Source organism: Salmonella sp. SJTUF15581, assembly GCF_043356775.1.
Lineage (GTDB): Bacteria > Pseudomonadota > Gammaproteobacteria > Enterobacterales > Enterobacteriaceae > Salmonella > Salmonella enterica.
Map to the genome: position 1 here is coordinate 226772 of NZ_JBEUJY010000003.1, position 56146 is coordinate 282917.

Annotated in this window: 60 protein-coding genes and 1 pseudogene (2 of these 61 cut by a window edge); 24 read left to right on the forward strand and 37 right to left on the reverse strand. The window is 51.8% G+C overall.

What is annotated here, in order from left to right:
- Together pntA and pntB are read left to right on the forward strand one after the other, a co-directional pair.
- A protein-coding gene (gene pntA, locus ABVN36_RS07990; protein WP_020898748.1) for a Re/Si-specific NAD(P)(+) transhydrogenase subunit alpha crosses the window boundary here: on the forward strand, positions 1-808 show its 3' portion. 722 nt of this gene lie to the left of the window's left edge; only the last 808 of its 1530 coding nucleotides appear in the window; the start codon falls outside the window, past its left edge; its stop codon occupies positions 806-808.
- A 10-nt stretch (positions 809-818) separates the two neighbouring features.
- Complete coding sequence (gene pntB / locus ABVN36_RS07995) at positions 819-2207, forward strand: Re/Si-specific NAD(P)(+) transhydrogenase subunit beta (protein ID WP_000014056.1); 1389 nt, start codon at positions 819-821, stop codon at positions 2205-2207.
- 174 nt (positions 2208-2381) lie between these two features.
- Here pntB and ABVN36_RS08000 read toward each other — a convergent pair whose 3' ends face one another.
- On the reverse strand, positions 2382-3416 hold the full coding sequence (locus ABVN36_RS08000) for an AI-2E family transporter (RefSeq protein ID WP_023138130.1): 1035 nt from the start codon (positions 3414-3416) through the stop codon (positions 2382-2384).
- A gap of 417 nt (positions 3417-3833) precedes the next feature.
- Here ABVN36_RS08000 and mdtJ point away from each other — a divergent pair, with 417 nt between their 5' ends.
- Both mdtJ and mdtI read left to right on the forward strand, forming a co-directional pair.
- The gene (mdtJ, locus tag ABVN36_RS08005) at positions 3834-4196 is read left to right on the forward strand and encodes a multidrug/spermidine efflux SMR transporter subunit MdtJ (protein WP_000500279.1); all 363 of its coding nucleotides are present in this window, start codon (positions 3834-3836) and stop codon (positions 4194-4196) included.
- Positions 4183-4512, forward strand: coding sequence for a multidrug/spermidine efflux SMR transporter subunit MdtI (gene mdtI / locus ABVN36_RS08010; protein ID WP_001183821.1), 330 nt, complete (start codon positions 4183-4185; stop codon positions 4510-4512). The genes mdtJ and mdtI overlap by 14 nt, the downstream gene beginning before the upstream one ends.
- Before the next feature lie 34 nt (positions 4513-4546).
- On the opposite strand, the gene ABVN36_RS08015 is transcribed toward mdtI, so the two are convergent.
- Both ABVN36_RS08015 and asr read right to left on the reverse strand, forming a co-directional pair.
- Positions 4547-5368, reverse strand: coding sequence for a serine protease (locus tag ABVN36_RS08015; protein WP_000549649.1), 822 nt, complete (start codon positions 5366-5368; stop codon positions 4547-4549).
- Positions 5369-5636: 268 nt separating this feature from the next.
- Positions 5637-5885 carry an acid resistance repetitive basic protein Asr gene (gene asr, locus ABVN36_RS08020; RefSeq protein ID WP_000756314.1) on the reverse strand — a complete coding sequence of 83 codons (249 nt, stop codon included), beginning with the start codon at positions 5883-5885 and terminating at the stop codon, positions 5637-5639.
- A 235-nt stretch (positions 5886-6120) separates the two neighbouring features.
- Here asr and ABVN36_RS08025 point away from each other — a divergent pair, with 235 nt between their 5' ends.
- Positions 6121-6213 (forward strand): KPN_01571 family protein, encoded by a 93-nt coding sequence (locus tag ABVN36_RS08025; protein ID WP_001068154.1) that lies wholly within the window; start codon positions 6121-6123, stop codon positions 6211-6213.
- 66 nt (positions 6214-6279) lie between these two features.
- Here the strand turns inward: ABVN36_RS08025 and ABVN36_RS08030 are convergent.
- Positions 6280-7532, reverse strand: a pseudogene (locus ABVN36_RS08030) (MFS transporter).
- A gap of 119 nt (positions 7533-7651) precedes the next feature.
- On the opposite strand from ABVN36_RS08030, the gene ABVN36_RS08035 reads away from it, so the two are divergent.
- From ABVN36_RS08035 to bioD, 3 genes are all read left to right on the forward strand, one after another.
- Positions 7652-8551, forward strand: a complete 900-nt coding sequence (locus tag ABVN36_RS08035) for a LysR family transcriptional regulator (protein ID WP_001019577.1) — start codon at positions 7652-7654, stop codon at positions 8549-8551.
- Positions 8552-8678: 127 nt separating this feature from the next.
- Positions 8679-9899, forward strand: coding sequence for a sugar metabolism global transcriptional regulator Mlc (gene mlc, locus ABVN36_RS08040; protein WP_000225087.1), 1221 nt, complete (start codon positions 8679-8681; stop codon positions 9897-9899).
- Between the two features lie 125 nt (positions 9900-10024).
- Positions 10025-10720, forward strand: coding sequence for a dethiobiotin synthase (gene bioD / locus ABVN36_RS08045; protein ID WP_000919232.1), 696 nt, complete (start codon positions 10025-10027; stop codon positions 10718-10720).
- Here the strand turns inward: bioD and clcB are convergent.
- The 11 genes from clcB to ABVN36_RS08100 all read right to left on the reverse strand — a co-directional run bounded on the left by clcB (position 10676) and on the right by ABVN36_RS08100 (position 23433).
- Positions 10676-11965 carry a voltage-gated ClC-type chloride channel ClcB gene (gene clcB / locus ABVN36_RS08050; protein WP_023138131.1) on the reverse strand — a complete coding sequence of 430 codons (1290 nt, stop codon included), beginning with the start codon at positions 11963-11965 and terminating at the stop codon, positions 10676-10678. The genes bioD and clcB overlap by 45 nt on opposite strands.
- Before the next feature lie 135 nt (positions 11966-12100).
- Positions 12101-13249: an osmoprotectant ABC transporter ATP-binding protein OsmV gene (gene osmV / locus ABVN36_RS08055; protein ID WP_000593092.1), complete on the reverse strand. Its 1149-nt coding sequence runs from the start codon at positions 13247-13249 to the stop codon at positions 12101-12103.
- On the reverse strand, positions 13249-13896 hold the full coding sequence (osmW, locus tag ABVN36_RS08060) for an osmoprotectant ABC transporter permease OsmW (protein WP_000379677.1): 648 nt from the start codon (positions 13894-13896) through the stop codon (positions 13249-13251). The genes osmV and osmW overlap by 1 nt, the downstream gene beginning before the upstream one ends.
- Before the next feature lie 9 nt (positions 13897-13905).
- Positions 13906-14808: an osmoprotectant ABC transporter substrate-binding protein OsmX gene (gene osmX, locus ABVN36_RS08065; protein WP_001211193.1), complete on the reverse strand. Its 903-nt coding sequence runs from the start codon at positions 14806-14808 to the stop codon at positions 13906-13908.
- A gap of 28 nt (positions 14809-14836) precedes the next feature.
- Positions 14837-15547 carry an osmoprotectant ABC transporter permease OsmY gene (gene osmY, locus ABVN36_RS08070; RefSeq protein ID WP_000557304.1) on the reverse strand — a complete coding sequence of 237 codons (711 nt, stop codon included), beginning with the start codon at positions 15545-15547 and terminating at the stop codon, positions 14837-14839.
- A gap of 304 nt (positions 15548-15851) precedes the next feature.
- Entirely contained in the window at positions 15852-16466 is a 615-nt protein-coding gene (gene dmsD, locus ABVN36_RS08075) for a Tat proofreading chaperone DmsD (protein WP_000206565.1), read from the reverse strand.
- Positions 16467-16508: 42 nt separating this feature from the next.
- A complete protein-coding gene (locus tag ABVN36_RS08080; RefSeq protein ID WP_023138132.1) occupies positions 16509-17366 on the reverse strand; it encodes a dimethyl sulfoxide reductase anchor subunit family protein in 858 nt (285 codons plus the stop codon).
- A 1-nt stretch (position 17367) separates the two neighbouring features.
- Positions 17368-17985, reverse strand: coding sequence for a dimethylsulfoxide reductase iron-sulfur subunit DmsB (dmsB, locus tag ABVN36_RS08085; protein ID WP_000213069.1), 618 nt, complete (start codon positions 17983-17985; stop codon positions 17368-17370).
- 10 nt (positions 17986-17995) lie between these two features.
- On the reverse strand, positions 17996-20431 hold the full coding sequence (gene ynfF, locus ABVN36_RS08090; protein WP_000705282.1) for a selenate/tellurate reductase subunit YnfF: 2436 nt from the start codon (positions 20429-20431) through the stop codon (positions 17996-17998).
- Positions 20432-20529: 98 nt separating this feature from the next.
- Positions 20530-22968, reverse strand: coding sequence for a selenate/tellurate reductase subunit YnfE (gene ynfE / locus ABVN36_RS08095; RefSeq protein WP_023138133.1), 2439 nt, complete (start codon positions 22966-22968; stop codon positions 20530-20532).
- A 156-nt stretch (positions 22969-23124) separates the two neighbouring features.
- Entirely contained in the window at positions 23125-23433 is a 309-nt protein-coding gene (locus ABVN36_RS08100) for a DUF1161 domain-containing protein (protein ID WP_077908600.1), read from the reverse strand.
- Positions 23434-23536: 103 nt separating this feature from the next.
- On the opposite strand from ABVN36_RS08100, the gene ABVN36_RS08105 reads away from it, so the two are divergent.
- Positions 23537-24247 carry a YnfC family lipoprotein gene (locus ABVN36_RS08105; RefSeq protein WP_000743122.1) on the forward strand — a complete coding sequence of 237 codons (711 nt, stop codon included), beginning with the start codon at positions 23537-23539 and terminating at the stop codon, positions 24245-24247.
- A gap of 40 nt (positions 24248-24287) precedes the next feature.
- On the opposite strand, the gene speG is transcribed toward ABVN36_RS08105, so the two are convergent.
- Positions 24288-24848: a spermidine N1-acetyltransferase gene (gene speG / locus ABVN36_RS08110; RefSeq protein WP_000199997.1), complete on the reverse strand. Its 561-nt coding sequence runs from the start codon at positions 24846-24848 to the stop codon at positions 24288-24290.
- 35 nt (positions 24849-24883) lie between these two features.
- Positions 24884-25225 carry a DUF1283 family protein gene (locus tag ABVN36_RS08115; protein WP_001066440.1) on the reverse strand — a complete coding sequence of 114 codons (342 nt, stop codon included), beginning with the start codon at positions 25223-25225 and terminating at the stop codon, positions 24884-24886.
- Between the two features lie 152 nt (positions 25226-25377).
- Here ABVN36_RS08115 and ABVN36_RS08120 point away from each other — a divergent pair, with 152 nt between their 5' ends.
- From ABVN36_RS08120 to ABVN36_RS08140, 5 genes are all read left to right on the forward strand, one after another.
- Positions 25378-25704 (forward strand): YnfA family protein, encoded by a 327-nt coding sequence (locus ABVN36_RS08120; protein ID WP_023138135.1) that lies wholly within the window; start codon positions 25378-25380, stop codon positions 25702-25704.
- Between the two features lie 121 nt (positions 25705-25825).
- A complete protein-coding gene (rspA, locus tag ABVN36_RS08125) occupies positions 25826-27040 on the forward strand; it encodes a starvation-sensing protein RspA (RefSeq protein ID WP_000706269.1) in 1215 nt (404 codons plus the stop codon).
- A 10-nt stretch (positions 27041-27050) separates the two neighbouring features.
- Positions 27051-28070, forward strand: coding sequence for a Zn-dependent oxidoreductase (locus tag ABVN36_RS08130; protein ID WP_000836494.1), 1020 nt, complete (start codon positions 27051-27053; stop codon positions 28068-28070).
- 53 nt (positions 28071-28123) lie between these two features.
- Positions 28124-29503, forward strand: coding sequence for an MFS transporter (locus ABVN36_RS08135; protein ID WP_000192118.1), 1380 nt, complete (start codon positions 28124-28126; stop codon positions 29501-29503).
- A 143-nt stretch (positions 29504-29646) separates the two neighbouring features.
- On the forward strand, positions 29647-31113 hold the full coding sequence (locus tag ABVN36_RS08140) for a mannitol dehydrogenase family protein (RefSeq protein WP_023138136.1): 1467 nt from the start codon (positions 29647-29649) through the stop codon (positions 31111-31113).
- Positions 31114-31179: 66 nt separating this feature from the next.
- Here ABVN36_RS08140 and ydfZ read toward each other — a convergent pair whose 3' ends face one another.
- The 3 genes from ydfZ to ydfG all read right to left on the reverse strand — a co-directional run bounded on the left by ydfZ (position 31180) and on the right by ydfG (position 33126).
- Entirely contained in the window at positions 31180-31383 is a 204-nt protein-coding gene (ydfZ, locus tag ABVN36_RS08145; RefSeq protein WP_000989267.1) for a putative selenium delivery protein YdfZ, read from the reverse strand.
- A gap of 180 nt (positions 31384-31563) precedes the next feature.
- A complete protein-coding gene (locus ABVN36_RS08150; protein WP_000215562.1) occupies positions 31564-32250 on the reverse strand; it encodes a GntR family transcriptional regulator in 687 nt (228 codons plus the stop codon).
- Between the two features lie 129 nt (positions 32251-32379).
- On the reverse strand, positions 32380-33126 hold the full coding sequence (gene ydfG / locus ABVN36_RS08155; RefSeq protein ID WP_000636564.1) for a bifunctional NADP-dependent 3-hydroxy acid dehydrogenase/3-hydroxypropionate dehydrogenase YdfG: 747 nt from the start codon (positions 33124-33126) through the stop codon (positions 32380-32382).
- 138 nt (positions 33127-33264) lie between these two features.
- Here ydfG and dcp point away from each other — a divergent pair, with 138 nt between their 5' ends.
- Complete coding sequence (gene dcp / locus ABVN36_RS08160; protein WP_000106266.1) at positions 33265-35307, forward strand: peptidyl-dipeptidase Dcp; 2043 nt, start codon at positions 33265-33267, stop codon at positions 35305-35307.
- A 344-nt stretch (positions 35308-35651) separates the two neighbouring features.
- The gene (locus tag ABVN36_RS08165) at positions 35652-35834 is read left to right on the forward strand and encodes a general stress protein (RefSeq protein ID WP_000807642.1); all 183 of its coding nucleotides are present in this window, start codon (positions 35652-35654) and stop codon (positions 35832-35834) included.
- A 119-nt stretch (positions 35835-35953) separates the two neighbouring features.
- Here ABVN36_RS08165 and ABVN36_RS08170 read toward each other — a convergent pair whose 3' ends face one another.
- Positions 35954-36481 (reverse strand): 2-oxo-tetronate isomerase, encoded by a 528-nt coding sequence (locus tag ABVN36_RS08170; protein ID WP_001235357.1) that lies wholly within the window; start codon positions 36479-36481, stop codon positions 35954-35956.
- A 426-nt stretch (positions 36482-36907) separates the two neighbouring features.
- On the opposite strand from ABVN36_RS08170, the gene ABVN36_RS08175 reads away from it, so the two are divergent.
- The gene (locus ABVN36_RS08175; RefSeq protein WP_000776348.1) at positions 36908-37300 is read left to right on the forward strand and encodes a YdeI family stress tolerance OB fold protein; all 393 of its coding nucleotides are present in this window, start codon (positions 36908-36910) and stop codon (positions 37298-37300) included.
- A gap of 347 nt (positions 37301-37647) precedes the next feature.
- Here the strand turns inward: ABVN36_RS08175 and mgtS are convergent, their stop codons facing one another.
- Together mgtS and ydeE are read right to left on the reverse strand one after the other, a co-directional pair.
- The gene (gene mgtS, locus ABVN36_RS08180; protein WP_000901531.1) at positions 37648-37743 is read right to left on the reverse strand and encodes a protein MgtS; all 96 of its coding nucleotides are present in this window, start codon (positions 37741-37743) and stop codon (positions 37648-37650) included.
- Positions 37744-37990: 247 nt separating this feature from the next.
- A complete protein-coding gene (ydeE, locus tag ABVN36_RS08185; RefSeq protein ID WP_001070320.1) occupies positions 37991-39178 on the reverse strand; it encodes an efflux MFS transporter YdeE in 1188 nt (395 codons plus the stop codon).
- A gap of 227 nt (positions 39179-39405) precedes the next feature.
- On the opposite strand from ydeE, the gene eamA reads away from it, so the two are divergent.
- Entirely contained in the window at positions 39406-40308 is a 903-nt protein-coding gene (gene eamA / locus ABVN36_RS08190) for an O-acetylserine/cysteine exporter (RefSeq protein ID WP_075321911.1), read from the forward strand.
- A gap of 118 nt (positions 40309-40426) precedes the next feature.
- On the opposite strand, the gene marB is transcribed toward eamA, so the two are convergent.
- Genes marB through marR form a run of 3 tightly spaced genes read right to left on the reverse strand, consistent with a single transcriptional unit; the run spans position 40427 to position 41508 of the window.
- The gene (gene marB / locus ABVN36_RS08195; protein WP_000783049.1) at positions 40427-40642 is read right to left on the reverse strand and encodes a multiple antibiotic resistance protein MarB; all 216 of its coding nucleotides are present in this window, start codon (positions 40640-40642) and stop codon (positions 40427-40429) included.
- 28 nt (positions 40643-40670) lie between these two features.
- The gene (gene marA, locus ABVN36_RS08200) at positions 40671-41054 is read right to left on the reverse strand and encodes an MDR efflux pump AcrAB transcriptional activator MarA (RefSeq protein WP_000091194.1); all 384 of its coding nucleotides are present in this window, start codon (positions 41052-41054) and stop codon (positions 40671-40673) included.
- A 19-nt stretch (positions 41055-41073) separates the two neighbouring features.
- Positions 41074-41508, reverse strand: a complete 435-nt coding sequence (gene marR / locus ABVN36_RS08205; protein WP_000843434.1) for a multiple antibiotic resistance transcriptional regulator MarR — start codon at positions 41506-41508, stop codon at positions 41074-41076.
- A 258-nt stretch (positions 41509-41766) separates the two neighbouring features.
- On the opposite strand from marR, the gene ABVN36_RS08210 reads away from it, so the two are divergent.
- Positions 41767-42432, forward strand: coding sequence for a MarC family NAAT transporter (locus ABVN36_RS08210; protein ID WP_000968968.1), 666 nt, complete (start codon positions 41767-41769; stop codon positions 42430-42432).
- 46 nt (positions 42433-42478) lie between these two features.
- Here ABVN36_RS08210 and ABVN36_RS08215 read toward each other — a convergent pair whose 3' ends face one another.
- Together ABVN36_RS08215 and ABVN36_RS08220 are read right to left on the reverse strand one after the other, a co-directional pair.
- Positions 42479-43669 carry a sugar transporter gene (locus tag ABVN36_RS08215; RefSeq protein WP_000154621.1) on the reverse strand — a complete coding sequence of 397 codons (1191 nt, stop codon included), beginning with the start codon at positions 43667-43669 and terminating at the stop codon, positions 42479-42481.
- A gap of 115 nt (positions 43670-43784) precedes the next feature.
- Positions 43785-44657 (reverse strand): LysR family transcriptional regulator, encoded by an 873-nt coding sequence (locus ABVN36_RS08220; protein WP_000366539.1) that lies wholly within the window; start codon positions 44655-44657, stop codon positions 43785-43787.
- 102 nt (positions 44658-44759) lie between these two features.
- Between ABVN36_RS08220 and sad the strand changes: the two genes are divergently transcribed.
- The 4 genes from sad to ABVN36_RS08240 all read left to right on the forward strand — a co-directional run bounded on the left by sad (position 44760) and on the right by ABVN36_RS08240 (position 48676).
- Positions 44760-46148, forward strand: coding sequence for a succinate-semialdehyde dehydrogenase (gene sad / locus ABVN36_RS08225; RefSeq protein ID WP_023138138.1), 1389 nt, complete (start codon positions 44760-44762; stop codon positions 46146-46148).
- A 72-nt stretch (positions 46149-46220) separates the two neighbouring features.
- Positions 46221-47147, forward strand: coding sequence for a glutaminase B (glsB, locus tag ABVN36_RS08230; RefSeq protein ID WP_033903577.1), 927 nt, complete (start codon positions 46221-46223; stop codon positions 47145-47147).
- Entirely contained in the window at positions 47147-47506 is a 360-nt protein-coding gene (locus ABVN36_RS08235; RefSeq protein ID WP_000992449.1) for a DUF4186 domain-containing protein, read from the forward strand. Before glsB ends, ABVN36_RS08235 begins: the two co-directional genes overlap by 1 nt.
- A gap of 255 nt (positions 47507-47761) precedes the next feature.
- On the forward strand, positions 47762-48676 hold the full coding sequence (locus ABVN36_RS08240) for a bestrophin family protein (protein ID WP_001748393.1): 915 nt from the start codon (positions 47762-47764) through the stop codon (positions 48674-48676).
- Positions 48677-48731: 55 nt separating this feature from the next.
- Here ABVN36_RS08240 and ABVN36_RS08245 read toward each other — a convergent pair whose 3' ends face one another.
- Complete coding sequence (locus tag ABVN36_RS08245) at positions 48732-49274, reverse strand: DUF4440 domain-containing protein (protein ID WP_000513126.1); 543 nt, start codon at positions 49272-49274, stop codon at positions 48732-48734.
- 716 nt (positions 49275-49990) lie between these two features.
- Here ABVN36_RS08245 and ompC point away from each other — a divergent pair.
- Complete coding sequence (gene ompC, locus ABVN36_RS08250; protein ID WP_000758336.1) at positions 49991-51109, forward strand: porin OmpC; 1119 nt, start codon at positions 49991-49993, stop codon at positions 51107-51109.
- Between the two features lie 140 nt (positions 51110-51249).
- Here ompC and hypA read toward each other — a convergent pair whose 3' ends face one another.
- The 8 genes in view from hypA to ABVN36_RS08290 are tightly spaced (at most 17 nt apart) and all read right to left on the reverse strand, a layout consistent with a single transcriptional unit that may run on beyond the window.
- On the reverse strand, positions 51250-51591 hold the full coding sequence (hypA, locus tag ABVN36_RS08255; protein ID WP_000544772.1) for a hydrogenase maturation nickel metallochaperone HypA: 342 nt from the start codon (positions 51589-51591) through the stop codon (positions 51250-51252).
- Between the two features lie 12 nt (positions 51592-51603).
- Complete coding sequence (locus ABVN36_RS08260; protein WP_023138141.1) at positions 51604-52491, reverse strand: dehydrogenase; 888 nt, start codon at positions 52489-52491, stop codon at positions 51604-51606.
- Positions 52479-53540, reverse strand: coding sequence for a hydrogenase expression/formation C-terminal domain-containing protein (locus ABVN36_RS08265; protein WP_001016738.1), 1062 nt, complete (start codon positions 53538-53540; stop codon positions 52479-52481). Before ABVN36_RS08265 ends, ABVN36_RS08260 begins: the two co-directional genes overlap by 13 nt.
- 17 nt (positions 53541-53557) lie before the next feature.
- A complete protein-coding gene (locus ABVN36_RS08270; RefSeq protein WP_023138142.1) occupies positions 53558-53968 on the reverse strand; it encodes a hydrogenase-1 operon protein HyaE2 in 411 nt (136 codons plus the stop codon).
- Positions 53965-54264 (reverse strand): HypC/HybG/HupF family hydrogenase formation chaperone, encoded by a 300-nt coding sequence (gene hypC / locus ABVN36_RS08275; RefSeq protein ID WP_000334910.1) that lies wholly within the window; start codon positions 54262-54264, stop codon positions 53965-53967. The genes ABVN36_RS08270 and hypC overlap by 4 nt, the downstream gene beginning before the upstream one ends.
- On the reverse strand, positions 54264-54872 hold the full coding sequence (hybD, locus tag ABVN36_RS08280; RefSeq protein WP_000852664.1) for a HyaD/HybD family hydrogenase maturation endopeptidase: 609 nt from the start codon (positions 54870-54872) through the stop codon (positions 54264-54266). The genes hypC and hybD overlap by 1 nt, the downstream gene beginning before the upstream one ends.
- A 5-nt stretch (positions 54873-54877) precedes the next feature.
- Complete coding sequence (gene cybH / locus ABVN36_RS08285; RefSeq protein WP_000924456.1) at positions 54878-55621, reverse strand: Ni/Fe-hydrogenase, b-type cytochrome subunit; 744 nt, start codon at positions 55619-55621, stop codon at positions 54878-54880.
- Positions 55572-56146 carry the 3' end of a nickel-dependent hydrogenase large subunit gene (locus tag ABVN36_RS08290; RefSeq protein ID WP_000331200.1) on the reverse strand. It continues 1228 nt past the right edge of the window, so the window shows 575 of its 1803 coding nt (coding positions 1229-1803); its start codon lies beyond the right edge, outside the window; its stop codon occupies positions 55572-55574. Before ABVN36_RS08290 ends, cybH begins: the two co-directional genes overlap by 50 nt.

Below are 56146 nucleotides of genomic sequence, written 5' to 3' on the forward strand. Positions count from 1 at the left end.
CTTTGCCGCCCAGGCCAAAGAGGTCGATATCATCGTTACCACCGCGTTGATTCCGGGCAAACCAGCGCCGAAGCTGATTACCCGCGATATGGTCGATTCTATGAAGGCCGGCAGCGTGATTGTCGACCTGGCCGCGCAGAATGGCGGTAACTGCGAATATACCGTCGCTAATCAGGTTGTGACGACGGACAATGGCGTAAAAGTGATTGGCTACACCGATCTACCGGGGCGTTTGCCGACGCAGTCATCCCAGCTTTATGGCACCAACCTGGTTAACCTGCTGAAGCTGCTGTGCAAAGAGAAAGACGGCAATATTGACGTGGATTTTGACGATGTCGTGATCCGTGGCGTGACGGTGATTCGCGACGGCGACATTACCTGGCCTGCGCCGCCAATCCAGGTTTCCGCGCAGCCACAGGCCGCACCTAAAGTAGCACCTGCGCCAAAAGAGCCGGAAAAGCCCGCTTCACCCTGGCGGAAGTATGCGTTAATGGCGCTGGCGATCATTCTTTTTGGCTGGCTGGCCGATGTCGCGCCAAAAGAGTTCCTCGGCCATTTTACCGTGTTTGCGCTCGCCTGCGTGGTTGGTTATTACGTGGTGTGGAACGTGTCTCATGCGCTTCATACGCCATTAATGTCGGTGACCAACGCAATTTCAGGGATTATTGTTGTCGGGGCATTATTGCAAATTGGTCAGGGCGGCTGGGTCAGCTTCCTGAGCTTTATCGCGGTGCTTATCGCCAGCATTAATATTTTCGGTGGCTTCACCGTGACTCAGCGTATGCTGAAAATGTTCCGGAAAAACTAAGGGGTAACACATGTCTGGAGGATTAGTTACAGCTGCATACATTGTTGCCGCGATCCTGTTTATTTTCAGTCTTGCCGGGCTTTCAAAGCATGAAACGTCCCGCCAGGGGAATAACTTCGGTATTGCCGGGATGGCGATCGCGTTGCTGGCGACCATTTTCGGGCCGGATACCGGCAACGTGGCATGGATTCTGGTCGCCATGATTATTGGCGGCGCGATTGGCATCCGCATGGCGAAAAAAGTTGAGATGACCGAGATGCCGGAGCTGGTCGCGATTCTGCACAGTTTCGTGGGCCTGGCGGCGGTACTGGTTGGCTTTAACAGCTATCTGTACCATGACGCCAGTCTGGCGCCGGTGCTGGTGAATATTCATCTGACCGAAGTCTTCCTCGGTATCTTTATTGGCGCAGTCACTTTCACTGGATCGATCGTAGCGTTTGGTAAACTGCGCGGCAAAATCTCTTCTAAGCCGTTGATGTTGCCTAACCGTCACAAAATGAACCTGGCGGCGCTGGTTGTTTCTTTCCTGTTGCTGCTGGTTTTTGTCCGCACCGAAAGCGTGGGTCTACAGGTTCTGGCGCTGCTGCTGATGACCATTATCGCGCTGGCGTTTGGTTGGCATCTGGTCGCCTCTATCGGCGGGGCGGACATGCCGGTGGTTGTTTCAATGCTGAACTCCTATTCCGGTTGGGCTGCCGCGGCGGCTGGCTTCATGTTGAGCAACGATTTGCTGATTGTGACCGGCGCGCTGGTCGGTTCGTCAGGCGCGATCCTGTCTTACATTATGTGTAAAGCGATGAACCGCTCTTTCATCAGCGTTATTGCTGGTGGGTTCGGTACTGACGGCTCCTCAACGGGCGACGATCAGGAAGCTGGCGAACATCGCGAAATCACGGCGGAAGAGACCGCTGAGATGCTGAAAAACTCCCACTCCGTCATTATTACGCCGGGGTACGGGATGGCGGTGGCGCAGGCGCAGTATCCGGTGGCGGAAATCACCGAAAAACTGCGTGCGCGCGGTATCAACGTGCGTTTCGGCATTCATCCGGTGGCGGGTCGCCTGCCGGGGCATATGAACGTGCTGTTGGCAGAGGCGAAAGTGCCTTATGACATCGTGCTGGAAATGGACGAAATCAATGATGATTTCGCCGATACCGATACCGTGCTGGTGATTGGCGCGAACGATACGGTGAACCCGGCGGCGCAAGACGATCCCCGCAGCCCGATCGCCGGTATGCCGGTTCTCGAAGTGTGGAAAGCACAGAATGTCGTGGTCTTTAAGCGTTCAATGAATACCGGTTATGCTGGCGTGCAGAACCCGCTGTTCTTTAAAGAGAATACGCAAATGCTGTTTGGCGATGCCAAAGCCAGCGTGGATGCGATTCTGAAAGCGCTTTAATCTTTTAAACGTGCGGCGGCCTCTTCGGAGGCCGTTTTTATACACTTCATCCTTTAAGCTGCCTCTTTGTTGGCTGCGCTCAGAAAACCCGGTCACATCGTTATCTATGCTCCCGGGGATTTCTTCCCTTGCCGCCGCGAGGCATCTTGAATGATTTTGTGTATGTATTGCATTTTATCTTTTGTTTAAATCGCTAAGCAGAACGGCGATACTCTGCCCGCCGGTGGTCTGTTCGAGGGCGATTTTGACAATGATGGTTAACGGAACGGAGAGCAACATGCCCACCGGACCTAATAGCCAGCCCCAGAAAATTAACGACAAAAATACCACTAAGGTTGAAAGGCCTAAACCACGACCCATGATTCGTGGCTCAAGGATATTGCCGAAGACCAGATTAATCAGCAGATAGCCTGCCAGCACCAGCAGCGCATCATAAAACCCGTTAAATACCAGCACCTGAATAATGGGTGGCAGGGCAGCGAGCACCGATCCAATATTAGGAATATAGTTCAGCGCGAAGGCCAGTAGACCCCAGACAAAGGCGAAGCGGACATCCAGCGCGGCCAGCATTCCCCATGCGACCAGCCCCGTCACGATACTGATCGCTGTTTTTAACACCAGATAATGGGAAACGCTATCAAGCGCGCGTTGAATTGCCGCCATGCCTTCCGCCGGACGGCTCATCATCTGCTGCAGTTTTTCAGGCAATTGTGGAACCTCCAGCAGCATAAATACCACGGTCAATAACAATAAAAAGATGGACGACATGGCATTGGACAGCTGGGTGAGCAGGTTCGTTACCAGAGTCATGGCGGCGTTTGGATCGATATATTTCGCCAGCTCATCAACCGACACGCCAATGCCTGCTCGCTGTAACCACGGTTCAATACGTTGCAACGGTATCACCAATGAGGAGCGATATTGCGGTAGGGTACGAGCCAGTTCATTTAATGATGTCCCCAAATAGGCCAGTAGCAGTACCATTAACATAACAATAATCACAATGAGCAATGATACGGCGACAACGCGCGGAATTCGGCATCGGGTCATCCGTTGCACAACGGGATTGAGAACGACTGCAATAAATAACGCCAAAATAAAGGGAACAATGATATCTGCGGCGAAGCGGATACCGCTCAGAATAACCACCAGCATTCCCAGCATAATGACGATTTTTAGACCATTGAGCGTGATGATCGGTTTTGCCATATCAGTCCCTGTTTTCTGATGCCGACTCGAATAATAATGTGATGTCGGTCGACCTGTTCTGGTTAAAATCAAACACTTCAGGTAAAGAAGTGAAAATATTTTGAGTTAATTCCTGGCTTATGATACAAATCAGGCGTGTTCAACTACCGAGGACAATTATCATCCGCGATGACGAGAAGCAACACTGCGGATAATTGTAATATTATGGACAATATGTTCAGCGCTTTTTTCTCCACGCAAACGCATCTTCACTCTACCTCCTTTTTCCTGCTTATTGGCGAGCAGCACTGGCGTAACGCACTTTAGTCTCTCACTTCTGCCTGAGCTGGCGCAACGCGCTGTGCTAACTGATTTTATTTTTTAGTTTGCTGCGTGCAGCAGACTCGAAAGAGTATATTCTCATGCAGGAGAAGTGTCATGTTTTACTGGATTTTATTAGCTCTGGCTATCGCGACTGAAATTACCGGCACGCTCTCAATGAAATGGGCTAGCGTGGGTAATGGCAATGCGGGTTTTATTTTAATGCTGGTGATGATCACGCTGTCATATATATTCCTTTCTTTTGCGGTAAAAAAGATTGCCCTGGGTGTAGCGTATGCCTTATGGGAAGGGATCGGCATTTTATTTATTACCATTTTTAGCGTGCTGCTATTTGATGAAGCATTATCAACCATGAAGATTGCCGGCTTGCTGACGCTGGTCGCCGGCATCGTATTGATCAAATCAGGGACGCGTAAACCCGGCAAACCGGTGAAGGGGGCGGCTCGTGCAACAATTTGAATGGATACACGGCGCCTGGCTTGGGCTGGCAATAATGCTGGAAATCGCGGCTAACGTACTGTTGAAATTTTCGGACGGCTTTCGCCGTAAATGCTATGGCATCTTATCGCTTGCCGCTGTTCTGGCCGCCTTCAGCGCGCTTTCCCAGGCGGTTAAAGGGATAGACCTGTCAGTGGCGTATGCGCTATGGGGCGGTTTTGGTATTGCCGCCACGCTGGCGGCGGGCTGGGTGCTCTTCGGTCAGCGCTTAAACCCCAAAGGCTGGGTTGGCGTGATATTGCTGCTCGCCGGAATGGTCATGATCAAATTTGCCTGAGACGATCGCTGCCGGTCAGGCAGCGATTCCCGCATTAATCCTGCGCCAGAGCTTTCAGCTTATCGCGAAAGCCGGTGACGGATATGGCGCGGTTATCGGCACGCCAGCGATCTTTAGCCGCAGGGGCGGAGCTTTGTACGCCAATGAGCTGCCATCCGCTATCCGTGTGCAATAAGAGCGGCGAGCCGCTGTCGCCAGGTAACGTGTCGCACTGGTGTGAGAGTACGGCATTCTGCGCCCAGCCGGTCACGACGCAATCCTGATGGGAATAAAGCGCATTCAGATGATCTTCCGGATAACCGGACTGCGTGACTTTTCGGTCTGCGGCTTTCAACGCCGCAGTGAGCGCCGCTTTATCGCCGGTAAATAAAGGCACTGGCGTGATACCGGAAGGTGGGTAGCGCAATATTACCAGACCAAAATCCCAGCTTGCCGCGGCAGGCGGCACAATCCAGCCATCGCCATCCGCTTTCAGACGTCGGCCCAGCGACGGTTCAACGCGGCCTTCAATGCCGTGGATTTCATAGCGCCATACTCCTTTTCGCGCCACAAAACGCAGCGCAACCGCCTTGTCTGGTTTTCCTTTCGGTGGCGTTAGCAGGCAGTGACCTGCTGTTAGGGCGATATGCGGGGAGATAAGCGTTGCCGTACACAAATTACCGCTGGCGGTCTCTAGTTGCCCGATGGCATCCCACGGCGATTGGGTAGGATCGGCGACGGGCACCCGATCGTCATGGTTAAAAAAAAGCGTTTTGACGTCGCTGGCATCCGTGGCGTCTGTTTCAGCCCCCCTGGCTTTCGCCATAACCGGTAAAAAACACACTATGCCCAGTAATACAGCAATGGTTTTATGCATATCACACTCTGGTGGGTAATTATGATTATTAACAACAAACCCTCAGTACTACTATAGACATGACGGTAAGAAAGTGGGAGTAAAATCAGATAACTACACTCAGGAAAGATAGAAATGCGTGGCAATAACGGCGCATAAAATAAGCACGATAAGAATGAGCTCAAAGCGGTAGCGAGACACTTTTTTGCCCTCCCGGAAGGCGGCGCTAAACCAGAACAATTTAGCGCCGTAAAAACGGGCGCGGGGGCGCGCCGCAGCATGTTACGACTTACGCAGCCGGTTGAGTAGTTGGTTTTGACGTGGTTTTGGCTGGCGCTTTACCACCTTTTTTCTGGTGCTTTTTAGCCGCCTGCGCTTTTTGCTCAACGGTTTTTTTATGCTGTTTTTTGTGGTGCTGGGTGGTCTGGGTTGTTTTGGCAGGCGCTGCGGTTTTCGCAGGCGTTGCAGTCTCAGCCGCGAATGCTGCGGAAGAGAGACCCATTGCAGCGGCAACAACCAGAGCTAATACTTTTTTCATTTTGATACCCTCGATTTGGTTTTCATTCAACCCCACTGCGGGGCCGGTGAAATGACTATATCGCTGTTATCAAAAGGCTTCCGTGAGTGATTGGTTTCGGCATGTAACGCTATGTACAATCCCCCGGTAACGCGATGTAAGCCCCCACCATAATAGGTAGCTTTACGTTACCGGCCGTTATTTTTGGTCGCAGAGTCGGTAATATCCGCCCTCCAGAATAACAGGCACACCGTATATGAATCCGATAATCTGGGTGGTATTTACGCTTCTGGCGCTGGATGCAATCAGAGAAGTTATGGGCGTATCAAGCCTGACAGGTCTATGGTGAACAGTGAGTCGTGGCGTGAAACCAGCCCGGCGATAGCGCACGTCGCTATCGCCGGATTATTTCTTTTCAGGCGTGAAGACGGTGATGTAACCGCGTCCCGACCAGGATGGCCAGCACCAGCATTAGCGCGATAAAACCGCCTACGCCGTTCCAGCCGTAACTATGCCAGAATACGCCGCCTAGCGTCCCGGCGATACTGGACCCCAGATAATAGCTGAAAAGATAAAGTGACGAGGCCTGTCCCTTCGCCCGGCGCGCACGCGGGCCAATCCAACTACTGGCCACGGAGTGCGCGGCGAAAAAGCCGGCGGAAAAAAGCAGCATCCCGGCAAAAATCAGCCAAAGCGAGGTAAAAAGCGTCAGTAAAAGCCCACCCAGCATTACTGCGGTAGAGAACAGCATCACCGGCCCCCGGCCATAGCGTGAGGTCATTGCGCCAGCTTTCGGCGAGCTCCATGTGCCGGTGAGATAGGCTACGGATAACAGTCCGACCACGGCCTGGCTTAATTCCCAGGGGGAGAGCATCAGGCGATAGCCAATGTAGTTAAACAGGGTGACGAACGCGCCCATCAGTAAAAAGCCTTCCGCAAACAGCAGAGGTAACCCTCGATCGCGCCAGTGGAGACGAAAATTAATAAATAGCGTTTTAGGCCGTAGCGACGTGGGACGGAAATGTTGCGAGGCGGGTAAAATCTTCCAGAACATCAGCGCGGACGCCAGCGCAAAGCATCCGATGGCCGCCAGCGCGATGCGCCAGTTAAAAAAGTCGGTCATGACGCCGCTTAATAAACGCCCGCTCATCCCGCCGATGGAATTACCGCTAATATAAAGCCCCATAGAGAAAGCGACAAAGCTGGGATGGATTTCTTCGCTCAGGTAGGTCATTCCCACCGCGGCGACACCGCTTAACGACAGACCGATCAGCGCGCGCATAATCAGAATACCATGCCAGCTGGTCATCATGGTTGATAACAATGTGCAGCAGGAGGCTAATAACAAGGCGGTGACCATCACTGGTTTACGGCCTATCGCATCAGAAAGCGGGCCGGTAAAAAGTAAGCCGATAGCCAGCATGGCGGTAGAAATAGAAAGTGAAACGCTGCTGCTGGCGGGGGAGACGCCAAACTCCTGGGAAAGTACAGGTAATATAGGCTGAACGCAATAAAGGAGGCGAAAGTCGCCAGGCCCGCGGAAAAAAGGGCCAGCGTGACGCGCATGAAAGGCGCTGTACCGCGTTTAATAAATTGAACCGGCTGAGAATGGCGTTGTTCATCGATATCGCTCGCCGTGGCGTCATCGAGAATAGTTGTACGACTCACGTTAAATCCTTGCTTTACATCTCCGTCAACAGGAGACGGGTATAACCGACATGTAAAGCATAGAAAAAGCAAAATATTCTGTCTAATATATTAATTGTCTCAAATAAGACGTTAAAAATATGAATATCGAATTACGTCATTTACGTTACTTTGTGGCGGTAGCAGAAGAGCTGCATTTTGGTCGCGCCGCCGCGCGCCTCAATATCTCGCAGCCGCCGCTCAGTCAGCAGATACAAATTCTGGAGCAGCAGGTCGGCGCGCGATTACTGGCGCGGACCAACCGCAGCGTAGCGTTAACCGCCGCCGGGCGACAGTTTCTGGTGGACAGCCGACACATCCTGAGTCTGGTAAACGACGCCGCCGCTCGCGCCGAGCGGTTGCATCAGGGCGAAGCGGGTGAAATCCGTATTGGCTTTACGTCTTCAGCGCCTTTTATTCGGGCGGTATCGCATACCTTTTCGCTGTTCCGCCAGTCCTATCCGGGAGTGCATATGCAAACGCGTGAAATGAATACGCGTGAGCAAATCGCGCCGCTCAACGAAGGCGTACTGGATATTGGCTTGCTGCGGAATACGCCGCTGCCCGACACACTTAATCGCGAGGTGATTTTGCATGAGCCGCTTATGGCCATGATCCCGCGCGAACATCGGCTGGCGCAAAAGCCGGTCGTCAGTCTGACAGAACTGGCGGAAGAACCTTTCGTCTTTTTCGATCCGCATGTCGGGACGGGCCTCTACGACGATATTCTCGGCCTGATGCGGCGCTATAACCTGTCGCCGACCATCACGCAGGAGGTTGGCGAGGCAATGACCATTATCGGTCTGGTGGCGGCGGGGCTGGGCGTCTCGATTCTGCCGGCATCCTTTAAGCGTGTACAGATGAGCGAGATGCGCTGGGTTCCCCTGGCGGAAGAGGACGCCGTATCTGAAATGTGGCTGGTATGGCCAAAGCATCATGAACAGAGTCATGCCGTACAGCGGTTTTGCCAACTGCTATTACTGGCTGCCCGACGGGATTAATTACGCTTAAAAAGGGTGAAAATGTGCAGTTAATCACACGGCTAAGCAAAAAGTTGACGGCGAGTATTGAAGTGTTTCACCATAGCACACAGATTATTTCGGAGCGCGAAAATAAAGGGAGTGAGCGGTGGTTGCTGATAGTCAGCCTGGGCATATCGATCAAATTAAGCAGACCAATGCTGGCGCAGTGTATCGCCTGATTGATCAGCTCGGACCGGTATCGCGAATTGACCTGTCTCGTCTGGCGCAGTTGGCGCCTGCCAGTATTACGAAAATTGTTCGCGAAATGCTGGAAGCGCATTTGGTTCAGGAACTTGAAATTAAAGAGGCGGGCAGTCGTGGACGTCCCGCCGTCGGGCTGATGGTGGAAACGGAAGCCTGGCACTATTTATCTATTCGTATTAGCCGTGGCGAAATTTTCCTTGCACTGCGCGATCTTAGCAGCAAACTGGTGGTAGAAGAGTGTCTGGCGCTGCCGTTAAACGAAGCTACGCCGTTGCTTGAGCGAATTATTACGCACGTTGATCGGTTTTTTACCCGCCATCAGCAGAAACTGGAGCGTCTGACCTCCATTGCCATTACGTTACCGGGCATTATCGATACCGAAAACGGCGTTGTGCACCGGATGCCGTATTACGAAGATGTCAAAGAGATGCCTTTGGGAGATGCGCTGGAGCGGCACACCGGCGTACCGGTTTACATTCAGCATGATATTAGCGCCTGGACGATGGCAGAGGCGCTTTTTGGCGCCTCACGCGGCGCGCGCGACGTTATCCAGGTGGTGATTGATCATAATGTGGGGGCGGGCGTTATCACCGACGGTCATTTGCTTCATGCGGGTAGTAGCAGTCTGGTAGAGATTGGGCATACCCAGGTCGATCCTTATGGTAAGCGCTGTTATTGCGGTAATCATGGCTGTCTGGAGACCATCGCCAGCGTCGATAGCGTGCTGGAACTTACGCAGCTTCGGCTTAATCAATCGATGAGTTCAATGTTGCACGGCCAGCCGTTAACGGTAGATTCACTGTGTCAGGCGGCGATGCAGGGAGATCTATTAGCAAAAGATATTATTAGCGGCGTTGGCGCGCATGTCGGACGCATTCTGGCTATCATGGTGAATTTATTTAATCCGCAAAAAATTCTTATTGGTTCGCCGCTAAGTAAAGCGGCTGATATCCTTTTTCCGGCCATTGCTGACAGTATCCGTCAGCAGGCGCTGCCCGCCTACAGTAGGAATACGGTAGTGGAAAGCACGCAGTTTACCAACCAGGGCACGATGGCCGGGGCGGCGTTGGTAAAAGACGCGATGTATAACGGCTCTTTGTTGATTCGTCTATTACAGGGTTAACATTTTTTAACTGTTGTACAAAAATTTGCGCTAACTCAAGCTGATTGCCCTTGCCATATCTTAGACTTTCTCCACTGTATTATTTTCCTGGCTTATATTTTCGAAGCATAACGGTGGAGTTAGTGATGCTGAAGCGTTTCTTTATTACAGGTACAGACACTTCTGTTGGGAAGACGGTGGTTTCCCGCGCATTACTACAAGCGTTAGCGTCGAGTGGTAAGAGCGTTGCAGGGTATAAACCTGTCGCTAAAGGGAGCAAAGAGACTGCAGAAGGGATGCGCAACAAAGATGCGCTGGTATTGCAAAGCGTCTCTTCGCTGGAGTTGCCGTATGAGGCGATTAATCCAATCGCGTTAAGCGAAGAAGAAAGCAGCGTCGCGCATAGCTGTCCTATAAATTACACCTTGCTGTCCAACGGTCTGGCGAACCTGAGCGATAAAGTGGACCACGTGGTTGTGGAGGGCACTGGCGGCTGGCGTAGTTTGATGAATGATTTACGTCCATTGTCCGAATGGGTGGTACAGGAACAGTTACCGGTATTGATGGTGGTAGGGATTCAGGAGGGGTGCATTAATCATGCGCTACTGACTGCGCAAGCTGTCGCTAACGATGGACTGCCATTAATTGGCTGGGTGGCGAATCGTATCAATCCTGGCCTGGCGCATTATGCTGAAATTATTGATGTGCTTGGGAAAAAACTGCCAGCGCCGCTGATTGGCGAGTTACCGTACCTGCCGCGCGCCGAGCAGCGTGAGCTGGGGCAGTATATTCGTTTGTCAATGCTCGGCAGCGTGCTGGCGGTAGATAGAATCATGGCGTAACGTTCGCGAGAGCACTGACGCGACTACACAGGCAATCAGCAGACCGGGGAGTAACTGATACTCGCCGGTCATTTCACAAATCATCAGGGTGGACATTATCGGCGCATGGGTTGTCGCCGCCAGTAGCGTCGCCATACCCGCCAGCCCCAATAAAATCGCTATTTCATCCGAGCCTGGCAGCCAGAATCCCCATATCCGACCCAGAAACATTCCAATGGATAATCCGACAAATAATGTTGGCGTAAAGACGCCGCCCGGCGCGCCAGACCCGCTGCTGGCGAGCACCGCCAGGATTTTGCACGCAAAAATTCCGCCAATCAGCGAGAATAGCGGCGGGGAGAGCAAAAATGATTGTACGACGCTATAGCCGTTTCCCCATACCGTGGGCGTGAGTAACGACAGTAATCCGACAATAAGCCCGCCCAACGCCAGTTGCCAGGGCGGGGACAGTTTTAAGCGTAAGAAACTATTATGGCTGGCCGTCATCAGCCACATCAGCAATGGGCCGCACAGACCGGCGACCAGGCCGGTACTGACTATCATGACGTATTCCCGCGCGTGGAGATCAACGGTCAGATGTACGGTATAGAGTAGTGAATCGCTACCGTTTAATACATGGGTGGTTAGCAGGGCGACGACGGCGGAAACGACAACCGGGCCGAGGGAAGCCAGCATTAAGGTACCGAACAGGATCTCCGCGATAAACAGGCTGCCCGCCAGCGGCGCATGGTAAGCGCCCGCCATGCCCGCAGCGGCGCCGCTGGCGATCCATAATTTCCATTCCTCACGCGGCGTGAAGCGTCGGGCAAAGCTGGATGCCGCCAGCGCGGCGAGGAGGATCATTGCGCCTTCGCGACCAATTGCGCTGCCGCTGACCACGACCAGCAGCGAGGCCAGCGATTTCACCAGACTGGCGCCAACGTCAAATTGCCCGTCGGTTTGCAATGCTTCCATATAGTCAGTGGGCGCATGGGGGCGCTGTTGGTTCATTTTTTGCCACCCCCACAGCAACAGACCAGCGGCCAGGCCGCCAAGCGCCGGCGTAATCAGCCGTCGCCAGGGCGAAAGCCCCTCAGCCGCATTCACCAGACTGCCGGTGTTATTACTCAGGAAAATCCACTCCAGCAATTGCATCGCATGACGGAAGGCGGCGACAGCCAGCGCCGCGAGAATACCGATGAGCGTAGCGATCAGCAGGCGACGAAACATCGCGCGCAGATCCGGGTAAGCGTGTAAACGATGCATGAGCGGGTAAACAGGGAGTTTCAGGATAGCCTATTCTGCGGGGAAATGGCGTCAGACGCAAAAGCACTATGTGCGATATAATATTGCGTACAATAATGATATTGCCGGATAGCGAGAGGCCATCCGGCGGCAGCGTTAGCTGTTTTCGTGAATATTTAGTGCCCGACGCGTGCGGCCTGAGCTGAGATAGTCGGCGATGTAATCCTGAGAGATTTCACCATTATAGCGTCCGTCTTCATCAACGATCGGCATCCAGCTGGTATTACTTTCGTACAATCTGGACAGCACAATACGCAGATTATCTTCCGCTTTGCCCGTAATACGGAAAGGATGGGTGATATCGGCGCAGATTCCGCTGGCGTTCCGCGCTTCCCGGCGCTTCACAAATCCCAGTGGCTTACCGTCGTTGTCAATGACGGTAATGGCGCGAATATCGTGATCATCCATAATGCCGAACGCCTCGCTTAACGGCGTGGAAGGCCGCGCGGTAATGGTTGGCTGTTGGTCGGTCACATCGCCTGCGGAGACCAGTAGCAAACGCTTTAACGTTCTGTCCTGACCGACAAACGACCCGACAAACTCGTTAGCCGGTTTGGCCAGCAGTTCATCAGGACTGGCGCACTGTACAATTCGCCCCTGACGGAACACGGCGATACGGTCGCCGAGTTTTAGCGCTTCGTCGATATCATGGCTGACCAGCATCACGGTCTTTTTTAGCTTACGCTGCATATCCAGAAACTGGTTCTGGATCACTTCGCGGTTAATGGGGTCCACCGCGCCGAAGGGCTCATCCATCAGCAGTACCGGCGGATCGGCGGCCAGAGCGCGGATCACGCCAATACGCTGTTGCTGTCCCCCGGACATCTCCTTTGGATAGCGATGCAGAAATTTTCTGGCATCCAGCGCCACCATGTCCATCAACTCTTCGGCGCGTTGCTTGCAGCGCGCTTTGTCCCAACCCAACATGCGCGGCACAACGGTAATATTTTCTTCAATCGTCATATTAGGAAACAGGCCGATCTGCTGGATAACATACCCAATATTGCGGCGTAGCGTTACCGTATCCATATCGTTGGTATTCTCGCCGTTGATAAGAATATTACCGCTGCTGGGCGCGATCAGCCGGTTGATCATCTTTAACGTGGTGGTTTTGCCGCAGCCGGAGGGACCGAGTAAGACGCACATTTCGCCTTCCGGCACGTTCAGGTTGACGTTGTCGACGGCTTTTAGCGGCTGACCCTTTTTCTGTACAAATTGTTTGGTGAGATTTTCCAGTTTTATCATTATCGTATCCCCTTAGGTGTCAGTACGACTTGCAGACGATGCAACAGCCAGTCAAGCACAATCGCCAGTAGACAGATCATCAGCGCGCCGGCAATTAACATGCGAATATCGCTGCCGCTAATGCCGTTTAACAGTAGCAGTCCCAGACCGCCGGCGCCGATCACCGCGGCAATCGCCATCACGCCGATATTCATCACTACCGCGGTGCGGATACCCCCGAAAATAACCGGTAGGGCCATTGGGATTTCGACCCAGCGCAGCCGTTGCCAGAAAGTCATACCGATGCCGCGTCCCGCTTCACGCAGACCGGGCGGCAAACTATCAAGCGCAGTATGGGTATTACGGACAATCGGCAGTAAAGAGTAGAGAAAAACGGCCGTCACGGCGGGCAGAACGCCAATACCATGTCCGATCAGCGAAAAGAGCGGGATCATTAATCCAAACAGCGCGATAGACGGAATGGTAAGAAGTAGCGTGGCGGCGCCCAATACCGGCGTTGCCAGCCATTTGTGGCGTACAATCAAAACGCCTAACGGTACGCCGATGATAATCGCCAGACCGACGGCCAGCGCGACCAGCCAGAGATGCTGAAAGGTAAGGCTGGCGAGATAGCCTGCGTTATCCAGCATATAATGTATCGTATCCATAGGCGCTCCTTACAGCAGACCTTTGTCCTGCAAAAATTGATGGGCTACCTGTTGCGGCGTGCGATGCTCGATATCGACCTGGGCGTTTAGGGTCGATATCACATCGTTATTGAGCAGGCCGGAAAGGGTGTTTAAGGCGTCATCAAGGCCAGGATTGGCTTCCAGCACCTCTTTACGCACCACGGGCGTGACAGCGTAACTTGGGAAGAAGCCTTTATCATCTTCCAGCACTTTCAGATCAAACCCTTTCACCCGTCCGTCGGTGGTATAGACCAGCCCGGCGTCAACCAGCCCATCCCGAACGGCGTTATAGACCAGCCCTGGGTCCATCTGTCGTATTTGCGGGCGATCAAGCTGCATCTGGTAGGCTTGCTGAAGGGGCTTCATTCCGTCGCTGCGCCCGGCAAATTCCAGATCGAGGCCGAGCATCCAGTTGTGGTCAGGATCGTTCTGCCGGACCTGTTCAATTTTTGCCACCATTTGCGAGATGGTGGTGATATTTTCCGACTCGGCGCGTTTGCGCTGCATCGCGAACGCGTAAGTATTGTTCATGTCAGCCGGTTTGAGCCATACCAGGCCCAGCTTCGCATCCAGGCGTTTTACCGTGTCGTAGGTTTCCTGTGGACTCATGCGCTTATCGATACGGTTGAAAATAATCAGCGATGTACCGGTGTATTCCCAGGTAATATCAATTTGTTTATTCACCATCGCATTACGTGAAATCACCGCGGCGATATTGGTTTGCGGCTGAACCTGAAAGCCTTTCTTCTGCAAATACTGAACGGTCATAGCGGAAAGAATATGCTGTTCGGTAAAGCTTTTGGTGGCGAGAACCAGCGGCGCGGCCTGCGTCTGGCTACTGAACAACAGCGTTGCGGCAAGCCATCCCAACAGGTGTTTTTTGAATCTCATTTAACGCTCCTTATTGTTATTTATGCGTTCAGACGGTATGAGGGCTAAGGCGTCGCCCAAACCAGGCAAGCAGAGTGTCAAGAATCAGCGCGAATAACGCCGTGGCCGTTGCGCCGAGGATCAACGTCGGAAAATCGTTGAGATAAATTCCCGGGAAAATCAGCTCGCCGTAGCTGCTGGCGCCAATCAGAAAGGCCAGCGGCGCGGTGCCGACATTGATGGCGGTCGCGATGCGAATACCGGACAGCATCACTGGCCACGCATTAGGTAGCTCTACCTGACGAAGCCGCTGCCATTTTGTCATCCCAATCCCGTTCGCCGCTTCAATCAGTGAGGCGGGAACGGAACAGAGGCCCGCATAGGTATTGCGGACGATAGGCAGAAGAGAAGCCAGAAATAGCGCGACAATGGCGGGCGTATCGCCGATCCCGATAATCACCATCGCTAAGGCCAGAACGGCCAGCGGCGGCAAGGTATTACCAACATTAAAGATTTGCATGACATATTCAGCAAATCCCTTTGCCGCAGGTCGGCTGAGTAAAATCCCGCTCGGGATACCGACCAGTAAAGCAAAAAACATGGACGTAAAGACCAGCATCAAATGCCGTTGTCCGAGATACAGCAGATCGACCTGACGCGCTTTCAGCGTCTCCAGACCGATTCCCCAGATAAACAGCGCCAGTAACAGCAAAATGACGATAGTGAACCCAAGTACGCGTTTTAGGGTGAGGGTGTGCATTGCGGTGTGTCTCCCTGTTTGCATGTGTTATGGCGACGTTAAGAGTCGCGTGTTGTTATGCCATGTTCCGGCAGGGTACTTTGAGCTATAGCAACAGGTTGGGAAGGATTCCAGCGGAGCGTGATGTTTAACACTGTTAAACATCTATTAACAATTATGTTTTGCCCTTATGCGGCTTAGCGTGAACATTCACGATAAAGAATTATCTTAAAAACAAAAGCGTGGTGTGACGTTGTCACTTTTTGTAGATAAAAATAGGCCGCAATGGGAGAAAAGGCAGGTAAAATCCTGCCTTTTGTGGGGATTAACGGAATAACGGTTTTACAGCGACGGGAATAATAAGTTGAGCTTGCCATTGCGCCAGCGTAAGACGCGCCAGTTGCCCCAACGCCTGATAAAACGGATGCCCGGCATGATCGATAAATACGTCCAGAAAGCGGGACGACCACGGAAACAGATGCCAGGCCAGGAGTTGTTCGCATTCATGATGACGATCATTCTCGGCAAGCCAGGCCGCCAGCAGCAACAGCGACCCAAAATGATCTTCTGGCTCGTTTTGTTGCATTTCAAACTGAATTCCGTTTTCGCGCATCCACTGACGTAGCGCCAGCGTAGAATCGCCAAATAATACGCTCTCACGATCCAGCCAGACGGAACCCCACGGCGGAGACGGCAGAGCGTAAGGGCCGATAAACAGACGCTGCCAGGCCTGTGGCAACGACTCTTCGCTGTGGGTCTTAAACATAGCCGCCACAGGCGCAAGCGCCTCGGCATCAAGCGGCCACTGCGCCTGCCAGTCGTCGGTTAATAGCGCCTGAACCAGAGGAGCGGTTTCGTGGCTTTCCGGCGAATAATAAAACAACGCGCCGAGAACACGCGCTGTTACTGCAAAATCATCACGTTGTAAAAAAGTGGTCATTCAAACAATCCCGAAAGGTGCGGGTCGCCCCGCACGCATAAATTAACCTGCGACGGCCATACCTACGGTCATATGCAGGCCATAAAAAAGTCCGCGGCCAATAATTTCGCCCGCCAGCACCAGCACGACACCGAGCAGCAAACCAACGGTATGCGGTTCGCGGCGACGGATTAGCGGACATAGCCAGCAGCCTAATCCGGCAGCAAGCAAGACAATGCGCCAGACCTGTAGCATACCGTAATCCGGCGCGAGATGGCTGGCCTGTTGCACGGAACTGTGAATGGTTGAGAGAGACAGCCCTTGTAGTACGATGACCGCCACGCACACCACCAACGCCAGGCCGCTAATACTGGCAAACGTCACGCTGCAAAATGGGACGCGCGCGATGCGTAGCAGTAGCGCCGCAAACACCGGGCCGCACAGGAATGCCGTGAGGAAAAAGGCCAGCGTGGTGTAGCCATTATACCAGGTTGGCACGGTATCTATCTGATAAACGAGCGTCATTGCCCAGATGAATGCAACGCCGAGCGCCATACTGATCAGCAGCCACACTTTACCCAGCACCGGGGGCATTTTACCGAGTACCGCCACCAGCCACCAGATGCCGCCTACGGCAAAGAACACCGATCCTGCGGCGATTTCATTACTCAGTGCGGAAGCGCCTACGCGGTTAAGCGAGTTAAACGCGCGCATCGGCGAGCCGAGATGCATAATCGACGCGAGGAATCCTAGTCCCATCACCAGCCACAGAAAAAACATGCTACGCACGATGCGCTGACGGGCGATGGTATCGTCTTTTGCCGTCAGCCAGCCCAGTCCGCTAACGATTAACGCGCCGACCACGCACTGACCAAAGACCGTGAAGATCATCAACGGCCATTCATGCCATCCACTTCCCATCTTATACCTCCTTCGGATTGGCCAGATAACCGGTAGTGTCCCCGGTCGGGCGGCTGTTGGCGTTGGGTTTAATCACAATATTCGGCTTCGTGAAATGCGCGCGCGGCAACGGCGCGACGGCAGCCAGCTCACCGTGTTTTTTACGCAGTTCGTCTATCGGGCCAAAATCCAGCGCCCGCAGCGGGCAGGATTCCACGCAAATCGGTTTCTTGCCTTCCGCCACCCGGTCATAACAGCCGTCGCACTTGGTCATATGACCTTTGGCCGCGTTGTACTGCGGCGCGCCGTACGGGCAGGCCATGTGGCAGTAGCGGCAGCCGATACAGACCTCTTCGTTCACCACCACAAAACCGTCATCGCGCTTGTGCATCGCGCCGCTCGGACAGACTTTGGTACAGGCCGGGTCTTCGCAGTGGTTACAGGAGATGGAGAGATAGTAGGCAAAGACGTTCTGGTGCCAGACGCCGTTATCTTCCTGCCAGTCACCGCCCGCATACTCATAAATGCGGCGGAAGCTGACATCCGGGGTCAAATCTTTGTAGTCCTTGCAGGCCAGTTCGCAGGTTTTGCAACCGGTGCAACGGCTGGAATCAATAAAAAATCCATACTGGGTTGTCATCGGTTACTCCTTACGCCTTTTCAACCTGAACAAGATTACTGTGTGACGGATTACCTTTCGCCAGTGGGGAAGGCCGGTGCGACGTCAGAATGTTAATGGAGCCGCCGCGATCGACTTTGTCGCCAAACATGTCGGCATTTAACCAGGCGCCCTGGCCGATAGCGGTGACGCCAGGCAATATGCGCGGCGTGACTTTTGCCGGAATGAGCATCTCTCCGTTCTGGTTAAAGACCCGCACGGTGTCGCCGTGCTGAATGCCGCGCGCTTGCGCATCAATCGGGTTGATCCAGATCTCCTGCGGACACGCCTGTTGCAGGACGTCGATATTGCCGTAGCTGGAGTGGGTACGCGCTTTATAGTGGAAGCCGGTTAGCTGTAGCGGGTAGCGCTGACGAAGCGGATCGTCCCAACCGTCAAAGCCTGGCGTATAGGCGGGTAAAGGATGGATAATCTCATCTTTCTTCAGCTCCCACGTGTTGGCGAGGGTTGCCAGACGCTCGGAATAGATTTCGATTTTACCGGACGGCGTTTTCAGTGGGTTGGCGGCAGGGTCTTCGCGGAAGGCGCGGAAAGCGACGTAGTGCTCCTCCGGGCATTTTTTCTTGAAAATCCCTGTTTGTTTCATCTCTTCGTAATCCGGCATTTCCGGGTTACGCGCTTTGGTTTTTGCGTGCAGGTATTTGACCCACTCATGCTGCGTGCGGCCTTCTGTGAAGGTCTGGTATACGTCCGGACCAAGCCGTTTAGCCACTTCACTGAGCGTCCAGTAAATGGGCTTTCTTTCAAATTTCGGCGAGGTGGCGGGCTGACCAAGAATGACATAGCCCATATTGCCTGCGGATTCGTGGGAAATCAGATCTTCCTGCTCGGTCGGCATTAAATCAGGCAGCAGAATGTCGCAATATTTTGCCGACGCGGTCATAAAGTGCTCGATGCCGACGATCATTTCACATTTACTGTCGTCCTGAAGCACCTCGTGGGTGTGGGCGATGTCGCCATGCTGATTGATCAGCGTATTACTGGCGTAGCACCACAAAAATTTGATCGGCACGTCGAGCTTGTCTTTTCCCCGCACGCCGTCGCGTGTGGCGGTCATTTCCGCGCCATGATCGATAGCGTCGGTCCAGGTAAAGACCGAAATCTGGGTTTTTACCGGGTTCTCCAGCATAGAAAACCATTCGACGCCCAGATCCCAGGTGCCTTCGCGCACGCCGGAATTACCGCCATTTATGCCGACGTTACCGGTGAGTACAGACAACATGGCGATTGCGCGTGCGGTCTGCTCCCCGTTAGAGTGGCGTTGCGGTCCCCAGCCCTGGCAAATGTAAGCCGGTTTCGCCGAGCCGATTTCCCGCGCCAGTTGAATGATTTTTTCCGCCGGAATACTGGTAATCTGCGCGGCCCATTGCGGCGTTTTGGCGATACCGTCTTCGCCCTGACCCAAAATATAGGCTTTATAGTGCGCGTTACGCGGGGCCGAGGCGGGCAGAGTGGTTTCGTCGTAGCCGATGCAGTATTTATCCAGAAACGGTTTATCAATAAGATCTTCGGTAATCAGCACCCAGGCGATTGCCGCCGCCAGCGCGCCATCGGTACCCGGGCGAATCGGCAGCCACTCGTCTTCGCGGCCGGCGGCAGTGTCGTTATAACGCGGGTCAATGACGATCATCCGGGCGTTGGAGCGCTCGCGCGCCTGTTCGACATAGTATGTCACGCCGCCGCCGCTCATACGTGTTTCCGCGGGGTTATTGCCAAACATCACCACCAGTTTTGTATTGGCGATATCATCCGGACTATTGCCGTCGTTGCCGCCGAACATATAGCTCATGGCCGCGCTGATTTGGGCTGTGCTGTAGCTACCGTAACGGCTGAGATAGCCGCCGCAGGCGTTCATCAGGCGATACGGTACGTTAGAATTGGTAATATTGCCGCCGTCCACGCCGGTACCGTAAAGGACATGTACCGCTTCGTTGCCGTAATCCTTGAGGATACGTTTCAGGTTATCGCCGATGGTATCCAACGCTTCATCCCAACTGATACGTTCGAATTTGCCTTCTCCTCGTTTACCAACGCGTTTCATCGGATATTTCAGGCGATCGGGATGATTCATCCGGCGACGAATAGAACGACCGCGCAGGCAGGCGCGTACCTGATGGTTGCCATATTCATCGTTGCCCGTGGTATCTGATTCAACCCAATATACGGTGTCATCTTTTACGTGCAGGCGCAGCAGGCAGCGGCTGCCGCAGTTAACGGTACATGAACTCCAGACCGCTTTTTCTGCCACATTGCCAGATGCGAGGTCTGCTGCGGCGTGGGCGATGCGGGAGAACGGAAGGGTGAAAGCGCTACTGGCAAGCGCAAGGCTACCGATAGCGGAGGTTTTCACCAGGCTTCGTCGGCTGATACTGGCCGCCATTAATGCCTCAGGGTTGGTGATTTTCATAACAGCTCACTATGCTCATCCAAAAAAGAGTTTTAAATGTTGTTGTGTTCGCAAAACGGGGAGCTCCGGGCGCGTAAAAACGTCCCGGAGCAGGCGGCTTAGATTTTTTCGATTTCCACCAGATTTGTATGTTGAGGATTCCCTTTTGCCAGGGGGGAAGGACGCAGCGTCGTGAGCGTATTGATGCAGGCGCCGTGGTCAATTTTATCGCCAGCCATATCCGCATTATGCCATGCGCCCTGACCCATCGCGCTGACGCCCGGCAGAATACGCGGCGTGACCTTGGCGGGTAGACGCACCTCTCCACGATCGTTAAAGACGCGAACCCTATCGCCATTCGCGATACCGCGTTTTTGCGCATCAAGCGGATTTATCCACACCTCCTGGCGACAGGCGGCCTGTAGAACATCAATATTGCCGTAGCTTGAATGGGTACGGGATTTATAGTGAAAGCCAAACAGCTGTAGCGGGAAGGTGCTCCGCTTCGGATCGTCCCATCCTTCAAAAGTAGGGGTATAAATCGGCAGTGGGCTTATCACGTCGCCTTCCGCCAGCTCCCAGGTACTGGCGATGTGAGCGAGTTGGCTCGAGTAGATTTCGATTTTACCGGACGGCGTTTTTAACGGATTGGCCTGCGGATCTTCACGAAATTTTTTATAGGCGACAAAATGGCCGTTGGGATCTTTACGTTTATAGATGCCCATTTTTTTTAGATCGTCATGCGCGGGCAATGCCGGATCTCTTGCCTGCATTTTGGCGTACAGATATTGCAGCCATTGCGCCTGTGTACGGCCTTCGGTAAACCGCTGATACACATCGTCGCCGAGGCGTCTGGCGATTTCGCTGAGTACCCAGTAGATGGGCTTGCGCTCGAACTTAGGCGTCGTCGCCGGTTGGATAAAAATCAGATATCCCATATTGCCGGCGTAATCATTGGGGATGATATCTTCCTGTTCGACGGTCATGAGATCCGGCAGTAAAATATCGGCGTACTTCGCGGAAGAGGTCATAAAATTGTCGATGACCACAATCATTTCGCATTTTGCTTCATCCTGAAGAATTTCATGGGTTTTATTAATATCCGAATGCTGATTAATCAGGGTGTTGCCAGCGTAGTTCCATAGAAATTTGATCGGAACATCCAGCTTATCTTTGCCGCGTACGCCGTCGCGCAGGGCGGTCATTTCCGGGCCGCGCGCAATGGCGTCCGTCCAGCTAAAGCAGGAGATGGCGGTTTTAACAGGATTCTCCAGGACCGGCAGACGTTCAATGGTAATGGTGTAAGTAGATTCGCGTGCGCCGCTATTACCGCCATGAATGCCGACGTTGCCGGTCAGAATCGGTAACATGGCGATGGCGCGAGCGGTTTGTTCGCCGTTCGCCTGACGCTGCGGTCCCCAACCCTGACAGATGTAGGCCGGCTTGACGCTACCTATCTCGCGCGCCAGTTTGATAATCCGATCGGCGGGGATGCCGGTAATGTGTGACGCCCACTGCGGCGTTTTGGCGATACCGTCCTCGCCCTGGCCCAAAATATAAGCCTTATAATGGCCATTGGGGGGCGCGTCAGCCGGAAGGGTCTTTTCATCGTAGCCGATGCAATAGTTGTCGAGAAAAGGCTGGTCAACGAGATTTTCGTTAATCAATACCCAGGCAATTCCCGCCACCAGCGCGGCGTCGGTGCCGGGGCGAATAGGTATCCACTCGTCTTCACGTCCGGCAGCGGTATCGGTATAGCGCGGATCTATCACGATCATGCGCGCATTTGAGCGTTCACGCGCTTGCTCCAGAAACCAGGTAATGCCGCCGCCGCTCATGCGTGTTTCAGCCGGATTATTGCCGAACATGACCACCAGTTTACTGTTTTCGATATCAGATGTGCTGTTGCCGTCGTTGGAACCATAGGTGTAGGGCATGGCGCAAGAAATTTGCGCGGTACTGTATGAGCCGTATTGATTCAACGAACCGCCGTAGCAGTTCATCAAACGCTTCACCGGCGAGGCGGCAGGCGACGAGCGGGTTATGTTGCCGCCTACGATGCCGGATGAATAGTGGATATAAACGGCTTCATTGCCGTAGGTCTCTACGGTCTTTTTCAGGCTGGCGCTAATGGTGTCCAGTGCTTCCTGCCAGCTAATGCGTTCAAATTTGCCTTCGCCGCGGCGGCCAACGCGTTTCATGGGATAGTTAAGGCGATCCGGATGGTTAATGCGCCGACGGATTGAACGGCCCCGCAGACAGGCGCGAACCTGATGATTGCCGTAGACATCGTCGCCAGTGTTATCAGTTTCAACCCACCAGACTTCATTATCTTTTACATGCAGACGCAGAGCACAGCGACTGCCGCAGTTGACCGAACAGGCGCCCCAGATGATTTTATCTTCTTCGTTGCGCATGGCCTGCTGCACCGCTGCGGCCGCGGTACGCATCCCAAACGGTAAAGATACGCCTCCGGCAGCCAGCGCCAGTGAGCCAAGCGCCGCTGATTTCACTAACGTTCTGCGGCTAACGCCTGTTTGTTGCTTTTCTCCGGGCATCACTCACTCCATTGTCGTTATTATTTCGCTATATATTGATAACTATAACGAAATTATTAACATGCTAATGATGTAATGAGTTTACCCCTTTGGGAGTAAGGATTATTAATCCATGTCAAAGAGCGTTACCCTCCGGACCCGGAGGGCAGGAGGAGGTTATTGCGGTTCGGCGGATGAACCGTCCTGAGCGGGAGAGGTATTGGCTGGCGCATTGCCGCTGCTGGTGCGGGTATAAAGAATTTTATGCGTATCGTTCGCGCAATGGCCCACCACCTGTGAGTCCGGCTGATCGGCCTGGTCGTTAGGAACGATAGTGAGCGTAAAATTATCCGCCGGCACGCCGTTATTGATGATACGTTGTTCAATATCGCTTTTTACTCTCTCGCACGATCCCGGTGCCGCCATCACCAGCGAGGGGGTGCTAACTAACGCCAGAGCGGCTATTGCAGTTGCGATTTTCATCATGAACTCCTGTGATTAATGACGATGTTCTAAGCTTAGCATTTTTCGTGTAAATAACTGTATTTGCTAATATGATGATAAATATCTTTTCATCCTGGTGACACGCGTGAAGAAACCCCTTTTACTGACGTTATTGTGCATGATACTGGCAGGTTGTGATAACCCGAAATCCCTTGAGTCTTTTACGCCGGAAATGGCCAGTTTTTCGAACGAATTTGATTTTGATCCATTACGTGGTCCGGTAAAGGATTTCAGCCAGACATTGATGAGTGAGAATGGCGAAGTGGCGAAGCAGGTCACCGGTACGCTTTCACAGGAAGGCTGTTTTGATACGCTTGAGTTACACGATCTGGAGAATAATACGGGGCTGGCGCTCGTGCTGGATGCCAATTATTACCGGGATGCTCAGACGCTGGAAAAAAAGGTGCAGTTACAGGGGAAGTGCCAGCTGGCGGCGTTGCCTTCGGCGGGCGTGACCTGGGAAACGGACGACAACGGTTTTGTGGTATCGGCGACGGGCAAAGAGATGAAAGTCGAGTATCGCTATGATAGCGAAGGTTATCCGCTAGGTAAGACAACCATAAACTCGCAGAATACGCTCTCTGTGACGGCAAAACCCTCCGCGGACCCGCGTAAAAAGCTGGATTACACGGCAGTCAGCCGGGTGGATGATCGACAGGTCGGCAACGTCACACAGAGCTGCGAATATGATGCGTACGCGAACCCTGTTGACTGCCGGCTTGTTATCGTCGATGAGAGCGTTAAGCCGGCAGTGTCCCACCATTACACCATTAAAAATCGTATCGATTACTACTAAACCGGGCGCGGTGCGATTCTCCGTGACTACCGCGCCGCGTTTACTGCGCGGTGGGTTTCAGGAGCGTAGAACCGGACGTTTTATGTTCATCCAGATACTGCTGCTGGAAGATACACATGCGGATGGTGTTACGGTATTCGCCGTTAATGAAGAACTCATGAATCAGCTCGCCTTCTACCCTAAACCCGAGTTTACGGTAGATGTGAATCGCTTTTTCATTCTCTTTATCGACGATCAAATACAATTTATAGAGATTGAGTACGGTAAATCCGTAATCCATCGCCAGTTTGGCCGCGCGTGACGCGAGGCCTTTTCCCTGGTACTCCGGCGAAATAATAATCTGAAATTCCGCCCGCCGATGCACATGGTTAATTTCCACCAGTTCTACCAGCCCGGCGTTTTCACCGTCGCATTCGACGACAAAGCGCCGTTCGCTTTGGTCGTGGATGTGTTTGTCGTAGAGATCCGACAGTTCGACAAAAGCCTCATACGGCTCTTCAAACCAGTAACGCATAACGCTGGCATTATTATCAAGCTGGTGGACAAATCGTAAATCTTCACGCTCAAGCGGGCGCAGTCTGACCTTGTAGTCACTTGTCATACTGTATCCTTACACTTCCTTTTAGTTATCCTGCATCAGGGCGTAATAACGCGACCTGTACGACGATCCAGACACCGCAGCGTATTGGGCTCCCAATAGGCGTTGATGTTGGCGCTTTGCTCGCATTTATCGCGGTTATCAAAGGCGGCATCGGCTTTGTCCCACTCTTTTTCTGCGCGGGTATTCACTTTCTGGCGCAGACTGCGAGTGTCGTTCCATTGTTCCTTTTCCATCGCCGCTTCCTGACGACTTTGTGCGCTATCTCCCGATTCAATCACCAGTTTACTGGTTTCAGCGAATGCGGAAGTAGTATATACAACGGCCGCCAACGTAAGCATTGCCGTCAGGCACAGGCGTTTGCTCAGCGTATTGTTCATCACAACATCCTTTCATTAGAGGGGAAAAAGCGGTAAACCACCTGTAAATTCTACACCAATCCTTATGCCTGGCATATACACAAGAATGGCCGGATAACCGTAACGATATTCTGTTGTATTATCACTTATCATTTCGTAACCAAATGAATCTCATGCTAAAGACGACTCTGCTTTTCTTTGTCACCGCCCTCTGTGAAATCATTGGATGTTTTCTTCCCTGGCTATGGCTTAAGCGCGGCGCCAGCGTGTGGTGGCTTCTGCCCGCTGCCGCGTCACTCGTGTTATTCGTCTGGCTTTTGACCTTGCATCCGGCGGCGAGTGGGCGGGTTTATGCGGCTTACGGCGGGGTATATGTCTGTACTGCGCTCCTGTGGTTACGTGTTGTCGATGGCGTCCGGCTCACGGTTTATGACTGGTGCGGCGCGCTGATCGCGCTGTGTGGAATGCTGATTATCGTCGTCGGATGGGGACGTACGTAACATTGCCGCGCGACCAGAACATTTTGTGATCTGGCAGCGCTTTTTACATCAATATACTTGTATGGTAGTAGCTCAGTTGGGTAAATTTCCTGCATCCCATAATGCGATGTAAGGAATAAAAATGAAGATTGTAGGGGCTGAAGTTTTTGTTACGTGTCCAGGGCGTAACTTCGTCACCTTAAAGATAACCACGGAAGACGGGATCACCGGTCTGGGGGATGCCACCCTGAACGGACGCGAGCTCCCGGTGGCCTCGTACCTTACCGATCACCTGTGCCCACAGCTCATCGGGCGGGATGCTCGCCGCATCGAAGATATTTGGCAGTTCTTCTACAAAGGCGCGTACTGGCGCCGTGGCCCTGTCACCATGTCCGCCATTTCCGCGGTTGATATGGCGCTATGGGATATTAAAGCCAAAGCCGCCAATATGCCGTTGTATCAGTTACTCGGCGGCGCTTCTCGTGAAGGCGTCATGGTGTATTGCCATACCACAGGCCACACCATCGACGATGTGCTGGAAGACTACGCGCGTCATAAAGAGCAAGGGTTCAAAGCAATCCGCGTGCAGTGCGGCGTTCCGGGGATGAAAACCACCTACGGCATGGCGAAAGGCAAGGGGCTGGCCTATGAGCCCGCAACAAAAGGCCAGTGGCCGGAAGAACAATTATGGTCAACGGAAAAGTATCTCGATTTTACGCCAAAGCTGTTTGACGCCGTGCGTAATACGTTCGGGTTTAATGAACATCTTCTGCACGATATGCATCACCGACTGACGCCTATTGAGGCTGCCCGCTTTGGCAAAAGTATTGAAGACTATCGTTTGTTCTGGATGGAAGATCCGACGCCGGCTGAAAATCAGGCGTGCTTCCGCCTCATCCGCCAGCATACGGTCACGCCGATTGCGGTAGGCGAAGTCTTTAACAGTATCTGGGATTGCAAACAGCTCATTGAAGAGCAATTGATTGACTATATCCGCACCACGCTTACCCATGCCGGTGGTATTACCGGGATGCGCCGCATTGCCGATTTTGCCTCGCTCTACCAGGTGCGTACCGGTTCGCATGGGCCGTCCGATCTGTCGCCGGTTTGTATGGCCGCTGCATTACATTTCGACCTGTGGGTGCCTAACTTTGGTGTGCAGGAGTTTATGGGCTACTCCGAACAGATGCTGGAGGTTTTCCCGCATAACTGGACGTTCGAGGGCGGCTATATGCATCCGGGCGACAAGCCAGGACTGGGCATTGAGTTCGATGAAAAACTGGCGGCGAAATATCCGTACGATCCAGCCTATTTGCCGGTGGCCCGCCTGGAAGACGGCACACTGTGGAACTGGTAAGGAGCGAAAAATGAAAAGCATCGTAATCGAAAAACCGAATACATTAACTATCGAAACGCGCGCGCTTCCGCAGCCTGCGCCGGGTGAAGTTCGTATTAAAGTGAAATTGGCGGGTATCTGCGGTTCCGACAGTCATATTTATCGGGGACATAATCCCTTTGCAAAATATCCCCGTGTCATAGGCCATGAATTTTTCGGTGTCATCGACGCGGTAGGCGACAACGTCAATCGCGACCGGATAGGAGAACGGGTATCCGTCGATCCGGTGATCAGTTGCGGGCATTGTTACCCTTGTTCAGTCGGTAAACCTAATGTGTGTACCTCGCTGGTGGTGCTGGGCGTGCATCGTGACGGCGGTTTCAGCGAGTATGCGGTGGCGCCGGCCCGTAATGCTCATCGCATACCGGACAACATCGCAGATCATCATGCCGTCATGGTTGAGCCGTTTACCATTGCGGCAAATGTGACGGGGCAAGTGAATCCGACCGAGCAGGACGTGGCGCTTATCTATGGCGCAGGCCCGATGGGACTGACGACCGTACAGGCGCTGAAGGGGGTTTATCAGGTTAAAACGGTCATAGTCGTTGATCGCATTGAAGAACGTTTAGCGATGGCGAAGCAGAGCGGCGCTGACTGGACCCTCAATAATGGTCAACATTCACTGGCGGAATTTCTACAGCAGAAGGCGCTAAAGCCGACCTTGATTGTCGATGCCGCCTGTCATCCCGCTATCCTGCAAGAGGCGATTACCCTTGCATCGCCTGCGGCACGCATTGTCCTGATGGGATTTTCCAGCGACCCGTGTGAGATTGTACAGCAGGGTATTACCGGAAAAGAGCTGGCTATTTATTCATCGCGTCTTAATGCCAATAAATTCCCAGTCGTGATTGACTGGCTGAATAAAGGGCTTATTGATCCGGATAAGCTGATAACGCATACATTTGATTATCAACATGTCACCGACGCGATTGAGCTTTTCGAGAAAGACCAGCGTCAATGCTGCAAAGTCTTACTCACGTTTGCGAAATAATATAAATAATTGCGAGTAAGTGGTACGCATCTTACCTCTTAGAGATTGCCTATATGACACAAATAAAGCATGAACGATCGACTCAGGATTTAGTGCGCGCTGCCGTATCTGGCTGGTTAGGCACCGCGCTTGAATTTATGGATTTTCAGTTATATTCACTAGGCGCGGCTCTGGTCTTCCATGAGATATTTTTCCCGGAACAGTCTGCCGCAATGGCGCTTATTCTGGCAATGGGCACCTATGGTGCAGGTTATATAGCCAGAATTATCGGCGCCTTTGTTTTTGGTAAAATGGGCGACCGCATCGGACGAAAAAAAGTATTGTTTATTACCATCACCATGATGGGGATCTGCACCACGCTGATTGGCGTACTGCCGACGTATGCGCAAATCGGCATTTTTGCGCCAGTATTACTGGTAACATTGCGAATTATACAGGGGCTGGGCGCCGGGGCGGAAATTTCCGGCGCGGGTACCATGCTGGCCGAGTATGCGCCGAAAGGAAAGCGTGGCATCATTTCCTCGCTGGTCGCGATGGGCACCAATTGCGGTACGTTGAGCGCGACGGCGATCTGGGCGGTGATGTTCTTTGCGCTTGAACGCGAACAACTGATCGCCTGGGGATGGCGTATTCCTTTCCTGGCGAGCGTCGTTGTTATGATATTCGCGATCTGGCTGCGAATGAATCTGAAAGAAAGTCCGGTATTCGAAAAAGTAAGCGAAGGCGAAAAATCGCCAGCGTTAACGCCTGCGTCAGAAAATACATTGGGCGCGATGTTTACCAGCAAATCTTTCTGGCTGGCCACCGGTTTACGTTTTGGGCAGGCGGGGAATTCCGGGCTTATTCAAACCTTCCTTGCCGGATATTTAGTTCAGACGTTATTATTTAACAAATCTATCCCAACCGATGCGTTAATGATAAGTTCCGTAATTGGTTTTATCACTATCCCACTCTTGGGGTGGTTGTCCGATAAATACGGTCGTCGGCTGCCGTATATAATATTGAATATCTCCGCGATTATTCTCGCCTGGCCGATGCTGTCTATTGTGGTAGATAAAACGTATAGCCCTGGCGTAATTATGGCGGCGCTCATTGTTATTCATAACTTTGCCGTGCTGGGATTATTTGCGTTGGAAAACATCACCATGGCGGAAATTTTCGGATCGCGTAATCGCTTCACCCGGATGGCGATTTCAAAAGAGGCAGGGGGCCTGGTGGCGGTTGGCTTTGGCCCCGTCCTCGCAGGGATCTTTTGTAACATGACCGATTCCTGGCTGCCCATCTTAATTATGCTGGTGCTCTACTCGTGTATTGGTCTGATTTCTGCGCTGTTGATGCCGGAGGTCAGAGATCGCGACCTGAGTTTGCCTGAGGACGCGGCGGAAGCGACAGCGGCAGAGAAGTTACGCCACTCCGCAACTCAGACGAGTTAAATCGTGTCGACGGTATGGCCGGAACGCTAATGCGGTTTCGGCCATGCTGTCCGGTCACTTTTGTTTAATTAGCGTAAATCCAAATGCACCAGGGCAGGCGTTACTCTGCGACTGTTCCGCTTTCAGAATATAGAGGTTATAAAATGCAAAACAGGCTTTTATCGGCAAAGGCGACGCTTCCTGATTACGATCGCGCGGCGCTGGCGGCGCGGATGATCCATCTCGGTTTTGGCGCGTTTCATCGCGCGCATCAGGGGGTTTATACAGATATTCTGGCTGCGGAGCAGCATAGCGACTGGGGCTATTATGAGGTTAATCTTATTGGCGGCGAACAGCAGATTGCCGATCTAAAGCAGCAGGATAACCTCTATACCGTGGCGGAGATGTCGGCGGAAGCCTGGACGGCGCGTGTGGTGGGCGTCGTCAAAGCGGCGTTGCATGTCCAGGTTGATGGTCTGGAACGTGTGTTGGCGGCGATGTGCGAACCGCAAATAGCGATTGTGTCTCTGACCATTACCGAGAAAGGGTATTGTCATTCGCCAGCCACGGGCCAACTTCTGCTGGAACATCCCATGATTGCCGCCGACCTGCAAAATCCGCATCAACCGCTAACGGCACCGGGTATTATTGTCGAAGCGTTAGCGCGTCGTAAAGCCGCAGGCTTACCGGCATTTACCGTGATGTCCTGCGACAACATGCCGGAAAATGGGCATGTGACGCGTCAGGTTGTGACGGCTTACGCCCGGGAGGTGGATGCGGAACTGGCGATATGGATCGAGCAAAACGTGACATTTCCGTCAACCATGGTTGATCGGATTGTCCCTGCGGTCACGCCGGAGACGCTGGATAAAATCGAACAACTGACCGGCGTGCGCGATCCGGCGGGCGTTGCCTGTGAACCGTTTCGCCAGTGGGTGATAGAAGATACGTTTGTGGCGGGGCGTCCGCAGTGGGAAAACGCGGGCGCGACGTTGGTCGCCGACGTGGTTCCGTTTGAAGAGATGAAACTGCGAATGCTTAACGGCAGTCATTCATTCCTGGCTTATCTGGGGTATCTTGCCGGCTATCAGCATATTAATGACTGCATGGCCGACGACAACTATCGTCTGACCGCGCAGGCGTTAATGTTACGCGAGCAGGCGCCAACGCTGAAAGTCCAGGGGGTAGATTTACAGCGTTATGCCGATCAGTTGATTGCGCGTTACCGTAATCCGGCGCTGCGTCATCGTACCTGGCAGATTGCGATGGATGGTAGCCAGAAACTTCCGCAGCGTATGCTGGACTCCGTTCGCTGGCATCTTGCTAATCATAGCGATTTTGATTTGCTGGCGCTGGGCGTGGCGGGGTGGATGCGTTACGTTGGCGGCGTGGATGAACAGGGCAAGGCGATCGACATTAGCGATCCGCTATTGCCGGTTATTCAGCGCGCCGTGGCAAACAGTGAAGAAGGCTCCAGTCGTGTTAAGGCGCTGCTGGGAATGGCTGAAATTTTCGGCAACGATTTGCCGCAGGTGGCGCGGTTTACGCAAAAAGTGCAAGAAGCCTATGACAGTTTACTGACATATGGCGCGAAAGCGAGCGTGGCGAAATATGCCGAGCGGTTGAAATAGCGTAACAGAGACCCGGTAGCATTATGCTACCGGGAAGGCCGGAGCGGTTCTTAGCGGCCAGTGGTATCAGTTCATGCCAAGACGAATCAGTTCGACCGGCGCGAATTTACCTTCACAACCTTCGACAATCACCGTTTTGCCGCGGCGAATTTGACCTGCATCCAGACCTTCGCTCTCAATGGCTTTGATAATCCCGGTATGACCCGTGCCGCTTATCATGACCCGGCTACCGGTAGTGATTGCGTTACGGTTACGATCGTATGTCATCATGGTGTTTTCTCCTTTCAAACTTACAGCCAAAGCCCGCAGGTTTCCCCGCATGACGGGCGACATATAAATACGCTTATCGTTGCGAATTTTTTTTGTTTTTGATCAAGCTCACGGCTTTTTAGGCGGGAATGTGCAGGGTGAGAAAGCGGAGAAGGCGTCTCACCCCGACGTTAAAGGGGGTTAGTCTTCGCTAAACCAGCCGCTGTTTTCCTGACGGATAAGCTGAACGGATTCGCTAATTTCCTGCAAATGCTGGGTCATTGCGCTCTCAACCGCATTGCCGTCACGATTTTCCAGCGCGGAGAAAATATCATGGTGCTGGCGCAACAACATCTCCGGCGGAGAAACATGATCCAGACTCATATAGCGAACCCGGTCGATTGTCGCTTTGATATTTTCAATGGTATCCCACGCTAACTGGCAATCGGCGATCTGCGCCAGTTTTTGGTGGAAATCGTCATCAAGCTGGAAAAAATCATCAATCTGTTTGCGCTCGATGGCAATATGTTGCAGGTGCAGGTTTTGCGCCAGTTGATAGCACTGGTTGTCGGTGATCATCGCCGCCGCACGGCGGACCACCGCGCATTCGATCGCCTGCCGTACAAAACAGCCATTCTGTACCTGAGAAAGCGAAATCTTATTCACATAACTACCGCGCTGAGGGCGGATCTGAATCAACCCATTTTCCGCCAGCTTTATAAAAGCCTCGCGCACCGGTTGACGCGAAACGTTAAAACGGGTTGAGACCTCTTTTTCTGATAGCGGCGTGCCAGGCGGGATCAGACAATGCACGATATCACGCCGAAGAATACGGTAAATTTGCTGGTTGACAGGCTGTGTAGGGTTAAGCTGCGTTTCGACGGTCATTCATTCTTACTTTTTAGGCGGTTGACCCGGATACTCTACCACTTTTCCGTGGTGGTCTATACCGATCATGTTCTTGGTTGCAGATACGTTTGCCAGGGATTACCCGGCCCGCAGACCGGGTATAACCTCTTAGCTACGGTGGACGCTGAGCCCTGCGAAAGATTGGGTAACAGGCATCATTTCAACGGTATTAATATTCACATGCGCGGGGAGTGTGGCCACCCACCATACCGCTTCGGTAATGTCTTCTGGCGTGAGCGCGGTGGTATTTTCGTAGGTTTTACCCGCTTTCTCATCGTCGCCTTTGAAACGGACGCTGGAAAACTCGGTACCGCCAACCAGACCCGGTTCAATGTCGGTCACGCGAACCGCCGTGCCGTGTAAATCCGTGCGCAAATTCAGGCTAAACTGGCGCACAAAGGCTTTCGTCGCGCCATAGACATTGCCACCAGCATAAGGCCAACTGCCGGCGGTCGAACCGATGTTAATGATATGACCGCGATTACGTTCGACCATTCCTGGCAGCACGGCGCGGGTCATATAAATTAAGCCTTTATTATTAGTATCGATCATAGTTTCCCAGTCTTCTACGCTGGCTTTATGCGCCGGTTCAAGACCCAGCGCCAGACCGGCGTTATTGACCAGCACATCAATATCGCGCCACTGCGCAGGCAGAGAGGCCATCATCTCTTCGATGGCCGCGCGGTTGCGCACGTCCAGTTGGGCGGTCAATACGTTCTCGCCAAGCTCATCTTTTAACGCTTGCAGGCGTTCATGACGACGTCCCGTGGCAATGACTTTATGTCCATTCTCAACAAAACGGCGTGCAATGCACTCGCCAAACCCTGCGGTTGCTCCAGTTACTAAAACGATCATCACACAGTTCCTCAACGCTTTTTGTGTTGTATTACCATAGCACGCGGCGTTTATGAAAGGGTAATCCTGGTTAACACGGTTGCGGTCAGCATAGGGGGAAGCTTACTCTTATGATCAACCTATTTTCAGGAGTGAAAAATGTCGACGAATCCTTTGTTAGACCAGAGTATGTTGCCTTATCAGGCACCGCGTTTTGATCGGATCAAAGATTGCCATTATCGTCCTGCTTTTGATGAGGGCGTGCGGCAAAAACGCGTAGAAATCGAGGCCATCGTCAATCATCCGGCGGCCCCTGACTTTACGAATACGCTTCTGGCGCTGGAGCAAAGCGGGGCGCTTCTGTCACGCGTCACCAGCGTTTTTTTCGCGATGACGGCCGCGCACACTAACGATGAACTCCAGCGGTTGGATGAGGCCTTTTCTGCCGAGCTGGCGGCGCTCTCCAACGATATTTATCTGAATAGCGCGTTATTCGCTCGCGTGGACGCCGTCTGGCAACAGCGTCACTCACTGGGGCTGGATGATGAGTCGCTACGGTTGGTCGATGTTATCCATCAGCGTTTTGTGTTGGCAGGCGCGCAGCTTGCCGAAGAGGATAAAGCGCGACTGAAGGTATTGAATACTGAATCCGCGACCTTAATGAGTCAGTTTAATCAGCGTCTGCTGGCGGCAAGTAAAGCGGGCGGGCTGGCGGTAGATGACGCGCATTGCCTGGCAGGATTAAGCCCGGAAGAAATGACCGTCGCTGCTGAAGCGGCGCGTGAAAAAGGCCTGGAGGAGCGCTGGTTCATTCCGCTCCTTAATACGACGCAACAGCCTGCGCTTGCTACGCTGCGCGATCGCCAGACCCGCGAAAATTTATTCGCAGCGTCATGGACTCGGGCGGAAAAAGGAGATGCCCACGATACCCGCGCTATCGTTCAGCGTCTGGTAGAGATTCGTCGCTGTCAGGCAAAACTGCTGGGTTTCCCCAATTATGCCGCATGGAAAATGGCCGATCAGATGGCGAAAACGCCGCAAGCCGCACTGAGCTTTATGCGTGGCATTGTGCCGCCAGCGCGTCAGCGTGTACTCAATGAACAGGCGGAAATTCAGAACGTCATTGATGGTGAGCAGGGCGGCTACACCGTTCAGGCCTGGGACTGGATGTTCTATGCCGAACAGGTACGGCGGGAAAAATATGCGTTAGATGAAGCGCAACTGAAGCCCTATTTTGCCTTAAATACGGTGTTGCAAGAGGGGGTTTTCTGGACCGCCAACCAGCTATTCGGCATCACCTTCGTCGAGCGTTTTGACATTCCGGTGTATCACCCTGATGTTCGGGTGTGGGAGATTTTCGATTCCGATGGTGTCGGCATGGCGTTATTTTATGGCGACTTCTTCGCGCGGGACTCGAAAAGCGGCGGCGCGTGGATGGGGAATTTTGTCGAGCAATCCACACTCAATGAAACCCGGCCCGTTATATACAATGTATGTAACTATCAGAAACCGGTTGATGGGCAGCCTGCATTACTGCTTTGGGACGACGTTATTACACTCTTCCATGAGTTTGGCCATACGTTACATGGTTTGTTTGCCGTTCAGCGCTATGCCACGCTTTCAGGTACCAATACGCCCCGCGACTTTGTCGAGTTTCCCTCCCAGATTAATGAGCATTGGGCGAGCCATCCACGCGTGTTCGAACGCTACGCGCGTCATGTCGACAGCGGTGAAAAAATGCCCGCTGATTTACAGGAAAGAATGCGCAAGGCGAGTTTATTTAATAAAGGTTACGATATGACTGAATTGCTCGGCGCCGCATTGCTGGATATGCGCTGGCATATGCTGGAGGAGAGCGTAGCAGAGCAGTCTGTCGCTGAGTTCGAGCAGCAGGCGCTGGCCGCCGAGCATCTTGATTTACCGGCAGTGCCGCCCCGCTATCGCAGCAGTTATTTTGCCCATATCTTCGGCGGCGGCTACGCAGCGGGATACTACGCCTACCTGTGGACGCAAATGTTAGCGGATGACGGTTATCAATGGTTTGTAGAGCAGGGCGGCCTGACGCGTGAAAACGGGCAGCGTTTTCGTGATGCTATCCTTTCCCGGGGGAATAGTACTGATTTAGAAACGCTTTATTCAGCCTGGCGGGGACATGAACCGCATATTGACCCCATGTTGCAATATCGTGGGCTCGATCGCTAAGCTGATACGGTTGTTCGGCACTGTCGAACAACCGCCTGAAAATGAATCCTGCACTTCTGATGACAGCCAGTTAAATTTATGGGGTTAAATTGTCTGAATATAAAGAGGGCGTGCATTCGGATTTTTCTACTTATTTTCCCGTGGTGGCTTGATTGCCAAAGATTTATTACCGCTTCGCTGTTGATGTTTTCAAAAAATATATTTTCCGCCATGCATTGGCATTATGTAAATAATGCAGAAATGAATTTGACACTGCGCACAGGGCGACTAGATTTAGAACTGTATCACATGATATGAGAAGACATATCATATTTAAAACGCAACATCATCATGAGGATTATATTATGGCAGAACATCGCGGCGGTTCCGGTAATTTTGCAGAAGATAAAGAGAAAGCCTCAGAAGCAGGTCGTAAAGGCGGCCAGCATAGCGGTGGGAACTTTAAAAACGACCCACAGCGTGCATCTGAAGCGGGTAAAAAAGGTGGCCAGAATAGCCACAGTGGCGGACGGAAATCCGGCAATTAATTTTACTCCTGATATTTCGTAAATATATTCTGAAATATTGCGCATACGATGCGGGCCATAGGCTCGCATTTTTTTATTCTGACCGGGAGTTATTCTGGCCGGTCAGATAAAATTATTGTTTATGCTTTCTTCGTTAACAGAAAAAGCAATTCAGCGAGGGCGAAGCGTACGCATTTTTCTAATACTTCCTGACAATCTCCGTTGAAATGTTGTCGGCTTGTAAAAGTTGTATTGTTAATATTCCAGGCAAACCAAACGGTGCCCGCCGGCGTGCCATCTTCGCCGCCTTCCGGACCACCATAGCCGCTGATCGCTATGCTGATATTGACCTCAGCCTGATCCTTAGCGCCCTGTGCCATTTCAGTAACGACCGCTTCGCTGACGGCGGTATGTTCGGCAAGGCTGTGGCGTTGTACGCGTAAGATTTTTGCTTTGGCTTCATCAGTAAAGGTGACATAACCCACACCGTAAAATGAGGGCGTATCTTCTGCTGCGCACAATGCTGAAGCCAGTTTCCCGCCAGTGCAGGATTCTGCAGTGGTCAGACGGAGTTTCTGGTTAACCAGTAAATCACCAAGTTTTTTTGTCAGGCTATCGACGGATTCGGCTTCATCAAGGGTGACAATATCGTGCTGTTCTAATCTCATCGTTTATTTTTCCGTTACAGAGACAAATGAAATCTGTTCGTTCTTCTCAAGTATGGCATATTTATTTTATGACATTGTCAGTGAATGATTATTTTATCCAGTTACCAACAAACCCGCTGTTGCATAACTTGCTTACTTTTCTGCGGCGATGACTGTCATTGATTATGCGTAAGGCCATTATCCTCAAAAAATAAAGCCGATTATTCTGAATTGCTATCAAAACGTTGATGCATATGACTTCAGCTATGTGGCAAGTTCTCTATTACGCCGTTACGCTTTCGCGCTCACCGGCGCTGATATCGGTTGCATATTAATCCGGATGGGTTGATTTTATTGCTTAATATTCTGCGGGTAAATTCATGTTTGTAAAAACTAAAAATAGCGGCCAGACTTAATACGTCAAATAGACGTTATTAAGGAGAGAGCATGAAACTACAGGTGGCTGCATTTTTAAGTTTTCTGATAATGCCTTACGCGCTAGCGGATGATCAAGGGGGATTAAAAAAAGACGTGGCACCGCCGCCGCCTCATGCTATTGAGGATGGTTATCGCGGTACGGATGATGCAGAAAAAATGACCATCGAACAGGCAAAAACCCTGCATGATGGCGCGACCGTTTCGCTGCGCGGCAACCTTATTGATCATAAAGGCGACGATCGCTATGTATTTCGTGATAAATCCGGCGAGATTAACGTGATAATTCCTTCCGCCGTATTTGATGGGCGGGAAGTTCAGCCGGATCAAATGATCAACATTAACGGTAGTCTGGACAAGAAAGCGAAGGAACCGCTTGTTCGCGTGAACCGACTGCAAAAATAACGCGCGCTAACCGACAATCTCCAGGTCAGCCATACGGGGCATGCGGTTGGCCTGATACCATGGGTCTTGTAAAAGCGCCTGGGGGACAAAAGGTCCCATAATGTCTTATTCAGGTCTGGTTGCGTATCGTTTAAGCTTCATTGATATTGACGGTGCTACAGTCGTTAGCGATCCGTTATCCTCGCAAGAATTTGCCCGGTAGCGTATAAGCAAAACACAAATCTATCCATGCAAGCATTTACCGCTGGTGAACCGGCGGTTTTTTTTTGCCTGCCATCCAGACAAAAGCGGCCCCTTGCGCAACGATGCAGCAAGGGGCCGGCTCTGCGAGGGATTATCTCCGTTCATTAATCATCCCATTTGTGACTGAACCAGGCGGCCAGAAATCCGGAAAATAAAATAATTCCTAATACAACGATAAAAAGGTTAATACTGCCTAACATCTCGTTTCTCCTTATTTTAGCGTGCATCCTCTTTTTTAAAAAACCTCGTACAGACTATAGTACTAATTTATACTTAAGCAAAGTCTGAATTGCGTATTTATTTTACTGGAAGGGTAAAGCATTAGAATATTTTCGTCAGCGCCCAGGAATATTCCTGAATTACCGCAGTGACAGCAGATAATTAGCCTGCAATATATAGGGTTAACCCGGTGCGCCAGAAACTGCGCACATCACTGGCTGCAGATAATTAACAGGTGATAGCCTGTTGCGTAGGGGTAATCCGCATTCCTTTTAACATCAGTGCCCAGGCGAACACAATGGCGATTATCAGGACAACGAAAAGCGACCAGGCGGGAAGCGTCGTCAGGATGACGCCGCTGGCCAGCGGGTTTACCGCCGCACCCAGCCAGCCCAGCGATTGCGCTGAAAAATAGCTGGCTTTCATCCCGGCAGGCGCAATGTTGTCAATTAACATATATTCGCCGGGGGCATAAATAATTTCGCCAATCGTGAATACTGCCGCTGAAAGTCCCCAAAAAAACAGATTGTCGCCTGAAAAAATAAATCCGATGAGCCCGGCGATAAAAAAGACGGTGCCGGTCGTCATCATTGGTCGAATATTGACGGCGGTAAGTCGACGGCCCACGGCGTATTGCAAACTGACCACAATAACCGCATTAACCGGCAGGACGACGGCTACCACTTTTTCCGCGAAGCCGCTATCGGCAACGACCATAACGTACTGTGAAATACAGGACGCAAAGGCGCCCCCCACAAAGGAGGCCAGAAATGCCGAAAGCGTAAACCACAATAATGCTTTGTCGCGCAGCAGAACGGAGGGAGACCAGATAGCGGCATTTTTCCCCTCGCTGGCGGCAACCGAACGTGTCACCCATACCTGAATAAAGACCAGCGGAAATGCGGAGCAGATGGCGGCAAGCCAGAAGGGTAAATTGATGCTTTGCATCACCAGCAGCGTGCCGAGCGGCGGGCCAACCGTCCAGCCGATATTGAGTACGGTATAGTTGAGCGAAAAAATCCGTGTTTTTGTTGTCGCGGTGAGATTATCGGCGAACCAGGCCTTCAGGACGGTAGAAAAAACCGAATAGGCGCAGTTAATAAGCGCAAAAAGCAGGACAACCAGTACGACATTATGCACCATTGGGATGGCGATAAATCCACAGGCGAAGGCGATAATCGCGAGTAACATGTAGCGCTTTTTATCAAACTTGTCCGCCAGAATCCCAAAGCCAAGACTAAAGACGACGCCAATCGTTAACGCGCTGGTCAGCGCGTAGCCAATCAGATCCACGCCTAAACCGTACTGACGGTTAAGATAGATGGTCATAAAGGGGAGCGTGGCCCCGCGTCCAATTGTCAATAACAGCGATGAGGCGAGTAGAGCCAACGTCGAACGTCTCAATACTGGATTCATTTTTCCTGCCTGAAATCGAGGTTACGTATCGGGACGTTTTAATCTACCGTGCCCGCAAAAGCATGATGTCTATACGCTATAGCGTAGTCTTAACATACCATAACGCAGGATTTTGCCCATCGTGTGTTGTTCAATGCCATGCTCACGGTAAAAAGAAAAGTCCTGTTATGGCGCACTGATTTCCGATAACTTACCTTTTTACAAAATTTTAATAATGACAGGGGCCGATGATGTCGCGTAAAGACGGTTTTTTGGCGTTACTGGTGGTTGTCGTATGGGGGCTCAATTTTGTTGTCATCAAAGTCGGCCTGCACCATATGCCGCCATTATTGCTGGCAGGATTACGATTTTTACTGGTAGCGTTTCCGGCAATTTTCTTTGTCGCCCGGCCTAAAGTCCCGCTTACGCTGTTGCTGGGCTATGGGCTGACGATAAACTTTGGGCAGTTCGCCTTTCTCTTTTGCGCGATAAAGTTTGGTATGCCCGCAGGACTGGCGTCGTTGGTATTACAGGCGCAGGCCTTTTTTACCATGGCGTTAGGGGCGTTTGTTTTTAGCGAGCGGTTACAACGTAAGCAGTTGGCGGGAATCGCCCTGGCGATTATAGGTGTACTGGTATTGATTGAAGCCAGTCTCAACGGACAGCATATAGCGATGTCGGGATTTATGCTGACTCTGGCGGCGGCATTTAGCTGGGCCTGCGGCAATATCTTTAATAAAAAAATTATGCAACATAGTCCGCGCCCGGCGGTGATGTCGCTGGTGGTCTGGAGCGCGCTGATCCCGATCCTGCCGTTCCTGCTGTCATCGCTGCTACTGGAGGGGGCGGATCACATTACGCAAAGCCTTATTACCATCGATATGACGACGATATTGTCGCTGCTTTATCTGGCTTTTGTTGCCACTATCCTTGGCTACGGTATCTGGGGCGCGTTACTGGGACGCTATGAGACCTGGCGCGTGGCGCCGTTATCATTGCTGGTGCCGGTAGTCGGGCTGGCGAGCGCCGCGGTGTTACTCGGGGAAACGTTGACCGGGATGCAACTTGCGGGCGCAGTACTGATTATGGCTGGACTCTATATCAATATGTTTGGATTTCGTGTGCGCCGTACTGCGCGCGTCAGGGGATGAGGCATTATGTTACTAAGAAGACAAACGCTAATTTCAGACCATGCCGCGAGGTAATAGCGGCGGACTTGTCATCGCCAGACAGTACTAAAAAAATGCCCCGCAAAACGGGGCAAAGAGGTTAAAGGTGTTGGTCGTTATAATAGGGCACGCCTAATTCATCTGACTTATCGCTGTTCACGCTCACGGGGTGAAGGTCATTTGGCGGATCGCCCACACAGGGCAGAAGCATCACATCGCGGCTATTTTGCGCCACAGGTAACAAAGTTTGTTCTGCAATGCCATATCCGGAGGCGATAAGTAACAGACCCGGCAGGGCGGGAAACAGCATTTTCATGGTGCTCTTCGCGTGGCGCATAAACAAACTAGTAGTTGCCATGGTTCAGCGGCAGCATATACCGTGATTCGCCATGCATATTGGTGATCCGGTATTTGTGTGGCGGCACATCAAAATAGTTTTTGAACGTCCGGGTCAATGTTTGCTGTGACTCAAAGCCATAGCGTTCCGCCAGATAGAGAATGGGCTCGTTGCTCTCTTTTAATTTTTGCGCGATTTCCGTCATCTTACGGCTGCGGATGTATTGGCCTAATGAATGACCGGTCTCTTTTTTAAACATCCGTTGCAGGTGCCATTTGGAATATCCTGAACGCTCAGACACTTTTTCCAGTGAGAGCGGCGACTCCAGGTTATCCTCGATCCAGTCCAAAATGCTATGAATAGTAATAGCGTCAGTGTTGCGTCTGGACATCGTCATACCTCTTTTTTGTCTACGGCAGAATTTTCTTGAGCAAATACTCAAGCGTTGCCACTTCGTCCGCCGTTAAGTTTTTTGTTAATTCCTGATGCAGGTCTTGCCCTGGTCGTTGATGACATTGCTCACAAATTGCCGCGCCGTCCGGCGTTAGCTTCACCAGTACGCCGCGTTTGTCATTAGGATTCGGCAGTCTTTCGATCCAGCCTTTGCACAGCAGGCGGTCGAGCATCCGCGTCAATGCGCCGAGATCGACAGACAGCACTTTTTTAAGTTCAACCGGGGTAATACATCCCGCGCAGCGTATCGAGCAAAGCACTTTAAACTGTGTTGCGGTGATATCCAGCGGGGATAAATAGTTATTTAACAGGCGATCTTTTTTTTGATTTACCATGTAGATCAAGCGACCCAGCGGAATGATTTCATTGAACAGATCACTGGTGCTTTTCAAAATGGTTGCCCCGGCAAGTAATTAATTTCGTCAGATACTATTGCCCAGGCAAGTATAAGTCAACTAAATGAATTGGCCGATGCCACGATTTGCTAAAAGGCGTCCGGGGTATTGTGCTGTGATAACTTGTAACTAATTGATAATTACAGGTTATAGGTTGTAGAGGATATTAATTTGCACACTGGCGAAATGGCGCGCCTGGGTAACTTCACTTTATACTTCCGGTTCATGAAACGCTGATAGGTAAGAGATAGTATTATGATGGATTTGTTTAAAGCGATTGGATTGGGGCTGGTCGTACTGCTCCCGTTAGCCAATCCGCTAACCACCGTGGCGCTGTTTCTTGGCCTTGCGGGCAATATGAATAGTGCGGAACGCAACCGGCAGTCCTATATGGCTTCGGTTTATGTCTTCGCTATTATGATGGTGGCGTACTATGCCGGGCAGTTAGTCATGAACACCTTCGGTATTTCGATTCCAGGGCTACGGATCGCCGGGGGGTTAATCGTGGCGTTTATCGGCTTCAGAATGCTTTTCCCGCAGCAGAAGGCGCATGAGTCGCCGGAAGCGAAAAGCAAATCGGAGGAGCTGGCAGACGAACCGACGGCCAATATTGCGTTTGTTCCACTGGCTATGCCAAGCACCGCAGGACCGGGGACCATCGCAATGATCATCAGTTCCGCTTCCACGGTGCGTCATGGCGGCGAGTTTCCCGACTGGGTCATTATGGTCGCGCCGCCGATTATTTTTCTTGCCGTGGCGGTGATCCTGTGGGGATGCTTACGCAGTTCTGGCGCTATTATGCGGCTGGTGGGTAAAGGGGGGATTGAAGCGATCTCCCGCTTAATGGGATTCCTGCTGGTGTGTATGGGCGTGCAATTTATTATCAACGGCGTGTTGGAAATTATTAAAACGTACCACTAAGGCGCATTTTCGTCTGCCGGAAACCTGTTCCCGGCAGACGAATGTCTTAATGCGGTTGTTCTTCCAGCGTCACTGGCCATTTGCGGAATATGAGCACAGCCCATACCAGCGCGGCACAGGCGGGTATGGCGCCAATATAGCCGATGGCCGACATTGACCAGTGCAAACTCACCTGATTGCCTACCAGCGCGCCAGCGCCAATACCAATATTAAAGATGCCTGAAAATAGCGCCATTGCGACATCGGTCGCGTCCGGGGCCAGCGCCAGTACTTTCACCTGCATACCGAGCCCTATCACCATAATCGCGATGCCCCAGAAAATGCTCAGTATGGCCAGATGCGCTTCGCTCTCCGCCGCAGGCAGCAGCAGAAGCAAACAGACAACCAGCAGGGCAATAGCGATACTGACGAGCGACGAGGCATGGCGATTACCCAGTTTACCAAACACAAGGCTGCCGATGATCCCGGCGCCGCCGAGGATCAGTAACAGGACGGTAGCAAAATTCGCACTGAGCCCGGCGACATTCTGAACGAACGGTTCAATATAGCTATAAGCTGTGTAATGCGCAGTCACCACAACGACGGTCAGTACATAGAGGCTCATCAGCGCCGGGCGTCGGAATAGCAAAGGTAAACTTTTTAGTGAGCCGGAATGCTCGCTCGGCAATTTCGGTAGAAGCTTAATCAGACATAGCAGCGTAATTAATGCGCCCATGCCGATGGCAAAAAAGGTGGTGCGCCAGCCAAAATACTGACCAACAACGCGACCTATGGGCAGCCCAAGCACCATGGCCAACGCGGTGCCGGTCGCTATCAGACTTAATGCCTGCGCGCGTTTCCCGGCAGGGGCCAGGCGGATCGCCAGCGAGGCGGTTATCGACCAGAAAATAGCGTGGGCGAAAGCGATACCAATACGGCTAATGACCAGCACGGTAAAGTTCCATGCCAGAAAGGAGAGCACATGGCTGGCAATAAACAAAACAAACAGACAAATGAGTAGCTTACGGCGCTCCATTTGACTGGTAAGAAGCATAAAAGGCAGCGACATGACGGCAACTACCCAGGCGTAAATGGTTAGCATGATGCCGACCTGCGCGGTTTGCATATGAAAGCTTTCAGCAATGTCTGATAGCAAACCAACCGGCACAAATTCTGTGGTATTGAAAATAAAAGCGGCAATAGCAAGCGTAACTACCCGTAGCCACGCGACCTTGCGGGAAACTGGATTGATTGTCATAAAAATATTTCGGGTTAGTTGCGAGAAGGTGAGACCGCGATCTTAAAACGTTTACTGGCGAAAAGACAATCATTTTGTGACCTGCTTCTCATTTACTTCCCAGGCCGTTTCGTCTTCAGTCGACGCTCGCCAGTTGGGCGTTAAGTAACTCGATAAAGGCCTCAAGCTGACGCGTCATCGCCCCGCGCCGCCACATTAGCCATGTGTTAAGCCAGCGCCACTTCTCCGCCAACGGCCAGGCTTCCACCTGATGATGTCCTGGCATACTGTTGAGCATACTTGCTGGCATCAGCGCAATACCTGCGCCGGCAATTACGCACGCCAACATTCCATGATATGACTCCATTTCGTGAATCGTACCGGGGGTCGCGCCATCGGCATGAAACCAGCTTTCGAAATGCCGTCGGTAAGAACAGTTGGCGCGAAAAGCATAGATGTTATAACCATTCACCTCGCTGGCCCGCGAAACGACGGAATGGCCGTGTGGCGCGACGATCATCATCTCTTCCTGGTAAGCCGGTATACCTTCCAGCCCCGGATGCATTAGCGGGCCATCAATAAAGGCGGCGTTCAGCTTTCCTTCGAGCACGCCATCCAGCATGGCGCCGGAAGGACCGGTCGTTAACGCGAACTGAATTTTAGGGTAACGCTGGTTATAACCCGCCAGCAGCGCGGGGATACGTACGGCGGCAGTACTTTCTAACGCGCCGAGTGAAAACAGTCCTTGCGGTTCCTCTCCGGCAACCACCATGCGGGCTTCATCAACCAGCGCCAGGATCTGCTGGCTGTAACGTAAAAAGTTATGCCCGGCTGGTGACAGCCTGAGTCGCTGGTTTTCGCGAATAAACAGAGAGACGCCCAGGTCGGCTTCAAGCTGACGGATACGCGTGGTCAGGTTGGACGGAACGCGGTGCACTTTTGCCGCCGCCTGCGTAATGCTGCCCGTCAGAGCGACAGCGTTAAACATTTCCAGTTGCGTCAGGTCCATGGTTTTCTCAATTCGTGAATAGTCTGGTTAATATTATTCATTTTTCAGAAAGGGTAAAGGGCGTCATGATGGTACAACTCCCCTGATAACGAGAGAAAGAACATGACCATGATGACTGCAACACAGGCGTTATCCGTGAATCCTGCGACCGGCCAGACGCTGGCGGCAATGCCCTGGGCTAACGCGCAAGAGATTGAACATGCGCTGAGTCTGGCGGCGAGCGGTTTCAAAAAGTGGAAAATGACATCGGTAGCGCAACGGGCGCAAACATTACGCGATATTGGTCAGGCGCTTCGCGCTCATGCAGAAGAGATGGCGCAATGTATTACGCGTGAAATGGGTAAACCCATAAAGCAGGCGCGTGCGGAAGTGACGAAATCCGCCGCGTTATGCGACTGGTATGCGGAACATGGCCCGGCAATGCTGAATCCTGAGCCTACGCTGGTAGAAAATCAGCAGGCGGTGATTGAATACCGTCCGCTGGGCGTCATCCTGGCGATAATGCCGTGGAATTTTCCTTTATGGCAGGTGTTACGCGGGGCAGTGCCGATACTGTTGGCGGGGAATAGCTACTTGTTAAAACATGCGCCCAATGTCACGGGGTGCGCGCAGATGATAGCCCGAATCTTGACGGAAGCCGGTACTCCCGCTGGCGTCTATGGATGGGTGAACGCTAATAATGAGGGCGTGAGTCAGATGATTAACGATCCGCGAATCGCGGCGGTGACGGTGACCGGTAGCGTGCGCGCCGGAGCGGCGATTGGCGCTCAGGCTGGGGCGGCGCTGAAAAAGTGCGTACTGGAACTGGGTGGCTCGGATCCGTTTATTGTACTCAATGATGCCGATCTCGAACTGGCGGTAAAAGCCGCAGTTGCCGGACGCTATCAAAACACCGGACAAGTCTGCGCCGCCGCCAAACGTTTTATTGTCGAAGAGGGCATTGCGCAGGCGTTTACCGATCGTTTTGTGGCGGCTGCCGCAGCATTAAAGATGGGTGATCCTCTGGTTGAAGAGAATGACCTGGGGCCGATGGCGCGCTTTGATTTGCGTGATGAACTCCATCAACAGGTGCAGGCTTCCGTCGCCGAAGGCGCACGGCTACTGTTGGGCGGTGAGAAAATCGCCGGGGAGGGCAACTATTATGCCGCGACCGTTCTGGCGGATGTCACACCTGACATGACGGCATTTCGTCAAGAGCTTTTTGGGCCTGTTGCCGCCATTACCGTTGCAAAAGATGCGGCGCACGCCCTCGCGCTGGCGAATGACAGTGAGTTTGGCCTGTCGGCGACGATCTTTACCGCCGACGATACGCTGGCCGCAGAGAGGGCGGCGCGTCTTGAGTGCGGCGGGGTATTCATTAATGGGTACAGCGCCAGCGATGCGCGTGTGGCATTCGGCGGGGTGAAGAAAAGCGGCTTCGGTCGCGAGCTTTCGCACTTTGGTTTACACGAATTTTGTAATGTGCAGACCGTCTGGAAGAACCGCGTCTAATCGCCCTGACGTCGCGTGGCGCCCTCTGCTATACTCGCAGGCCTTTTCAGACCTGCGAGCAAGGAGCATGTTGTGGCCAGGGCCATGGATAATGCAATTTTAGAGACGATTTTACAGCGCGTTCGCCCCCTCATTGGCCAGGGCAAAGTCGCTGACTATATTCCGGCATTAGCGTCCGTCGAGGGTTCAAAGCTGGGGATAGCGATTTGTACCGTGGACGGGCAGCATTATCAGGCGGGCGATGCGCACGAACGCTTCTCTATTCAGTCTATTTCGAAAGTGCTCAGTCTGGTGGTGGCGATGCGCCATTATCCGGAAGAGGAGATCTGGCAGCGCGTCGGAAAAGATCCTTCCGGCTCGCCGTTCAATTCGTTGGTTCAGTTAGAGATGGAACAAGGCATCCCGCGTAATCCATTTATTAATGCGGGCGCGCTGGTGGTATGCGACATGTTGCAAGGCCGGCTTAGCGCGCCGCGTCAGCGGATGCTGGAAGTTGTGCGCGCGCTCTGTGGCGTATCGGATATTACGTATGACGCTACGGTCTCGCGCTCTGAATTTGAGCATTCCGCCCGTAACGCCGCTATTGCCTGGTTGATGAAATCATTCGGTAATTTTCATCATGATGTGCCTACCGTGTTGCAAAATTACTTCCACTACTGTGCGTTGAAAATGAGCTGCATGGAACTGGCGAGGACGTTTGTCTTTCTGGCGAATCAGGGCGAGGCGTTTCATCTCGACGAGCCGGTAGTTACCCCCATGCAGGCCCGGCAGATTAATGCGCTAATGGCGACCAGCGGTATGTATCAGAATGCCGGAGAGTTTGCCTGGCGGGTGGGATTGCCCGCTAAATCCGGCGTGGGCGGCGGTATTGTCGCCATAGTGCCGCATGAAATGGCGATTGCCGTCTGGAGTCCGGAGCTGGATCCTGCGGGAAACTCTCTGGCAGGTATCGCCGCGCTTGAGCAATTAACACAAACGTTAGGACGTTCGGTATACTGATGAACGCGCTTGAACCGCTCTTTGCCCGCCTGGCGCGATCGACATTTCGTTCGCGTTTTCGTCTCGGGATAAAAGAAAGACAATATTGCTGGGATAAAGGCGCGGAGGTGATTGATAAACACGCCGCCGATTTTATCGCCCAGCGACTGGCGCCAGCTCACCCGGCGAATGATGGTAAGCAAACGCCGATGCGGGGCCATCCGGTATTTATCGCGCAACATGCGACGGCAACCTGCTGTCGCGGGTGCCTGGCGAAGTGGCACCAGATTCCTCAGGGAGAACCGCTGAGCGAAGCGCAGCAACAGTATATTGTCAGCGTTATCCATTACTGGCTGGTCATACAAATGAATCAGCGGTAGAGCAGCGCGTCGTTGCTGACGCTTTCCCCGATAAATCACCCTATACCACTGATAGCAGCCGTTGACCGTCATATATCTCATGTGCTGAAGTATCTTTTTAGTTACAACATACATTTGGTTGTTTTTTTTCAATGCCTGTCAGCACTGTGCAAAAAAATGTTCTACAGGGCAGGGGAGCCGTGTATCACCAGAAGCTTGCAACCTTGATCTGGATCACGTTTAATGACAGTGCTTTTTTACCTGCTGAAGATAATCATGATCGTTAGACCACAACAGCACTGGATTCGCCTGATATTTGTCTGGCATGGTTCCGTGTTATCTAAAATCTTTTCACGACTGCTCCTTAACTTTCTTCTTTCTATCGCCGTTATTATCATGCTGCCCTGGTACACAATGCTGGGTATTAAGTTTACCCTTGCGCCGTTTAGCATACTGGGCGTCGCTATCGCCATTTTTCTTGGGTTTCGCAATAATGCCTGTTATGCGCGTTACGTCGAAGCGCGACATTTGTGGGGGCAGTTGATGATCGCTTCACGCTCAATACTGCGTGAGGTGAAAACAACCTTACCTGATGAACGCGGTATCGAGGATTTTGTTCGGTTACAAATCGCTTTTGCCCACTGTTTGCGTATGACATTGCGTCGACAGCTTCAAACGCAAGTTCTGGGAAACTATCTTGACCAGGAGGCGTTACAGAAAGTTGTCGCTTCCCATTCCCCCGCTAACCGTATCTTATTGCTGATGGGAGAGTGGCTGGCGATTCGCCGCCGCAGCGGAAAGCTTTCCGATATTTTATTTCATAGCCTCAACAACCGCTTAAATGATATGTCGTCAGTATTGGCCGGCTGTGAGCGCATCGCCAATACGCCGGTGCCTTTTGCCTATACGTTAATTTTGCATCGTACAGTTTATCTTTTCTGCATTATGTTGCCATTTGCACTGGTGGTTGATCTGCACTATATGACGCCGTTTATTTCGGTGCTTATTTCTTATACGTTTATCGCGCTGGATGCGTTAGCGGAAGAGTTGGAAGATCCGTTCGGTACTGAAAATAATGATTTACCGCTGGATGCGATATGCAATGCGATAGAAATCGATTTACTGCAAATGAATGATGAAAGGGATATTCCGGCAAAACGGATACCGGATAAACGCTATCAACTGACCTGAGCTCGACTTAACTGGCGCAGAATGTTCATCTGCGCCATAACCTGAAGAGCAAAGCTTAATAGCCTTCTCCAACGCCGGTTTTGGCTGGACCGGAGTAGTGGACATGAACGATTCGCCATCCTGTGTTTGGTATCTTCGCCCACACCTGGCTTTCGCGGCCTGTCGTGTGTTGAGTCTGCCCATTATCACGGCGTACCGCGGTAAAATGCCAGTCGAACTCTGCAACGGCGGCATTGCCATACACATGAATAGCAGGGGGAGCGTCCAGTTTTAATGTGCGTTTACTGAAAGTTTTACCCATAGTGGTGCCATAAAAATTTTCAGCGATCTGCGACCATCCGCGTTCGTGACCGCGTGGATGAATAAAACTGGTTTCCGGTGAAACATAAAAGAGCTGCTTGCCTAACGTTGGGTCTGCCTTATCTATTGAATAAAGGTAACGGTTAATGCCTTCTGTAATTTCTTGTTTAACGGTCGACGTAGCTTCATTTTGTGCGGCGGTTGGCGTTGCCGCTGATGCCGATGACACCATCAGAGTTAACGTTATCGCGGCGGCCGAAAACAATAGTGACGTTTTTTGCATAATAGTTATACCCATATGGTCTGTTTTTGAGACGCTTTATCTTTCCTGTTACGTTCACCTTTATACTAAAGGAGCATGGCTCACGAACAATAAAAAACATCCTTCTATAAAATTACCCCGAAAAGGGAGTAGTGCAATTAAGAATATCGTATTTGTTTGTAACGGCATGACTCAAAATATCAACATTTAGAGTTTCAGTATTGTTGTTGTCCATTGACTTACTTTTATGTTTATTACCACTGGTAAATAGTTAATCTTATGAATAGTGATACACAAATGACCGTTTGCGCTATGTGATAATTAACCATAGTAAAAATACACGAAGCGAAGAAGTGCTATTTCAGTAGTACTGATATTTTCATAACGCTAATTTAAAAATAAATGTAAACGTAACAAATTATACACAAAAATAAGAAGGGCTGTGACCTCAACTGACTTGATTATGATTCCGTCTTAACGAATGTCAGCCGAGTGTTCAGTGCCATTCTCGCCCTGGCATCCCCGACCGTAAGCCAGTTCTCTACTGGTAACCTCCTTGTTATTACAGCAGAAAACAGGGCATATCATTGATGTAGTCATGCTTAACTTGCATTTTAACATCACTAATACATAGCAAGCTAATATTACACTTTGAAACTTAACGCACGGTAATTGTTAGTGATATTGTCCTGGACAGTTCCGCGAGCAGGTTTTGCGGAAAGTCCAAAAATAAGACAAATAAGGCATATAAAATGAAAAAAGTAGTGGTGTTATCTGCGGTAGCCGCAGCCGTAATGATGGCTGGAGCCGCCAACGCAGCAGAAATCTATAACAAGGATGGCAATAAACTGGATTTGTATGGCAAGGTCGACGGCCTGCATTATTTTTCCAGTAATCATAGTACGGATGGCGATCAATCTTATATCCGTATGGGTATTAAAGGCGAGACTCAAATTACCGATCAACTAACCGGTTTTGGACAGTGGGAGTATCAGGTCAACGCCAATCGTCCGGAAGATGGTGACTCCAGCGGTTCCCCGCAAAGCTGGACGCGTCTCGGTTTTGCTGGTTTGGCATTTGCCGATATGGGGTCTGTTGATTATGGTCGTAACTATGGCGTGTTATACGACATTGGTTCATGGACTGACGTACTGCCTGAATTTGGTAATGATTCGTATGAAGCTTCCGATAATTTTATGACCGGACGCGCGAATGGCGTTCTGACTTATCGCAATAATGATTTCTTTGGTCTGGTTGATGGTCTGAATATTGCGTTGCAGTATCAGGGTAAAAATGACGGCCTGTCGAAAGAAGGCGATCCTTTAAGTAATAATGCCAGAAAAAGTATCGCATACCAGAATGGCGATGGTTTCGGGGCATCAGCGACATATGATTTGGGCATGGGGGTGAGCCTGGGGGCAGCCTATACCAGTTCCAAACGCACGCTTGACCAGATGACGCAAGATAAATACGACAATGGCGACCGCGCTGAAGCCTGGACTGGCGGCGTGAAGTATGATGCCAATAATATTTACCTGGCGGCAAACTATACCCGTACTTATGATATGACCTATATGGGCGATACATTGGGCGGCTTTGCACATAAAACCGATAACTGGGAAATGGTAGGGCAATATCAATTTGATAATGGCTTACGCCCGTCACTGGCGTTCCTGCAATCCAGAGCCAATGATGTTAATGGACTGGGTTCGTTCGACCTTGTGAAATATATTGATGTGGGTTCCTATTACTACTTCAATAAAAATATGTCCGCGTATGTTGACTACAAAATCAATCTGCTAAAAGATGGCAACCCATCGAATCCTAATACAGACAACACCGTGGCGCTCGGCTTAGTCTACGAGTTTTGATAAAACTTGCTGATTAAGACAGTTTAGGGATACCCTCCTTTTCCCAAAACTGTGTCACTGCTTAACCTTTATTATTGTTAATTTATTCTTTTATTATTTCAGGACGCTTCTGGCGTCCTTTTTTATTGACTATTCGTTGACTATTCGACTTCGATCTCGCGAATGCGCATTCTGCTACTGTCATCTATCTGCACTTTGCCTGAATGACAAAAGGGACAACAGAGTGTGGATGTTTGAGAGGTAAAGGGTTGATTACAGGACAGACACCAACCTTGCGCCGGTGCGATAGTAATGTGGAAACGCGCATTGTCAGCAAGGGTATGACGAGCGGCGACATCCAGGCCAAAATGCAGCGCCGGCACCTCAACACAGGCCATAACGCCAATCTCCAGCCAGACTTGCTTTACCTTGCTGAACTGGTGATTTACTGCCTGTTCCTCCAGCAATTCGATAATATTTTGCGCCAGGGCTAATTCATGCATGGGCCAGCTCCTTCATTCAACAATATTTACGGCGACACAAGGATCAATTACCTGTAACTGTTGCGGCCACAATGAGAGTGGAATAGTGGCCAGTTCGCGAGCAATGACGCCGTCAGATTGGGCGTGACGTGTGGTAGGCGAGATAATACGGTAATCAAGAATATTGCCTGACGTCGTCAGTCTGGCCTGATGAACTAACCATCCTCGCGCGGTTTCCACTACCGCTATTTTCCATTCGCCATCATCAAAACGATTCCAGCGCAGGGTAGGAAGGGCGCTCAAACTTCGGGCGAGCGTAATGCAGCGGGCCAGCAGACGTAGCGCAGTCGTTTTACCGCTAAGACAACAGGCTGACAGCAGCGGATATTCGATAGCCAGAGGCGAGACATCCAGGGGACCATGGGTTATTAACGTATGGTCCGGGGACGACGCCATCGGTAGTGTAGGTGTAATGATATTCTGTACTGCCGCCAGCCAGCGGGCGGTTTCAGAACGCTCTTGCAAAAACCAGGCTTCCCAGCCCTTTACGCCAGCGGCAAGCCAGGTCTGAGGATCATCGTCAAAAAAGATTGTGCTTGCCAGCGGGGATAACTCTCCGCGACGTAACAACGCCCATTCTTCAGCGGTTGCCTGTCGGTGGCTAAACAGGGGGAGCCAGTCGGTCAACGCGCGACGGAGCGTTTCTCGCGCCAGCTCTTGTTGTGCGGCCTGCATATCTGGCTTCTCTTCAGGAAACAACAGTAAAGCCGCCGCCGCGCTGTGTGCCTGAGCGCACAACGTAAACAAACGTGAAATAAGCGTCTTCGCGTATACCGGCGTTGCGCCCTGTAGCAAACGACCGATCGACGCCTCCTGCCAGATAATCCGTAGCGGGTGAGAATAGACGGTCAATCTTTGCACGAATTATTACCTTCATCGATCACCATAAACCCGGACTTACTGGTTTCGCAAACCGGACAGCACCAGTAATCAGGTAACTGGTTGAAGGGCACGCCGGGGGGAATTTGCCATACGTCATCGCCCAGCGCAGGGTCGTAAACCCACCAACATACTTTGCACTCCATGCGCACCACTGGCTCATTTTCTGTGACCGGGTATTCTTTCAACCATTCCAACGTATTTTTTAGCCCCGCGTAGGCATCTTCGATATCGTCGATGCCTGCAACGGCGATATCAGGAATGTCCGCTATCTCAATCATATCTTGCAGTAATGTGTTCATATCATTGAAATAATTGACCCGCCATACGCCGGGAAAATGCGTGCTTACAATCCGGCATTTACCATATCCGCGTGAAAAAATAGCGCTACAGCCTTCGCCTAAAAAATGATCCAGATACTCGCGATCGGCATCGTTTACTGGCAATAGCGTTAAGTTAATGATATGCGGCTCTTTTACCGGCTGTTTTACGCGCTCGGCTATTTCATGCGCGATAAAGGCACCATTCATCAATCCCGCCGGTTGTGGCGGCAATTCTGGTGTAATCGGCGGCTGCGGATGCGTCTGCCAGATGCTCTCCGGGATCGGGCCAATGATAATTTCATCGGCAACCCGTTGCTGGTCAGCGTTATATTCACGTACACGCCAGACGCCCGTAAAAACCGTCTCCTGAATACGCTGTTCTTTCCCATCGGGTAATAGTACCCGGGCGGATATTTCACCTTCGCCGAGCAGTTGATCCAACAAACCGCTATTCTGTTGCTCAGTGGCATTCAGCTTATAGCTCAGGGGAAAGGGGAGCGTTGCCACCGGGTTATCCATATCGCGAATAAGCGTAGTCAGGATGTGTCTGGCAACACGAAGCTCAGCGGGCAGCGCCTGTTCCGGTAAAACCGGCGTCAGTGGGAGATTAATGCCGGCGGGGATAGGAAGAAAGTTAAAGTCTTCCTCTTCTGGCTGCGAGCCTGGTCCGGCAATATTAACGACTGGAATAGTTCTGGAATGATTCACGTGTGTTACCTTTCATTCTATTGCGTGATAACGGGAATATCCTGACGATAGCCCGGTGTGGTCAGCAATGCGGCCCCCCGCTGAGAGTATTCTTGCCAGCTATATAATCCCGCCAGACTGCCGACAAAACGGTGCTGGCGAAAGAAAAGCAGCGCCGGATATTTCAGAATGCGATACTCCCGGGCGATCAGTTCACTCTGTTCGCTATCCGCAAATGCCGCGGTATAAGACGTCGCCGGAAATTGCTTGAGGATCTCCGGGATAATGACCCAACTGTCGGCGACTTCCGGATGTTTGTTGGGGTCGCTTTGCAGCAAAACCAGCACAGTCGGATGCGCATTAATCAACGACGGGAGCGTTTGTGCATCGGTAACCAGAAAGCCTTTATCCGCCAGTGGACAAACAGAATTTTGGGGTGAGATAGTCATTTTTTTAAATGCTCCGGTAATTCAGGCGTGCGAGACAATAAATCGGCAAAACCGGTCAGCGGATCGCTTTGCGTGAGCATGGCCTGTTCCAGCGAGTCCAGCGCCGCCAGTACCTCAACGGCTTCCGTTTCGTCCATTTCTCGTCGTGCTGCGCCGCCAAATGTCAGCAGCCATGCGCCTGCTAAGGGGGGAGCCACAAGCCGAATATCAACGTCGATAAGCTCGCCGTGTCGGTCGCGGCATTTGGCGAACCACTGACCGGGTGAAATAACCTGCACAGGAACGCCGATACACATTATGATTTCTCTCTCTGTAGCACCCGAATATCGCCGACCCGGCAAGCGCTTTGCGCATCTGGCCGTTCATCTTCGTAGCGTTCCATACACAGGCTGTAATGATTGAGTCTTTCAGTGGGCAAGGCCGCTGAAGAGGCGGTGATACCCCATTGCGCCAGCACTTCCTGCGCGAGATAGACCGCAGGCATCAGTTGCGCCTTTACCTGCGGCGTAAGACTTCCGCCATAGTCATCCAGACATTCCGGCTGCACGCCAATCAGCACAATCTCCGATAACTGGCCGCCGGTTAATTGCAGCAATGCCAGCACTTCAGAAAAACTGGTCTGATGTAAACTGAGTTTTTTCGCCGTCAGATAGGCGGGAACCTGTTCATCACGAAACATCGCCAGCGAACCTGGCGCCATACCAAAATCGATAGCATCCATGATTAACAGTTTTTCGGTTTGTTGCAGCCAGGGCAGCAGCGCCAGCCCCTGCGTACCGCCATCAACAACGTCAACTTTCTCGTTATCGGCATACTGTTCAAACAGCTTTTCCGCCGCTCTGACGCCGAACCCTTCATCTGCCCAAAGCAGGTTGCCAAGCCCTAAGATTGTTACTTCTGCCATTGTTATCACCTGAACCAGCGCCAGCCGCTTATCATGACGGAAATCACGCTTTGTCGGCTCATAATGTCTTCACGGATAGCGGTATAAACATGCGCAATGACGAAGGCGATAATGAACCACATGCCCAGCCGGTGCCAGAAATGTAGCGCGAGGCTATCGTTGCCAGTCAGGCGAATCATCCAGCCAAACCATTGATACGCCCAACTGTCTGTTCCAAGCCCTTCGCCATAGAGCGCAAAGCCGCTACACACCATCAGTACGGACATCCAGAAATAGAACATTACCGCCAGTCCCGCTACCGGATTATGTCCATAGTAACGATGGGCCTCTTTTTCGAGGAAAAAATACCAGCGGATTTCGCTGATAACGCCTTTGCGCCAGGCGCGGCGCCAGAACGGAACCAGAAACATCTCCCTGGCGTACTCATTGCCGACACATGCCCAGTAAATACGAAACAGCAGCGCGACAGTAAAAATATACGCCGTGGTAAAATGGATCAGTCGTATCCAGCCCATCCAAAACATAAAGGTCGCTTCACCTTGAATCGATGGCAGGGGGCGGCCAATGAAATATCCTGTAACAGCCAGGACGACAATGGATAACGCCGTGATCCAGTGCCATAAACGGACCGGCGCTTCATAGATATAGTACCCCTGGCTGGTTATTTCTTTGAGATGCATTGAGACCTCCGAATCGTCGTCATCGTACCTGAACCCTGACCAGCTCCCCTCCATGATTATCAATAACATGGGTGGAGCAGGCCAGGCAGGGATCGAAGCTGTGCAGAGTACGTAAAATCTCCAATGGTTGATCGGGAACGGCGAGTTTAGTCCCCATTAACGCCGCTTCGTACGCGCCAATTTGACCTTTATCGTCACGTGGCCCGGCATTCCAGGTTGTCGGTACCACACATTGATAGCTGTCGATTTTCTGATTTTCAATTTTTATCCAGTGCCCCAGCGCGCCACGCGGCGCCTCGCTGAAACCAACGCCTTTTGCCGATGTAGGCCAGGTATCGGGTTCCCAGAGCGTGACGTTTGCCGTCGCCGTATCGCCGGACTTGAGGTTACGCATCAGACGATCGAAGAAATATTGCAGCGTATTGCCTGCCCATACGGATTCCAGCGCACGCGCGGCAGTACGTCCTAATGTAGAAAAGAGCGCTTCTTTAGGCAGCTTTAATACACTAAGCAGTTGATCCACAGGTTCTTTAAATTCCGGTTTATTTTGATGATATCCAATCAGATAACGCGCCAGCGGACCTACCTCCATCG

What these genes read in the sequence shown, in the direction of transcription:
- pntB (WP_000014056.1), top strand. Translation starts at nt 819, where the DNA reads ATGTCTGGAGGATTAGTTACAGCTGCATACATTGTTGCCGCGATCCTG.
- ABVN36_RS08000 (WP_023138130.1), bottom strand. Translation starts at nt 3,416, where the DNA reads ATGGCAAAACCGATCATCACGCTCAATGGTCTAAAAATCGTCATTATG.
- mdtJ (WP_000500279.1), top strand. Translation starts at nt 3,834, where the DNA reads ATGTTTTACTGGATTTTATTAGCTCTGGCTATCGCGACTGAAATTACC.
- ABVN36_RS08015 (WP_000549649.1), bottom strand. Translation starts at nt 5,368, where the DNA reads ATGCATAAAACCATTGCTGTATTACTGGGCATAGTGTGTTTTTTACCG.
- asr (WP_000756314.1), bottom strand. Translation starts at nt 5,885, where the DNA reads ATGAAAAAAGTATTAGCTCTGGTTGTTGCCGCTGCAATGGGTCTCTCT.
- ABVN36_RS08025 (WP_001068154.1), top strand. Translation starts at nt 6,121, where the DNA reads ATGAATCCGATAATCTGGGTGGTATTTACGCTTCTGGCGCTGGATGCA.
- ABVN36_RS08035 (WP_001019577.1), top strand. Translation starts at nt 7,652, where the DNA reads ATGAATATCGAATTACGTCATTTACGTTACTTTGTGGCGGTAGCAGAA.
- bioD (WP_000919232.1), top strand. Translation starts at nt 10,025, where the DNA reads ATGCTGAAGCGTTTCTTTATTACAGGTACAGACACTTCTGTTGGGAAG.
- clcB (WP_023138131.1), bottom strand. Translation starts at nt 11,965, where the DNA reads ATGCATCGTTTACACGCTTACCCGGATCTGCGCGCGATGTTTCGTCGC.
- osmV (WP_000593092.1), bottom strand. Translation starts at nt 13,249, where the DNA reads ATGATAAAACTGGAAAATCTCACCAAACAATTTGTACAGAAAAAGGGT.
- osmW (WP_000379677.1), bottom strand. Translation starts at nt 13,896, where the DNA reads ATGGATACGATACATTATATGCTGGATAACGCAGGCTATCTCGCCAGC.
- osmX (WP_001211193.1), bottom strand. Translation starts at nt 14,808, where the DNA reads ATGAGATTCAAAAAACACCTGTTGGGATGGCTTGCCGCAACGCTGTTG.
- osmY (WP_000557304.1), bottom strand. Translation starts at nt 15,547, where the DNA reads ATGCACACCCTCACCCTAAAACGCGTACTTGGGTTCACTATCGTCATT.
- dmsD (WP_000206565.1), bottom strand. Translation starts at nt 16,466, where the DNA reads ATGACCACTTTTTTACAACGTGATGATTTTGCAGTAACAGCGCGTGTT.
- ABVN36_RS08080 (WP_023138132.1), bottom strand. Translation starts at nt 17,366, where the DNA reads ATGGGAAGTGGATGGCATGAATGGCCGTTGATGATCTTCACGGTCTTT.
- dmsB (WP_000213069.1), bottom strand. Translation starts at nt 17,985, where the DNA reads ATGACAACCCAGTATGGATTTTTTATTGATTCCAGCCGTTGCACCGGT.
- ynfF (WP_000705282.1), bottom strand. Translation starts at nt 20,431, where the DNA reads ATGAAAATCACCAACCCTGAGGCATTAATGGCGGCCAGTATCAGCCGA.
- ynfE (WP_023138133.1), bottom strand. Translation starts at nt 22,968, where the DNA reads ATGCCCGGAGAAAAGCAACAAACAGGCGTTAGCCGCAGAACGTTAGTG.
- ABVN36_RS08100 (WP_077908600.1), bottom strand. Translation starts at nt 23,433, where the DNA reads ATGATGAAAATCGCAACTGCAATAGCCGCTCTGGCGTTAGTTAGCACC.
- speG (WP_000199997.1), bottom strand. Translation starts at nt 24,848, where the DNA reads ATGACAAGTGACTACAAGGTCAGACTGCGCCCGCTTGAGCGTGAAGAT.
- ABVN36_RS08115 (WP_001066440.1), bottom strand. Translation starts at nt 25,225, where the DNA reads ATGAACAATACGCTGAGCAAACGCCTGTGCCTGACGGCAATGCTTACG.
- ABVN36_RS08120 (WP_023138135.1), top strand. Translation starts at nt 25,378, where the DNA reads ATGCTAAAGACGACTCTGCTTTTCTTTGTCACCGCCCTCTGTGAAATC.
- rspA (WP_000706269.1), top strand. Translation starts at nt 25,826, where the DNA reads ATGAAGATTGTAGGGGCTGAAGTTTTTGTTACGTGTCCAGGGCGTAAC.
- ABVN36_RS08130 (WP_000836494.1), top strand. Translation starts at nt 27,051, where the DNA reads ATGAAAAGCATCGTAATCGAAAAACCGAATACATTAACTATCGAAACG.
- ABVN36_RS08135 (WP_000192118.1), top strand. Translation starts at nt 28,124, where the DNA reads ATGACACAAATAAAGCATGAACGATCGACTCAGGATTTAGTGCGCGCT.
- ABVN36_RS08140 (WP_023138136.1), top strand. Translation starts at nt 29,647, where the DNA reads ATGCAAAACAGGCTTTTATCGGCAAAGGCGACGCTTCCTGATTACGAT.
- ydfZ (WP_000989267.1), bottom strand. Translation starts at nt 31,383, where the DNA reads ATGATGACATACGATCGTAACCGTAACGCAATCACTACCGGTAGCCGG.
- ABVN36_RS08150 (WP_000215562.1), bottom strand. Translation starts at nt 32,250, where the DNA reads ATGACCGTCGAAACGCAGCTTAACCCTACACAGCCTGTCAACCAGCAA.
- ydfG (WP_000636564.1), bottom strand. Translation starts at nt 33,126, where the DNA reads ATGATCGTTTTAGTAACTGGAGCAACCGCAGGGTTTGGCGAGTGCATT.
- dcp (WP_000106266.1), top strand. Translation starts at nt 33,265, where the DNA reads ATGTCGACGAATCCTTTGTTAGACCAGAGTATGTTGCCTTATCAGGCA.
- ABVN36_RS08165 (WP_000807642.1), top strand. Translation starts at nt 35,652, where the DNA reads ATGGCAGAACATCGCGGCGGTTCCGGTAATTTTGCAGAAGATAAAGAG.
- ABVN36_RS08170 (WP_001235357.1), bottom strand. Translation starts at nt 36,481, where the DNA reads ATGAGATTAGAACAGCACGATATTGTCACCCTTGATGAAGCCGAATCC.
- ABVN36_RS08175 (WP_000776348.1), top strand. Translation starts at nt 36,908, where the DNA reads ATGAAACTACAGGTGGCTGCATTTTTAAGTTTTCTGATAATGCCTTAC.
- mgtS (WP_000901531.1), bottom strand. Translation starts at nt 37,743, where the DNA reads ATGTTAGGCAGTATTAACCTTTTTATCGTTGTATTAGGAATTATTTTA.
- ydeE (WP_001070320.1), bottom strand. Translation starts at nt 39,178, where the DNA reads ATGAATCCAGTATTGAGACGTTCGACGTTGGCTCTACTCGCCTCATCG.
- eamA (WP_075321911.1), top strand. Translation starts at nt 39,406, where the DNA reads ATGATGTCGCGTAAAGACGGTTTTTTGGCGTTACTGGTGGTTGTCGTA.
- marB (WP_000783049.1), bottom strand. Translation starts at nt 40,642, where the DNA reads ATGAAAATGCTGTTTCCCGCCCTGCCGGGTCTGTTACTTATCGCCTCC.
- marA (WP_000091194.1), bottom strand. Translation starts at nt 41,054, where the DNA reads ATGTCCAGACGCAACACTGACGCTATTACTATTCATAGCATTTTGGAC.
- ABVN36_RS08210 (WP_000968968.1), top strand. Translation starts at nt 41,767, where the DNA reads ATGATGGATTTGTTTAAAGCGATTGGATTGGGGCTGGTCGTACTGCTC.
- ABVN36_RS08215 (WP_000154621.1), bottom strand. Translation starts at nt 43,669, where the DNA reads ATGACAATCAATCCAGTTTCCCGCAAGGTCGCGTGGCTACGGGTAGTT.
- ABVN36_RS08220 (WP_000366539.1), bottom strand. Translation starts at nt 44,657, where the DNA reads ATGGACCTGACGCAACTGGAAATGTTTAACGCTGTCGCTCTGACGGGC.
- sad (WP_023138138.1), top strand. Translation starts at nt 44,760, where the DNA reads ATGACCATGATGACTGCAACACAGGCGTTATCCGTGAATCCTGCGACC.
- ABVN36_RS08235 (WP_000992449.1), top strand. Translation starts at nt 47,147, where the DNA reads ATGAACGCGCTTGAACCGCTCTTTGCCCGCCTGGCGCGATCGACATTT.
- ABVN36_RS08240 (WP_001748393.1), top strand. Translation starts at nt 47,762, where the DNA reads ATGATCGTTAGACCACAACAGCACTGGATTCGCCTGATATTTGTCTGG.
- ABVN36_RS08245 (WP_000513126.1), bottom strand. Translation starts at nt 49,274, where the DNA reads ATGGGTATAACTATTATGCAAAAAACGTCACTATTGTTTTCGGCCGCC.
- ompC (WP_000758336.1), top strand. Translation starts at nt 49,991, where the DNA reads ATGAAAAAAGTAGTGGTGTTATCTGCGGTAGCCGCAGCCGTAATGATG.
- hypA (WP_000544772.1), bottom strand. Translation starts at nt 51,591, where the DNA reads ATGCATGAATTAGCCCTGGCGCAAAATATTATCGAATTGCTGGAGGAA.
- ABVN36_RS08270 (WP_023138142.1), bottom strand. Translation starts at nt 53,968, where the DNA reads ATGACTATCTCACCCCAAAATTCTGTTTGTCCACTGGCGGATAAAGGC.
- hypC (WP_000334910.1), bottom strand. Translation starts at nt 54,264, where the DNA reads ATGTGTATCGGCGTTCCTGTGCAGGTTATTTCACCCGGTCAGTGGTTC.
- hybD (WP_000852664.1), bottom strand. Translation starts at nt 54,872, where the DNA reads ATGGCAGAAGTAACAATCTTAGGGCTTGGCAACCTGCTTTGGGCAGAT.
- cybH (WP_000924456.1), bottom strand. Translation starts at nt 55,621, where the DNA reads ATGTTATTGATAATCATGGAGGGGAGCTGGTCAGGGTTCAGGTACGAT.